Origin of the sequence: Streptomyces sp. NPDC051211, assembly GCF_040689505.1 — a bacterium.
Classification (GTDB): domain Bacteria; phylum Actinomycetota; class Actinomycetes; order Streptomycetales; family Streptomycetaceae; genus Streptomyces.
In genome coordinates, this window is record NZ_JBFBAV010000012.1 from 1 (window position 1) to 57,671 (window position 57,671).

Genomic DNA, 57,671 nt, shown 5'->3' on the forward strand with positions numbered 1-57,671 from the left:
CTCGTCCGACAGCGTCAACTCGGCCTTCGGTCGCCCCATTCGTGCCATGGAGCAAGCCTACACATCTGAACAGAATTCATGACTCAGAAGACTAGGGGTGTTGACCACGGATGCCACGAGGGTCATCAGCAGCGGTTACCTGTCCAGGTGCTGAGCCGTCCCGGCACGGGCGGCTTCGGGTTTCTGCTGATCGGCGACTTGGTCGGACAACAGGCGCAGCGCGTCGGCCGAGGCGGTGTCGTTGGGTGTGTAGACCTCTAGCCTGTGGTCGGGACTCTCGGGCTGGAGCCACACCTGATAGTCGATGTCGACGTCGCCGACGGTCGGGTGCTGCAAGTGCATGGTGCCCACGGTGCAGTCCGCGACGTCGCCCTTGGCCCACAGCTTGGCGAAGTCCCGGCTGCGCATGGCGAGTTCGCCGATCAGTTCAGCCAACCGGCCGTCGGTGGGATACCGGCCCGCGGTGAGCCGCATGTAGGCCACATGGATTCGGGCGAGTTCATCCCAGTTCCGGTGAAGGTCCCGTGCGAGGGGGTCGAGGAAGAACATCCGGGGGATGGACGGCCGTCGCGCGGGATCGTGGGGCGCCTCGAAGTCGACGTGCTCCGCGACGAGGGCATGTCCGGTGCGGTTCCAGGCCAGCACGTCGCCGCGGCGGCCGAGCACGACAGCCGGCGTGCCGTCTCCCAGGGACGCCAGGAGCGAGAGCACGCGTTGGTGCGGCCTTTCCGGGCGGGGGCGGACCAAGTGTGATGTGGTGGGCTGACGGGCGAGGTTGTGCAGGTGGGCCTTCTCGGCGGGATCGAGCCGGAGCACGTTGGCGAGCGCGTCCAGGACCTGCTGGGAGGCAGTACCGGCTTGACCTTGCTCCAGTCGCGTGTAGTAGCCCGCGCTCACGCCGGCGAGCTGGGCGAGTTCCTCGCGGCGCAGGCCCGGTACCCGGCGGGCGGTGCCGTAGGTGCGCAGTCCGACGTCGGCGGGCGTGACCCGGTTGCGGCGGGCCTTGAGATAGGCCCCGAGGCTCTCCAGTTCCATGACTCCGAGCGTAGGTGCCGCGCTCCGTGTCTGGGTGTCCCTGCGAGGTGTACCCATGACACGGGGGTGGCTGCCGGGCGGACGGCATCGCACCGTCGGATGCATGAATGCACAGTGTGTTTCTCACTCACCCGGTCTGCGGGCGTGGCTCGGCCTGCTGGTGGTACTCGGCCCGGTACTGCTGGTCGCGATGGATGGCTCGGTCCTGTTTCTGGCGATGACCGAGATCTCCGAGGCGCTGTCGCCGACTGCCGATCAGGCGCTGTGGGTCCTGGACGTCTACGGATTCGCCGTCGGGTCCCTGCTCGTCGCGTTCGGGAACATCGGCGACCGGTACGGGCGGCTGAAGCTCCTGATGACCGGCACGGCGGTATTCGGCGCGGCCTCGACGGGAGCGGCGTTCGCTCCCGGACCGGAACTCCTGATCGCCTTCCGGGCGCTGATGGGTGTGGCCGGTGCCACGTTGCTGCCGTCGGCATTGGCGGTACTCAGCGAACTGTTCCCCGACCCGCGCCGGCGGGCGAAAGCGATCGGAATCTTCGCAGCCACCTTTGCCGCCGGCTTCGCGATCGGCCCGGTCGTCGGCGGACAGCTGCTGAGCAGCTTCTGGTGGGGGTCGGTCTTCCTGATCAATCTCCCCGTCGTCGTGCTCTTCTTGGTCCTGGCTCCGGTCCTGCTCCGCGAGGTACGCGCCACACGGACCGGCCGTATCGACGTCCTGAGCGTTGTGCTTTCCGCCGCAGGCATCCTGCTGACCGTCTACGCGATCAAGCAGGCTGCGGCGGCGGGGCTGACCGCGACGCCGATGGCCACAGGGATCGTCGGCATCCTCACCCTGGGGTGGTTCGTGCGGCGGCAACTCCGCCTCGAGCACCCGCTGATCGACTTCAGCCTCTTCCGCGACCGGGTGTTCGCGATCGCGGCCATCACCGGGCTCCTGCCTCTGGCCGCATGGTCGGCAACGGCCTACCTCGGCGGCATCTACCTTCAGTCCGTCCTTGGACTGACGGTCCTGGACGCGGCGCTCGTCGCGCTCCCGGGCGCGGCTGCGCTCACCGTCACCTGCATCGTCACACCGGCACTGGTCGCGCGTACCGGCACCCGGGCAGCGTTCATCAGCTGCCACTTCTTCATCGCCGCAGGTCTGCTCCTGCTGCTGGTCACCAGCGCCTCCAGTGGTATCGGCTGGTACGTGGCCTCCACCGTCATCGCCGGCCTCGGCTACGGCATCTCCTTCAGCGTCGTCGCCGATACCGTCGTGGCCGCAGTTCCCGCAGAACGCGCCGGATCCGCTGCAGCAATCGCCGAGACCAGCAACGAGATCGGCAACGCCCTCGGCATCGCGCTCCTCGGCTCGCTGGCCGCCCTGATCTTCCGGCTCCAGGGACCCGACGTCGCCGGGACCCTCAACGAAACATTGCAGGTACCCGGCCTCACAACCGCGGTCATCGGCGATGCGAAGTCAGCCTTCGTCACCGGTCTGCACATCGCCGCCGTCATCGCCGGCATCCTCCACGCCGCACTCGGCGTCTTTGCCCTGCGGCACCTGCCAAGGCCCTCCACCAGCAGCACCGACGACGTCCATTCGGACCCTTCGGCCCAGGACACCATCGAAGGGAGCAGCGTTCGATGACCCACACAGGTGACCGGGGTCGACCTGGCTCCGCGCATGATTGAACAGGCGCTCACGAACAGTTACAGCGACCGCCATTCCGGTTCCCCACGGACGGTCGGTTGAGAGGTCACGCTCCATAACTCATACCTTGGCCTCAGAGGACACTCACCCGGCTGGGGGAGGGCGATAGTTCCGGCGGCCGACGCCAACCCGTCGCGGTCGATGCGACGTTCAGAACATGACCAGTGCTGAACGGACGATGAAGGCGCCCTGGAGCGCCTGGTGGCAGCGATGGCCGCGCTGGGTGGCCCGGGCAACGATGCTGTGGGCGGTGCTGTATACCGGCTTCGGCTTGGCGTGTGCGCTGAACGGGACCCCCTTGCCTTACCACGGCGGTGACTCGGGGGTGTCCGGGCTGGGTTGGGCGGTCGTGGCGGTGGGTTCGCTGGGGACGTTGGCCAGCGGAGCGGTTGTGCTGTACGGGCTGCTGCCACCGTTGCGGGTGCTGCTCTGGGTGGTTTGCGGGCTGGCGGGGCTCACCGCATTCAGCCTGCTGATGGATGTGATCACGCTGATGCTCGGTCAGGGAGTGGACAGCTGGGCCTCCGCTGCGAACAAGGCCCTCGCGGCAGTCGGGGCGGTCCTGCTCGCGGCCACGGCCCGGTCCGACCGCCTGCCCGGTGGTACCGCTGTACGAGCGCCGTCCGCTGCACCGCAACGCCTCCAACTCGCCGCCTGGGCAGGGACGCTGGCCTTCCTCCCGTACGCGGCGATGAAGCTGGTCTGGGCGTCCGGCGGGACGTTCGCGGGAATCACCGGTGAGGAGATGCTCGCGGTCTCGGAGCGGAACGGCGCCTCGGGGATCTTCCTCACCCTGGAGTCCTGGGGCCTGGACCCCACCGCGCTGCTGGCCGCGCTCGGCGTTTTCCTGCTCTGGGGCCTGGTCCGCCCGTGGGGGCAGGTCTTCCCGCGCTGGACGCTGTTCCTGCGCGGCCGACGGGTGCCGCGCTGGCTCCCGCTCGCCCCGGCTCTGCTCGGCGCTGCCACGCTCGCCCCGTACGGCGCTGTGGGGGTCGGATACTTGGCCCTGGCCACGACCGGCGTGGCAACGATGCGGCGCGGCGACTTCCACTCCTCGGCCGACGCGCTGCTGGTCGGCTGGATCGGGATGGTCGCCTTCGCCGTATACGGCATCGCCCTGACCATCGCGGCCCGCTCGTACTGGCTTCGGACGCGTCCCGCCGGCCGGGTGCGTCCGTAGAGCCCGTACAGCTGGTCGGTGGCCTTGGCCTCGAGCTCGACGACCCTGGCCCGCGCTCCCGCCCTGTCCGGGCGTAAGGCGGGTGTGGCGGAGGAAGCGGTGGGCGGCCGGTCTGCCGCCTTCCACAGATCCCGCGCCCGGTGCAGGTCGACAGCCGGCTTCCTCGGCTCCTGGACCACCGCCCTGACGAACGCGTCGACGAACTTCAGCAGGGGTACCCTGCCGCCGAGGTTCTCGCTGATCGTGGACCTGCTGTAGGGAATGCGCTCCGCCAGCGCGCCATCCCGTTCACCACCGCACGACCCCTGGCGCACGGACCGTTCCCGACCATCCAGGAGTCGCATGTCCCGTACGTCGTCCCCGGCCGCACCCGTGCCCCATCCGTCGCGCCGACCGCGCCCGCCCCGCCTGACCGCTTTCGCCATCGACACCGGCGACCACGGCCGCATCGTGGCCCTACGCCGCGAACCCGACGCCCCTGCCCGCCTGCCGCGGGGGAAGGCCACAGGCCGCTACCAGTGCTGCGCCTGCGGCAAGGGTGATACGGCAAGCCGGTGATACTGGCCGGACCGACCAGGCCTTCCTCCCGGTTCGTCCCCCGCTTCCGCCACGACGCCGGCGGCGCCGACCCCGAGCTGTGCAAGGCCCCCGCCGCGCAGGCCGAAGCCGTTCGGGACGGCCTCATCCACGCCTTCGACCTGCGCGACCGGATCAGCCGCGCCTTACCCCGGGCACGCGTCCGCATCCATGCCGAACCCCCGTCGCCCGGACCCCGGCCGGGCCTGCGCGCACTTTCGTGCTCGTCCACACCGACGGGCAGCGCGCGGTCCGCGAGCGGCCCCACCCCCTGCTCTTGGCCTTCGAGTGAGGCTGGATCCGACCGCTCGCGCATAGCTGGGGAGATCCAGTGAGCAGGTCCGGGGCCACCGCCGCCGCTGAACGTGGGAACCTTCGCCGATTCAGTGTGGCGAGCGCGAGATCGATCCGCCCGCTCGGCACCCTCTCTGGCGACCCGATTGCCAAGCGAGCAGCTCTCCCGGCACCGGCCGCCCGCCCCCCCCCCACCAGGCAAGGACAAGCCAGCGAAGCTAGCCAGGAGGATCAGCACTCCGCTCCTTCCATCGGTCTCGTGAATGGGCCCAATTCAGGTTGGCAGGCGAGAGCTACGAACACAGGCATTGACCCTTTCTCGGTAGCCTCCGATTGCTCTGTGTGACGGCGGTCGGATGGCCGGCGTGCTCCAAGGGCGGGTGCGGGCATCTCGGCGAGGCTGATCAGGATCTCCAGTCCGTTTCGCGCTGCTCCGGGCTCTGCGATCGGCCAGCTACGAGAATGCGCGCAGGAACGGCCTGATGGTGCGGACGAGTTCCTCGGGTCGATCCCACTGCGGCGTGTGTGCACCCGGGGTCTGCACTACCTCGACCCCGAGTCGGGCGGCGAGCCAGGTGGCGGCTTCGTGGAAGGAATCCGGTGATTCCCGGCCGACCAGGACCTGGGTAGGGGTGGTGATGCCGACGAGCGTCGCGTCGTCAGGGCGGTATGACTCGAACGTCCCCATCTCGACGCCGAAAAGGGTCTCCCCGTTCGAGGTCATCCTGTGACGCAGGTCCGGGTCCAGGCGATCCCAGGTCTCGTCGCCCGCAGCGAATCGGATGAAGTGCTCTACGGCTGCCTGAGGCCCCCCGGCGGCCATCCCTGCTTCGACGACCGACCTCACGGCGGCCTGGGCCTCGCCCGGATTCTGCAGGACTGAGAAGAGCGTGATCTCGTGCAGGAGGGCGCCGCGGACGACGCCGGGGTGGCGGATGAGCAGGTCGAGGGCGGTGATCGCTCCGTAGCTGTTGCCGAACACGGCGGCGGGAGCGAGCGCGAGCGCGGTGAGAAGTGCTGCGGCGTCGTCGGCCTGCTCAGCTACAGAGGTGGCCTCCCACCCGCTGGGGCGGGGGCTGCGGGAGTTGCCACGCCGGTCGTAGGTGACCATGGTGAATTCGTCGGCGAGCAAGTCCGCGACTCGGTCGAAGTGCCCGGCATCGCCGGTCGCGCCGGAGATGAACAGCACCGACGGGCCGGCGCCCCGAAGCTCGTAGTAGATGTCTGTCCCGTTCACGGCAATCGACGGCATAGCGACTTCCTCAGCTGGACGAGGGCCTTCGCTCCTGTGCGAGATACTGCTGGTCCTGCTACCTGTAGACGTCGGACGCGGCGCGCGGAGTCGCCTGCGGGTGGGCGCGTCGAGCGGCCAAATGGCGGTCGCCGGCTGTCCCTTTCAAGTTCCAGCTTCCGTGATCTCCGTCAGATGGTGCGGCCGTACTCCAGTTGCAGGAGAACAGGGGCGGCTGCGGCGATCTCAGTGATCCGGCTGGGGTCGAGGCTGATTCGGCGCAGGGCCTTGAACGTTGACTTGAGCAGGGAGTTGGCGCGCTCGCACACCCCGTGGACACCCCGGATAACCTTGTTGCAGGTCTGCTGCGCCTCGGTCAGCTTGCCGCCTGCGGGCTTCTTCACCGGGTGGCGGAAGCCACCGCCGGCGTTCTCGTAGCCGAGGCCGACCAGGGTCGGGACGCCCAGCTCGGCGGCGAGGATGTTCAGGGCGGCGATCAGGCCGTGGTGGCGGGCGCAGGTGGTGTCGTGCGTGCGGCCCGGGCGGACCGAGGAGACCCAGATCGGCCGGCCGTCGGGGGTGGAGATGACCTGCACGTTCCCGCCGTGATGCCGGTGCTTCCCGGACCACCACAGGTCCGCGCCGTTGGGTCCGATGGCGGCGACGCGGTCGGTGCGAACCACGGTGCCGTCCAGGTCCAGCTGGGTCAGCCCGGCCTCTTTCGCGCGTCGCAGCGCGGTGTCGAGATCTGGTGCGCCGGCCGCCAGGACGGCGAGCCCTTCGTGCAGGTACCGGTAGGCGGTGGATGTTGACAGGCCATTGTCACGGGCGAGTTGGGCCAGACGGGTGCCGTCGATGAACCAGCGCAGGACGAATACGGCCTGCCGAGAGCAGCCCAGCGCACGTCGTCCCCGGCGGGTGCCGATCTCGGCCCGACGGTCTCGCAGCAGCCGGGCCATCTCACGGGTCTCGGGGGTGGCCATCCCGGCAGGCGCGGGGGAGCAGTTGGGGTGTCCCAGTCCTGCACGGCGCGCCTCGGGGTCATCCCCGCACACGCGGGGAGCATTGGACGGATCGGCCGGAGCCATGTCGGCGAGGGGGTCATCCCCGCACACGCGGGAAGCAGCATACTGACCTGCCACTTTAGGTGGATGACCAGCTGTGGCGAGGCACTTTCACCTCAGGCATTCGCCGTATTCTCTGCCCAGCTCCACAACGCTCCCCCGAGGGGGCCAGGTCCACAGGGTGCCCCCGGCCCGGGGCCGATCGTGTCGGCCGGCTCCGCGAGTCGGAGGTGCGGCGGGCGGCGGGCGGCCCAGGGCGCAGGGGGAAGGCCGCGGGGCGTTGCCGCGGCAGGCGGGGTGCGGGGCTGCCGGTCGCGCAGAGCGACCGAGCGCTCGCCGGCCTGGCGGGCATGCCGGACCGGAGCCGTGGAGCGCATCTCCTGGCACAGGGTGGTCTCCTTCCGCATCTCGGTCGCGTTCGACTGGTGGCGTACGGCCGTTGCGCGTTGCGCCGCGGCCTCGGTGCGCAGTTGCCGGACGTCCTCGGCGACGCGGGCGTCAAGGCGTGTGGCCAGGACCGGACGGTGAGGAGCTGGCCGGCCTCGCGCACGGCCTCGGGCGAGGCAGGGAAGTCCTACGCCTCCCAGTCGGCTTCGGTGAGGGTGCAGCGCGGCGGGCCTGCCACCCGGGCCGGCCCGGGCGCCTGCATCGGCGAACTCGCTTCCAGGCCACCCAGCCCGGACAGCCTCGCCTGCGCCTGTGAGTGGCGCTTATGGCGAGCTCGAGCGGCGCATGGAGGACTTGAGCGATCACCCCCGCACCCGCAACCCCTGAACGGGATATTGCGGGTATGGGGGTGATCGACATGCGGTCGAGGCGGCTCAGGCCCGGCCGTGGAGTTTCAGAGCAGTCCTCAACCAGCTCACAACGCCTATGCCGGTTTGATCGCCCACCTCGCGAAAGATCGCTGCAGCCTGTGCCAGTGCCTCGCCCGCCTTGTGGAACTGCCCGTCTGTATGCAGTGTGCGGGTGAAATTGACCAGTGCCCAGGCTTCGCCCCTGCGGTCGTGGTGCTCGCGGAAGATCGCCAGGGCCCTGGTCTCGGCTTCGAAGGCGTAAGGCAGCAGGCCAGGCATTTCATGGCCGCCGTGGTGCTCGAGCTCGCGGCCGAGGACCGTCAGAACCTTTGCGACCGCAGCTGTTGACCGGTTCGGGTCGTGCGATATGGCCAGCACTGCTTCGGTAACGGTGATCAAGTCGTCGAAGTGCCACCTGGAACCGAGGTACGGGCCAACGACCCAGGCGAGCACCAGGCGGTGATGGCTTTCCGCCTGCGGGGCGGCTACCGCGGCCACCAGGTTCGGGCGCTCGGCATCGAGCCACTCTGCGGCCTCCCTCCGGCCGCTGGACCACGTGTAGGTCCGTTGCTTGGCCGGGTTGAACGGTTCCGTGGCCACGAACGGCACACAACGGCTCACTGCTGCCGCGCACATGGTGAAGTAGTGGACGTAAAGGCGCGCGCGGGCGTTCTCGCGGTCGTCGGCGCCGGTGTGGTTCTTTCCGATTTCCTCGGCATACAGGCGCACCAGGTCGTGCAGCCGCCAGCGGCCCCAGGTGCGCCCGGGTTCGATGAGGTGGGTGCGGGCGAGATCCTGCAGCAGTTCCTCGGTCTCGTGCCGGTCGATGGCGGCCAAGCGGGCCGCGGCTTCGGTGGATATGTCGGGGCCTGCATTGAGCGACAGCAGTCGGAACAGCCGTGCGTGGTCGGGATCGAGGCGCTCGTACGACAGGTCGAAGGCGCTCCGCACGGCCCGGTCCTGCCTTCGCAGCCTGTTCAGGCGCAGGTGCTGCGTTGCCAAGGCCTGCGCGAGGGACGACAACGGGCGGGCAGGACTGTCGGCCAGGAGCGCGGCGGCGATGCGCAGCGCCAGGGGCAGGTCCCCACATGACCGGACGATGGCGGCAGCGTCATGCGGCGAGTCCTGAACGCGGTTGTCACCGGGGCCCCGTGCCTGACGTACCGCCTGATCCAGTATGTCGATCGCAGAGGCTTCGTCGACGACGTCCACATCGAACAGGCGGGCGCCGAGATCCAGAGTGTTTCGGGAGGTGAGGACGGTGGCGGTGAGGCCGTCGGTAGGGAGGAGCGGGCCCGCCTGGTCGGCGCTGGAGACGTTGTCGAGCACGACCAGGATGCGGCTTCCCGCGCCTGCGAGAGCAGCCAAGGCACTGCGATAGAGGCGTGAACGGTCTTGCAGGCCCGGCGGTATGTGCTCCGGTGGCATGCCCAAGGCGCGGAGGAAGCTGTCCAGGGCCTGTTCGGGCGGCAGTCGGCGGTCCGGGTCGTAGCCGAACATGTCCACGAACAGGACTCCGCCGGGGAACCAGTCCTGTTTCTGCAGTGCGCGTGTGGCGGTCTGTACGACCAGCTCGGTCTTGCCGATCCCGGCCAGCCCGGCCACCAGCGAGGCCGGCGCGGTGTGTGGTGAGCCTGGTTCGAGGACCTGGAGCAGTTCACCGATCTCCCGGTCGCGGCCGGCGAAGACGGAGGAAGCCGGGGGCAGGCCGCTCAGCGCCGGGGTGATCGTTTGGGGCAGCTGCACGTTCACGGTGTGCCCCTGAATCACGGGCGCCAGGAAAACCCCGCCACAGATCCGGTTCTCCACCCCCGCCACCGGGTCTTTCCGCGGTGCTGGGTTTTGGCCGCCGACCTCCGTCATGGTGCTCAGCCCCGCTGCCCGGGGTCGTCGCCGCCCGGAGCGGGCGACGGTGATGGCAACAAGCCCGTCGATATCGGATCCATCCCCCTGTTTCCTCTCCCAAGCTGACGGGCTTGAGCCAGCCTACCGAACGGTCGGTGACTGCTGGTGGGGGACCCGCCCGGGGCCGAGCCGCGTTGCGTCGCTTCGCCGCTGCGGTGCGCGTCGGCCTCCGGCTGGCCGGGCCATGAATGAAGGCCATCCTGTTCCACTCACTCGCGGTGTGCCATTCCAATCCACTGACGTTCTCTTGTCCACCGACACGTAGAGCGCGCGGGCGTCGGCTTCGACCTGATCGACGACACGTACCGCCGTCTGATGAACCGGCACTTTGGTCGGTGCCGATCTCCGAAGCTCCCGCCCTCGCGCGACGCTGTGGACCCGGACGCCGCGAGACGGCTCACCCAGGCTCATCCACGAGAGCCCAAAAAAATCGGACGGCGATGTCGAGAACCCGCGTCCGGCTCCGTCCCCGGGGTGAACGCGACCACAATGGGTCGCACGAGCACCGAGGAGAACCACGATGGCCAAGTACCTGCTGCTGAAGCACTACCGCGGCGCCCCGGCTCCGGTCAACGACGTACCGATGGACCAGTGGAGCCCGGAGGAGATCTCGGCGCATGTGCAGTACATGAACGACTTCGCGGCCCGGCTGGAGAAGGCAGGCGAGTTCGTCGACGGTCAGGCGTTGGCCCCCGAGGGAGCGTGGGTCCGTTACGACGGTGAGGGGCGCCCGCCTGTCACCGACGGACCGTTCGCGGAGACCAAGGACCTCATCGCCGGCTGGATGATCATCGACGTCGACAGCTACGAGCGCGCCGTCGAGCTGGCCGGAGAGCTGTCGGCCGCCCCTGGGGCGGGCGGCAAGCCGATCCACGAGTGGCTGGAGGTGCGCCCGTTCCTGGCGGCGTCGCCCACCATCACGGAGTGACGTCACCGATGGACGAAGTCCTGCTCAGGAGCCTCACGCCGAGCGTGCTCACCGTCCTCGTCCGCCGCGGAGCCGACTTCGCGGCGGCCGAGGACGCCGTGCAGGACGCTCTGGTCGAGGCGCTCCGGGTCTGGGCGGCCCACCCGCCGCGGGATGCCAAGGGCTGGCTGGTCACCGTGGCCTGGCGCAAGTTCCTCGACGCGACGCGCGCCGACTCCGCCCGCCGTCGACGTGAGGACCGCGTCGAGGGGGAGCCGGCGCCCGGGCCGGCGCCCGCGGCGGACGACACGCTCCAGCTCTACTTCCTGTGCGCCCACCCGTCACTGACCCCGGCATCGGCGGTCGCGCTCACGCTGCGCGCCGTCGGCGGGCTGACCACCCGCCAGATCGCCGAGGCCTACCTGGTGCCCGAGGCGACCATGGCGCAGCGCATCAGCCGGGCCAAGCGCACCGTCTCCGGCGTGCGCTTCGACCAGCCCGGCGACGTCGCCACCGTGCTGCGCGTCCTCTACCTCGTCTTCAACGAGGGCTACTCCGGCGACGTCGACCTCGCCGCCGAGGCCATCCGGCTCACCCGGCAGCTCGCGGCCCGCATCGACCACCCCGAGGTGGCCGGTCTGCTCGCCCTCATGCTGCTCCACCACGCCCGGCGTGCCGCCCGGACCGCCCCCGACGGCAGCCTGGTCCCACTCGCCGAGCAGGACCGCGGCCGGTGGGACACTGCGTTGATCGCCGAAGGCGTCGGGATCCTCCAGGCGGCCCTCGCCCGCGACCGGCTGGGCGAGTTCCAGGCCCAGGCCGCCATCGCGGCACTCCACGCCGACGCGCGCACCGCCGAGGAGACCGACTGGGTACAGATCGTCGAGTGGTACGACGAACTCACGCGCCTGACCGACAACCCCATCGTCCGGCTCAACCGCGCGGTCGCCGTCGGTGAGGCGGACGGACCGCGCGCCGGCCTGGCGGCGCTCGCGGCGCTGGACGCCTCACTGCCCCGCTACGCCGCGGTGGCGGCGTACCTCCACGAGCACGACGGCGACCTGGCGACGGCGGCCCGGCTGTACGCCGAGGCGGCCCACAAGGCACCCAACCTCGCCGAGCGCGACCACCTGACACGCCAGGCCGCCCGGCTCAACGCCCGGCGACGTCGCTGACGGGTCGCGCTCGGATCTTCCCGCCGCACTGGGCGCGCCCCCGTGGCCAGTGCGGTCGCCTCATGTCGCCATCCGTGGAACGCCCGTACGGCGCCCTCGGATCCGAGCGGACTCGATCAGCGAAGTCCGCTCGCCGGAGAACGCACTCGGCGTGAGCGTGGAGGCCCGGTTGCGCGGGCCTCCCTGTGGGGTGCCTCAGGCCTCGGCGATACCGGCGTGGCCGAGTCCGTCGTCCAGGGTGATGCGGATGGTTTCCCCGGATCCGGTGGTACTGGCGAGCTCTGCTGCGATCCGGTTGTAGGCGGTGGTGGCCAGAGCCCAGTCGGCTTCCAGGACGGTGGCGGTGGTTCGGGTGTTCCAGAGTTCGATCAGGACGGCGATGAGCGAGCGCCCCGAGAGGGCGGCCTGGATGCGGCCCTCCTTGATGTCCTCCACGGCGGGCGGGGTGCGGAAATGGCCGTGGTCGACGGCGAGGGCGGAGAGGAACTCCCAGGTGTCGCGGTGCAGGACCAGCCCGGCCGAGGCGACGCCGGCCGCCTTCAGCAGCAGGACGCCGTGCGCGACCTTCGGGTCCTCGGGCTGGGGTTCGGACGTTTGCCCGGAGGTCGTGCGCGCGGGTACGGGCCTGGTGGCCGTGCCGCGGTAGGCAGCCTCGATGGCGTTTTTCAGACCGGTCTCCGCCTCCTCGCTCCCAATTGCCTTCCGTGGATCCTGGCCTTCGGTGTGTTCCATGTTCTCCCCCTGGTCTTCACGGTCGGGCACTGTCTGCCGGGACGGTCCGGTCATGTCGGCGTCGCCGTCCGGCCCGAGCCCGGCGACTGTCCCGGCCCGGGGCGGGGGCTGCTGCGGGGCGGCAGCCGGTACCGGGGCGAGGCCGCGCAGGATGTCGGCCAGCTCGCGCAGCTGCTGTATCTCCTCCCGTGTTTCCTCCCGGCCCTCCTGCAGGTCGGCGATCATCTTGTCCTGGCGGCGGCGCAGCTCCCGGTTCTCCTCGCGCAGCCCGGTGACTCCGTTCTGGACGACCTCCTGGATCTTCATGCGGGCCTGCGCAAGTTCGCCGTGCAACGCGGACAGACCCACTGTCGGGTCGTCCAGGCGCTCCAGCTGCTTGCGTGCCTGCCTCAGTTCACCCATCGCTTCATCGAACGCCGGTTTCCACCCCACGTGACTCCCTGGCTACTATCAGTTGCCGGACCGCTCGTATCTCCCCATGAGCAGCTCAGCCGACACGGCGCTTTCCGGCCCTTCCCGGGACGGCCGGCGGGTCGATCGGCGCCGGCCGGGGCGGTGTCGTCTGGTCGCAGCCACCGGATATCCAAGAGGGCTCCGGCGCCGTGATCACACGCAAATGCGAGAAGTGGCGATGTCAGCGGGCCCACGCATGTTTCGGTTGACCGCCCGACCGGGCGGCGAGGAGGGGTGAGACATGGAGTGGGTCGGGGACGCTCGGCTGGCAGCCGGACCCGAGGCCACCTGGTACCTGGAGACGGCTTTCACGCCCGGAGCTCACCTGGCAACGGTGTACGACGATCCGACAACGCCCGTCGTCGTGACGAGCATCGAGGAGGTGGCCACCATGCGCGTACCCAGCGGCCGCCTCGTCGTCGATGCGCCGTGGGACGACGACGACACCTGGAGATACGAGCGAGGGCTGCCGACGGCACCCCCGCGAGAGTTGGCGGTGCGCATTCCCCCGGGCGTCTACCGAGTGGAGATCGCGTGGACGGCGGGCCCGTACGAGTTCTTGGGCGAGCACTTCGATGGCGTCGCGTGTGCCGCTACGCGCCTGTGCATCAGCGACGACCCTGTGATCGGGTGGGAGATGGGCCTGGGCGTCGACGACGACATCGACCGGCTTCAGCCAGGCGAGAAGCCCCGTTTCGGCGCCGACGCCAATGTCGGCTGCTTCGCCGACGCAGGCGCGTGGACGACCTTGTCCGCACCATTTCGCACGTACGTGGACGGCAGACCGGTGCCGCGCGATACCGAACAGCTGCCCGGCTGGTGGGAGCGGGTACGCGACGAGGCGCAACAAGCTGATCTGGTCACGTTCACGGCCGAGTCGGGCGGCGTCGTCTGGTTGGGCCGCACCAAGACCGGCGACGTGGCCGCGATCGTCGTAACCAGCGGCATGCCGGGCGCCAAAGCGCGACGTGGCACCCACCGGCCCGGCGCTCGCCGGGCCTCCCCACTCTCTGCCCGCTGCGACAGGCCCGGTGACCGCCATATGTCGCCGGTCACCGCCCCGGGATGGAAGCCCGCGCAACGAAGCTGACCATCAAGCAACTGGTCGCCGCAACCAGGCTGTTCTCTATACGAGAACTGGGCTGTCCAGGGAGCTCGCCGCTTCCGCCGACCTGTCGGCTGCCCCAGTGTGATGATCGAGCGTGTGATCGACAAGGGAACACGACAGGCCGAGCGCAGTACGTGGACCGCGATAGCGGGGGCCGCGCTCCCGCTGTACCTGACGATGATCGCCGCATCAGCCGGCGCTCTGGTCGACACCGCGCTACTCGGCAACCACGCCACTGCCGCGCTCGCGGCCTTCGCCGTCACCATCGCCGTCTTCAGCCCGGCCACCGCCACCGTGGCGGGCGCGCTGCGCGGCGTGATGCCGTTCGTCACGCCGTGCAAGGAGGATCCTGACCGTTTGCTGCCCGTGGTACGCAGCGGGATGTGGCTTGCGGTCACCGTCGGCGGGATCGCAGCGGCGGCGGTGATGTCGGTTCCCCTGATCGGTCAGGTAGCGGGGGTTCCCGACGCCACGCTCGACGAACTGGGGATATTCCCCTACTTGCTGGCCGGCAGCGTGCTCGTCATCGCGGTCAGTTCTTCGGCCACCTCGGTCCTGGTCGCACTCGGCCACTCCAAGCTGGTGATGCGCGCCGGACTGCTCGGCACCGCCGCGTCCGTCACCCTGTCCGTCCTCCTCGTGGGCGGTCCGGGCCCGCTGCCGAGTTACGGCCTGACCGGGGCCGGCATCGCCATGCTCGTCTCCAGCGTGATCAGCGCCTGCGTCAACCAGGCGACCCTCCGCCGCTCCACCGTGCTGGCCGGCCGCTCCATGTATCCGGGCAGGCCGGATGTGCAGCAGGTCTGGAAGTTGGGCACCGTGGGGCTTCCGCTCGCCGGCACCGTGCTCGTCAAGTTTGCGGTCCTGGGCGTACTGACCTTCGCCGCGGCCCGGATCGGAACGGACAGCGCCGCGGTGCACAGCGTCGGGATTTCGTTGGTCAACCTGATCTTCACGGCCGCGGTGGCGGTCGGCCAGGCCACCATCCCACTGGTCTCCGACTACGCGGAGAAGCGCGACAGCGCGAGCACCCGTCGCAGCGTACGGGCAGGGACGTGGCTGGCGCTGGCCGTTGTCGGGTTCGTCGCGACAGCGGTGATCGTCCTCAGTCCATGGGTCGTTCCCCTGTTCACCGGGGATGCCGATGTGCGGCCGCAGATCACCGACCTCCTGCCGCTGGTGCTGGCCGTCGTTGTCACCGACGCGCTACAAGCGGTCGTCGGGTTCGGCCTCATCGGCCTCAAGCGCACGGTGCCGAGTTTCGTGTCAACCTTCGTCTGCTACGGCATCCTGGCCGCTGTCGCCGCACCGATCGCCGCAGCGGGCGGCCTTGTCGCACTCTGGACGGCCTTGGCCCTCGCCAACTTCCTCCAGGCAGTGGGCAAGGCGATTTCCTTCCACCGGCACAGCACCTTCATCGAAACCGCGAACACGCACCAGCCATCGCGTAGAGCAGGTACCGAGCAGCGCGGCGCTCAGAGCTCGAAGCCCATCCGATGACCTGCGCGGGTGAACGCGGAGGACATCCTCACTGAAGTACAGGCCGCCCAGGGCGAGGCGCGCTCAAACCACACCACCACCGCCGATGAGCTCTCACGCGCTGCAGCTTTCTCTCGTGATGGCCGAGCGCCTTCGCGACAACGGGGCCGGGTCCGCACCTGCCTGTAGAGCGGGCCGATTGAGCCTGTCTTCGGAGGGCGGACTACTCTCCCGTGGCACGCTGCCATGGAGCCGACCTCAGGGGAACTCGGGCGGGCAGCATCCAGATGGCCGTTTGGCTCTGTAGGTGAGAAGCAGGCCTGATGTGACCAGGCGCCGTGTGCCATCGCCGGACGGGCTCGCGGCAATCTGTTCGCGTGGCGTCTTCCCGGCCACGTACGGTCTGCGCATGACCAGGACCACGCCGGCCAGACCGGTTTCCGTGGAGTCCGTGTTCCCGGAACTGGCCGCGCAGCGGGGCCGGACGACCCGGCTGCATCCCAGGCCGGGGCGGCCCGGCATGCGCGACAGCCATGTCGGCGGGCCGATGCTGTGGCCGGCCGGCGAGCCGTGGCCGGTCTGCCACGAGCCCCACCAGCGCGAGACCGAGGGGTATGTGCCGGACGAGATCCGCAGCGCCCGGGCCGCGGGAGTATGGCCGCGGAGCCGGCAGTGGCCCGGCGTCGGCACGCCTGGGGAGGACGGACCGGTGCCGTTCGTGGGACTCGCCCAGTTCTTCCACCGAGACATCCCGGGCCTCGCGGCCGGGCCTGACGGCGCTGACCTGCTGCAGCTCTTCCGCTGCCCGTTCACCCACGGTCCGTACCTGGAGCGCCGCTACCGCCTGCGGTGGCGACGGGCCGCAGCCACAGAGCGCACGGAACGCTTCCTGGCTGCCCCGCCCGAAGTTCCCCTGCTGCGATGGGAGCACGAACTCCCCGAACCTTGCGTTCTGCACCCCGAAGAAGTGGACACCTACCCCTGGGCGGAGGACGACACGCTGCCCGCCCCGCTGATCGCCCTCATCGACGCATGGGACGATGCCCAGGCGGTGGAACACGGCCCCGATGCCCCCAGCTACCAGTGCGACCTGTCGATCCCGCCCGGCTGGCGGGTCGGCGGCTTTCCCAGCTGGGCGTCGACGGGCCCGATGGCCATCGGCTGCGAATCCTGCGCGACCCCGATGCGCCTGCTGCTGACCGCCGGGGGCGACGAGATGGACGCCGGCTCGCACAGCTGGGTGCCGCTGGAAGACCGCAACCCGTCCCTGCAGGGGAAGGCCTCGGTCCGGGGCGGTCCGTCCGTTGCCCAACCCACTCGGCTCCGCTTCGGCCGAGACCGGGACCTGCACGTTTTCACCTGCCCGGTGGACCCCGGACACCCGCCCCAATGGGTGCTCTCCTAAGGCGCTTCAGGGGACGGACTTACCAGCGAGCCTGCTTCCCGCACACGCGGGAATGAGCCTGTGAACGCGGTGCGTGCGGGGTGCTATTCCGTGCCAGGCCACTCGTACACGGTCGACTCCACTGACAGGTCCCGTACGCCCTTGAGACGGACGTCCGTTGGCGGTTCGACTTCGAAGCGGTGGACGGGATCGTTCACCAGCCGGAGGGTCGGCCTGCCGGCGCCCTTCTCCAGGTGTGATGCGATCACGAGTGTGTAGTTCTCGCCTTCCGACCAGGCCCGTACGAACTCCGAACGCGTCAGCGTCAGCTCGCCCGGGACATCTCGCCCGTGTGCCTTGATCTCGTAGTAGCGCCCGGTCGAGTCGTATGCGTCGGCACCCATGCCCGAGACACGGCGCTGGTCGTCCAGCTTGACGCCCTGCTCCTGCAGGATCCGGCGGAGCGCCTTGATGACGAGTTCCTCCTTGTCGCGGTCTGAGTAGCCGAGAGGTGAGACCTCGCTGCGGAGCGGGGCCCCTCCGGGCCTGGGCTGGGGGAGTGAGGTCCCGTGGCGGCGGGGCGGGGGCCCCGACGTCCCCGCCGTACGGGCAGGGGTGCTGCCCGATGTGGACGGAGTGCCGGTAGGGGTGACCTTGCCGGGCAGCACGTCGAAGGTGGCCGTGTCCACCAGGGGGCGCGCGGCCGGCGCGTGCTGCGGGCCGAGCCGGGTGCCGGGTCCGGGGTTTGCGGGCGCAGGTGCGGGAGCTGAACCGGTGCGGGGCGGCGGGATGATGCCGGTGGGGCCGGCGGGGACAGCCGGGCCGGTGGCCGTGCCCTGCTGAGCGGCCGGCTTTCCGTTCGGCATCGGCGCGGCGGGGGCCAGCTGTGCACGCCGGCGCAGTTCTTCGGCGAGCCGTTGCCGTTCCTCGCGCTCCAGCTGCCCTGTCGATGTGAGCGCAGTCCCGGCCCCTGCCTCCACCAGGCGTTCCTCCCATACGTCCCGCCAGCTGTGGCCCACGCGCGACCGTTCTTCCGCGAAGTGGGCAGCGACGGCCGCGCCCGCACCCGCCTTGGTGGTCAGCGCCGAATGCGAGTGCAGGAACAGCGTGTTGCGGCCGCGGTCGATCTGCGCCTCGACGGGGAGCTCGATGGGCTCGTAGGTGCCTCCCGGATCGAGACGGATCCGCAGGCCGGGGAGCAGCCGGACCTCCAGGCCCGCCAGCCAGGTCCAGCCGGTGAAAGCCTCCGCCGTCTCGGGCTCGTCGCGTACCAGAAGGTCCTGGAGCGCGGCGACTCCCCGCCGGAAGTCCTCCGTGAGGCTCGCATCGGCCGGCTGGCCCAGGGCTGCGTCCCCGGCCCCGTCCACGCCTCCGGTCTCGTACGTGACATGGGCGCCCGCGACGTCCAGGGGTGTGACGTGCAGCCGTCCGAACAGTGGCGTGAACTGCTGCACGTTCCCTCCCGGCTTCCACAGGGGCAGACGGTCCGCCAGGACCCGCTCGACCCCGGAGTCGGCCACGGCGAACACCGATCGGCCCTTGCCCTTGACCCAGCCGGCCGTGGTCCACAGCGGCAGACTCCGCAGCCTGCTCTGCAGTCCCGGCGGCATCGGCCTGTCGTCGGAGGCGATCACGTCCCGCAGGCGGCGCAGAGCCTCGAGCATCACCCTTTCGCACTCGGCGTCGGGAGCGGCACCGGTCCCGGAGATCTCCTTCAGCACGTCGATGAGGTCATCGGGGCCGGGCTCGGGGATGCCCAGTACCTGCCACAGCGGGTCGACGTCCTCCCCTGTCAAGGTGAAGGGACGGAACCCGCGCAGAATCGCGGGTCCCTGGAAGCAGTCACCGGACTTCCGCCAGCCCTGGTCGGTCAGTACGAGGTCCTGGTACCGGAACGCGTTGCGGACCTGCTTCTCCACCGCCGTCTGGGGAGCATCCGTCGAGCGGTGCGTCAGCCGCCGGGCCAGGGACTGGTAGACCAGTAGCGCCTCCGCCCTCAGGCTGTCCGGTACGTCCGCGTCGGCGGCGTGGCCGGTGCGACGGACCCGGAGTTCACGCAGCCGTTCCATCAGGCGCGGCACGTCGGGATCGCCCGAGACGCCGAGAGCGGTGAGGACCTCCGTGCGGGTGGCCAGGGCCCCGTGGATCGCCGGGTGCAGGTATCCCGGATCCTCCGGTCCGTACAGCGCTTCCGTATCCGGTGTACGCAGGGTGAGTTCTTTCGGCGGCCGGAGCCTGCCCTGGCTGTCCTCCAGCCAGGAAGTCTCCCGGAGCTGCCACACCCAGATGGCCGCCGTCTCACCCGTGACGTTCCACTTGTAGTGGCCCCGGGCCATTGGGACGACGGCCTGGTCTGAACTGGTCAGCGGTGCGGTGAGCGTGCGCAGCAGGGCGGCGGTGCGGCGTCGTCGCTCGTCCGGGTCCTTCTCGGCCGTGATGTTCTTGACCACGGAGACGAGGTCGTTGCTGGTCAGATCGTCCAGGGTGTGGTCGGCTCCCTTGAGCACCATCTCCTTCCACCGGCCTGTGACGGACCACCTGCAGTCCAGTGCGAGGCCGAGACGGAGATCGCCCGGGTACGTCTTGGTGTCCGCCGGGTAATAGACCCGGTGTGCCGGAGTGAGCCGGGGGGTGTCCGCCACGCCCAGCAACCGTAGGAAGGCCGTTCTGCTCAGCCCGCCTGCCTGGGCGGCGGAGAGCAGTGATCGTGCGTAGGAGCGGCGCACCCAGATGAGACCGGGAGTCTTGCGTGCCGCGATCTCGAACCGGTCTCCGTCGGCGGTCTCCAACGCCTGGGGGAGATAGGCGGAGCCGGGCTTCACGCGGTGGGACTGTTCGGTCCCTTCCTTGTCGTAGGCGAAGCCGTTGAGGAGGATGGCCCGTCCGATGCCCGGACCGAGCGGGTCGCGCAGTTTCTTGGGCAGCTCGCCGAGTGCCTGCTGCAGGGCGACGAGCCGGGCGGCCTCCGTCGCCTCGTCGCCGTCGGCAAGTTGCCCGCCGGCTTTTCCGAGCCGGGAGACGATCTTCAGCACGGCTGCCGTGTCGTCGCGGCGCACCAGGCAGTCCCGCCGACGCAGCCATGCGGTGACGGCCTTCGCCCAGGCGTTGTCCTCCGCGTAGGCGGGATGCAGGTCCAGAACGACGCCCAGCACATCCAAGGGGCCGGTGGCCTCGCCGGACGCGTCGGCGAACGCATTCTCGGCGGGCTGCGGCCGCAGTCGGCGCCCGTCGGCGGTGACCAGGCACGCCCGGCCGGCCAGCACATACTCGTGGCCCGTTTCGAGGGCGACCGCGGCGAGCCGTACGAGCCGCGCGACGTCCTGCCACTCGTCGTCGGAGAACAGGCTGAGCGCGTCCATGACCTGCACCTCCGCGCGCAGGTCCGCGGCACCCGCCGCACGCCAGTCCGCGAGGACCTTTCGCCAGCGGCCGCCACTGTCGCGGACGGCGTTGGGCAAGGCGTACGACGCTTTGCCCAGTCGGGCGACGTCGGTGTCGTCGAGGACCCCCGACAGCGCGGCCTCCTCGACCGCGAAATCGGCCAACGGGGCGTCGGGGCCACCCTTCGCGACCGGGAGGGTCAGCTCGGCGGCGAGTGACTGCCGTGCGCGGGTGAGCAGCTCGGTGCAGATCCGGTCCTGGAGCAGGTGGGCCGGTGCGGAGCCCGGCGGGGAGGGAAGCGGAATGAGGTGCCACGCCGTGGGATCCACTCTCTCCAGGACGTCGCGTACGCCGGCTGCCCACAGGTCGGCGACCACCGGGACGAGCTGCGTGTTGAGGAGGCTGCCGACGAAACCGTCGCGACTGGCGACGGGGTCGAACTGGGTGTGGACGCGGGCCGCCACGTTCAGCGGGGCGACGGGCAGGCCGGCATGGACGCTGCCGCTCGCCCCACGTTCCAGGGGGAGCGCGATGCCCACGGGAACGCTCGAGCCCAGCGCCTTGTGGCTCCGTTCCCAGTCGGGGTGCGCTGCCACCTGCGCCGTGTACACACGCCACAGCGCTCCGTCGGTGGCTCGGGCGTGCTGCACATTCACCTCGTGCTCGACGCCGTCGATAAGGAGCCGACGCTGTGTCACGTCCTCCCAGGACAGGGTCAGTACGGTGTTGTGCTCGCCTGCCGTCACCTCGAGGCGGTGGAGGTGACGCAGGAAGAGGAGGGAGGCGTCGTTCCAGTTCTCGAACCATTCGAGGAGCTGGGCCGCGGTCAGCTTGCCGGGGGCCAGCGGGATGCGGAAGACGGTCCACTCGGGTCCGGAGATCCCGTCGGGGAGTTCCGGCGGCGCCGCGGGTTCGAGGTGGCTACCGGAGAAGCGCACGTGGAAGGGGTGGCAATGGACCTCCCACACCGTGGTGAGGGCCCTGAGCGTGGACAGTCCGATGCCGAACCGGCCAGTGGCATCGGCGTCGTTCGTCTTGCCGCTCAGCCAGGGCATGCCGAGCAGCAGGAGATCGGGCAGGCGCAGGCCGGCTCCGTCGTGGGCGACCAGCATGTCGTCGGACCGCAGCAGGATGCGCAGCTGCCCGGCACCCGCGTCGTCGGAGTTCTGGACGAACTCGGAGAGGACCTGGAGCGGGTCGATCGAGATCGATCCGGCGCCGCGCTGTGCGCCCGCGGCCATCTTGCGGTAGACCCCAAGCCCGCCACGCAGCCCCTGGTCGAACAGCAGGACGGCGCGTGCCGCCTCTTCCGCGGTCGGCACCTCCAGCTCCGTATACGCGTCCGGATCTTCCAGAAGCGTGTGTACCGCCGCTGCGAGAGCGTCCACGTCCGTATCCCTCCCGTTGGTGCCCTGTGTCGTCGACAAGCCTGGGGTCCGGGACGGTTCCCGATCACCGGGCGGGTCTGATCCAGCCATGTTCGTGAGGGGCCTTGGCGTGCGGGGCATTTCGGCCGCGTCCTGAGGTGTTACGGATACGAGGAGCGGAGCAGATGACGGCACGCTCCGGCATGGCGTGGAACGCGGCGGAAACGCGTTCCGATCGCCGTTCGGTTGTCAGACCGGTCTGGTAGAGCGCCTCGGCAGGCCAGAACCGGTCGCGAAGCCGAAACCGTCATGCTCGCCGTCCACAGACGCTCCGGAGCGAACAGGTCCGGGCGCGGTCCGTCCACCTCTACACCCTCGCCGACACCGTCGGCATGGACCTGACCCGGCTGGACGCGGCGAGCAGTTCACCGCCACCTTGCTCTCCGTCCGGGTCGAGGACATCAGTACGCGTGGCGCCTTGCTGTTCCGCACCACCTTCGGCGAACCGGAACACCTGCGTACCGACCGCGGCGACACCGAGGCCGGCCGGGCAATGTTCGAGCGGGCCCGGGCCCGGGCCCGGGCGCTGGTCGGCCACCGGTTGCGCGTGTACCGGCTCAACGAGCAGATGGCCTCCTACGCCAAGCTCCAGGTCCGCACCGTCGTCCACCTCACCGACCACGGCCCCGACACCGACCCGTCCAGGAGCACAGCGCGCAGGAGAACGTGCCGGCCGCCGCCGAGGGCGAGGAGGAAGCCGCCCGCAGCGCCTGGCGATTCGTGCATCACACCCAGGTGTAGTTCGCGTCGGTGACGGCGGCCAGGGTGGCGTCGGTGACGGCGGCGCGGGGGTCGGTGAGGGCGGCGAGGGCGGGACCGATGGGCGGGAAGATCGGCAGCTCGGCGGTCTTGCGGTAGTCGATCCACTCGATCACGCCGACCTCGTGGCTGCCGTCGGGGAGCTCGTCCAGCTCTTGTTCGGCGAGGGTCGCGCGGATGTCGTGGCTGATGTGGAAGCGGTAGATCAGGTGGAGCTTGCGCGGGGGCGGAGTGGGGCCGGGGCGGGTGACGCGCTGGTCGACCACCCACATCAGGTCCCCGCCCTCGGCCAGTGTGGTGTCGAAGCCGAGTTCTTCGGCGAGCTCGCGCGCGAGCGCGACGGTGAGGTCTTCGCCGTCCTCGACGTTTCCGCCGGGCGGGGTGTAGTGGGTGGAGTCGGCTCGGTCGCGGCGGATGAGGGCGACGTCGTCGCCGCAGAGCACCAGCGCCCCGGTGCGGATTTTGATCCTGGAGAACGGGGCGGGTGTGGAAGGGGTGTTCGTCATGGCCCACCAGTATTCCGGCGGGCCCCGGGTGCCGGGCGGGCCTCGCCCCGAGTTCATTCGCCCAGCGGCGCGCCAGTCCGCAGGTTGCGAACCTCGCGCTGGAGGGCCCGCAGCAGCGACGGGCCGGCCGTGGGGGCAGCGAGTCTGCCTATGGAAGCTCAGCCCGTCGGCTGAGTCGGCTCGGCCGCCTCGTCAGCCGATCCGGCCTGCCCGCCGCAGAACACCTCCTCGACGAGCCGCTGCTGCGCCTTCTGGAACGCCCCGGCCAGGGACATTGCAGCGTCGTCCACATAGTTCAGCGCGGCGGTAAGGGTCTTGCTGCCGTCGGGCGTGCTGTACATCAACGCCGCGTGGCCGCCGTGGCCGCCGTTGTGGAAGAGGACGGTGCCGCCGTTGGGCCCAGTATCTTGCACACGCAAACCCAGGCCGAAGCCGCTCTTGGGATGCGGCTTGCGCATCTCGGCGAGCAGCCGGGCCGGCAGGAGCTCGCCGCGCACCAGTGCGGAAATGAACGTGTGGAGGTCCTGGGTGGTGGAGATCATGTCACCGCCGGCGGATATCCAGGAGGGGTTGTGGCGGGTGACGTCGACCGTCTTCTGCCGGCCGGCGTCCTCGTACCGGTAGTAGGCGTGGGCGTGCGGTTCGGGGATCTCCGGCGAGGTATCCGGCACCACGCTGCCCGACAGGCCGAGCGGCTGCAGGATCCGCTCCTGCGTTTCCTCGCCGCACGAGCGGCCGGTGACCTTCTCGATCAGCAGCCTGGCCAGCACGTAGTTGGTGTTGGAGTAACTCCAGCCCGTCCCCGGCTCAAACCGCGCCGGCTTCGACAAGGACAGCCGTACCAGCTCCTCGGGCCGGTAGGTCTCGAACCGGTTGTCCACCCACTCCTGGCCCGCGATCGTGGAGGGGATCCCGTGCACGACCGTCCCGTCCTCCAAAAGCTCGCCGGTGTGGTTGAACACACCGCTGGTGTGTTGCAGCAGCATCCGCACCGTGATCCGCCGGTCCAGCCCGAACTCGGGCAGGTAGTCGGCCGCCGGGGCGTCCAGTCCGATCTTGCCTTCGGCCACCAGTTGCAGCACCAGAGTTGCGGTGAACGTCTTGGTGTTGCTGCCGATCCGGACGTGCCCGTCGACCGGCGGCTTGGCGGTCTCGCCCAGAACGGCCACCCCGGCGCTGCCGACCCACTGGCCCCGCTCATCGTGCACGCGCAGCTGCACTCCGGCGATACCGCAATCGACGATCTCCTGGATGGCCTTATGCAGTTCCGGGCGATCCGGCCCAACAGCGGAGTTCTTCGTGGTGTGGAGGGACTCACCCATGGTCATTCCTTATCTCGCGATGGATAGGTGTGTGGCACAGCCCGAAGCACAACGGTGGCTCTGGTGGCTACCAGCCCTTCGAGGCGGCAATGCGATGAGCGTGCACCCTGACCCAAGGTCAAGGTCAACCTCCATCGCGACCATGGGCTGACCGGCACCGACCACAAGCGCCTGGCCTTTACCAGGCGTTGGCCGCGCTCCCCGTCGGCCAGTACGTCGAGATCGCCATCGAGTCCCACGCACTCCACGCTGCCCTCGGCCCGGTCCTCGACACGTTGACCGTCCCGGTGCGATACGTGGTCGCTCGGGCGCCAGCCTCGGCGACCAGGGGTGATGGGCTGGAACAGATGCGCGCTACCCTCGCCCATGTGATCGCCCGCAATCCGTACCTCAAGGTGAGCGCGAAGGCCGCCATCGACCACGGCTCGATCCTGCGCAAGGACTACCGTGCCGTCGCCGGCGCGGTTCGCGAGACCGAAGCCGCCCACGATCTGGCCGCCCACGATCTGGAGGTGCACTGAACCGATGGCAGACGGGCTCACGATCGGTCAGGCGGCGGCGTTCGTCGGCGTCACGATCAAGACCGTGCGGCACTACCACCGGCTCGGTCTGGTCGCCGAGCCGGAACGTGACGGTTCCGGCTACCGGCGTTACGGGTCGGCCGACCTGCTCCGCATGGTCCAGGTCCGGACCCTGGCCGGGGCCGGCGTGCCGCTGGCCGAGATCGGTGACCTGCTGGACGCCGATCCCGAGCGGTTCGCCGCCGCCCTGGACGACGTCCATCGTCGGCTCAACGAACGGATCGAGGACCTGATCGCCCGCCGCGACACGCTGCACCGGCTCACCCGTGGGGACCGGGCCCTGCTGCCCGACCGGGCCTGCGCGGTCTTGGACCGACTCGCCGATCTCGGCTTCAGTGCCGACTACCTGGCCGGTCAACGGGAGGCGCTGGTGCTGGCCCGGGCGCTGGTTCCGGAGATCTTCGAAAGCTTCCTGATCCGGCTCGAACATGGCCTCGAGGATCCCGAATACGTCGAGCTGACCAAGCGCGGTTGGGATGCGAGATCCTGGGATCCGGGCGACCCGCGGCTCGAGGAGCTGGCGTGCGCGCTGGCCGGCAAGCTGCTGGCCAACCGCGCGCTGCTGGCGATGCCGACCGGGTTTCAGAACCAGTCCGACGCTGCCTCCCGGTACGGACTGGTCAACCACCACCGGGAAGACCAGGAACCGTCCATCGCCCGGTTGAACGGGCTGGTCGAGGCGAACCTGCGCGCGGCCGGCATCGATGTCCCACATCAGTGACGACCGCCCAAGTGTCCGCCCCGCCGTGCCTGCGGCCCGGTTGGCCAAGGGAAGACGTCCTCCAGATGCCCCAGGACCCGCTCGGTGAGTGGCCGGTCACGCCGGAAAGGGACCGGCCACGCTGGGGCTGGACGCCGCTGGAGAGCGTCGGGCCTGTTCGGTTCGGGATGAGCCCGCGTCAGGTGGCCGTGGCGTTGGGCGGCAAAGTGCCGGCCGTTCGGCGGGGCCACTTTCCCTGGCCGGTGTACCGCCGGTCTGAGCACTGGTACCTGAACGAGGACTGGTTCGACAAGGCTGGGGTGACCGCGCACTACTGGTACCGGGAAGGCGTCCCCACCGCGCGCGCCGTTTGGACCTGGTGGGCTATCGCTTGGCAGCCTTCGCGAGCCGCCCGGCGATCTGGGCGGCCTCTTGGGTGGTGTTGGCAGGGGCGGAAGGGCAGACCGCCACGGCCAGGGGGCGGCCGCTCGGGGGCGGGGTGAACGCCAGGGCCCAGGAGACCGAGGCTGAGGGCACCCAGGCGCTTGCCGAGTTGCCGATGGCGGACCGCAGTTCGTCGGCGGTGTGCTGGGAGACGGCGCGCCGGGCGGGCTCGGGCGTCTTGGGGCTGGTCACCATCCGGGGAATGCACCCGTGTGCCGCCGTTGCCGATCGCGGCCATCACCATCGCCATGTGCACGGGGGGCCTTGGTGTCGAAGAGGCCGTTGGCCGTGAGTGCGAGCTGCGCGGAGTTTCCCGGCTGGCGGGGCCACGTGCTGACGAAGGTCCGTAGCGGCGTGTCCAGGTTCTCCTGGTTGAAGCCGAAGGCCATGGCCGTGGAGGCCAGAGCGTCCCGGTCAGGAGCGGGCCGGCTGCTCCTGCCGCGCCTGCCGGCACGGCTTGCAGAGGGGATTCTCCAGGCCGAGTTCGACGGCTGAGTTTCGGCGCCCGAGGGCGGGGGATCCTCGCCGCATGGGACGCCCAGCGCGGTGGGGGGCCGTCGTCGTAGCGACGGCCATGGTGTTCGGAGTGTGCTTCGCGCTCGCCCGGGAGGATCCGTTCGGCTGGCTGCCGGAGAGGGACGCCGGGGCCTTCGCGGGTGCGATGGCCGCGGCCGTAGTGGCCTGCGGGTCCTGGTGGGCCGGCGGTTCCGATCGGCCTCGGAGGTCCGTGGTGATCCGCGGCGATGCGGATCGTCGTGGCGAGGTGCTTCAAAGAGGGTGGGGGGCGGGCGAGGAGAACGTCGATCTGAACGGTCGGGCCGACCGCGGCGCGCGCGTGGTGCAGGACCGGGAGGACAGCGCAAGAGCCACTCCGCCGGACCGGGGCGGGCAGGGCAGCGCGTAGTGCCTGCCGAGCGGCCGGGCAAGCGGCCTGCCACCCAATGGGACGTGTCGATCAAAGCCGACCGGGGCGGCAGCTCCCAGTTCGTCGCGGGGAACCTGTACCAGTACCTCCCCGCCCCGCCGGTCGCCGCCCTGAAGGCACTGCCCGACGCGCCGGACGTGCTGGTGGGCCGGGGCCGGCTGGTCGAGGAATTGCTCGGGATGCTGGAGCCCGGCGGGCCGAGGGCCGTGGTGGTGGCCGGGCTGGCCGGGGTCGGGAAGAGCGCACTGGCGCTGACGGTGGCCCAGCAGGCCTTGGAACGAGGCCTGTTCGATGGCGGCGTGCTGTTCGTCGGTCTGCGCGGGTACGACCCCGGCGGGGCGGCGGTGAGCGCCGGTCAGGCAGTGGACACGCTGCTCGGGGAGCTCGGCGTCCAGGACGCAGACCTGCCGGGGACGGCACAGGGGCGGCTCGCGCTGCTGAGGTCGGAGCTGGCCGCGCGGGCGGAGGTGGGCCGGCGGGTGCTGATCGTCGCCGACGACGCGGGGGAGGTCGCGCAGGTCCGGGACCTGGTCCCGCCGGGGGAGGCGCACCGGCTGCTGGTGACCTCGCGGGAGCGGCTGGTCGGGCCGGAGCTCCGGGCACGGGTGCTGGCGCTGGACGAGCTCGCGCAAGGCGCGGCGACCGAACTGGTCGCGGACGCGCTGCGGCGGGCCTGGCCGGAAGATCCGCGCCCCGGGCGCGAGCCAGAGGCGCTGGTGGCGATCGCCGGGCACTGCGGGCGGCTCCCGCTGGCGCTGACGGTGGCGGCGGCCACGCTGGCCGGCGACCCGGGGCTCGCGCTCGCGGAGCTGGCGCGACAGCTGGCGGATACCCGCTCCCGGCTGGACGCGCTCAGCCCTGCGGACGGAGGCGGTCTGCCGACGGGGGTGCGGGCGGCGTTCGACCACTCGTACGCGCGGCTGCCGGCCGACCAGGCCCGGCTGCTGCGGCTGCTGACGGCCAGTCCCGGGCCGGATATTCACACGGAGTTCGCGACGGTGCTGGGGCTCGTACCGGGTGAGGATCCGGACGCGGAACGCGCGGTCAGGGCTACGCGCGCGCTGCTGGCCGCGCTCGCCCGCACGGGGTTCCTCGCGGAACAGCCCGTGGGCTCGAACCGCTGGCGCATGCACGACCTGGTCCGCCTGTACGCCACCGAGCAGGCCGACCGGCATGCCGGGAGCGACGGGCGGGAGGAAGCGGCGCACCGTGTTCTCTCGCTCTACGGAGCGGTGTTGTACGGCGCTCACGGTCGCCTGCAGGCCCGGAGCGATGTCGACGAGGTGGAGCGTTTCCCGGACGCGGGGTCGGCGCTGCGCTGGCTCGACATGGAACGGGCCAACCTGATCGCCGCGGTGGTCCTGTGTGCCGATCTCGGCCTGGCTGACGACGCGGTGGACTTCGCGGCGTTCTTGATGGGGTATCTCTCCAGGCGCCGCCTGTTCGACGCGGCGATCCACGTGGGCCGGATCGGCGAGGCGCAGGCGCACCGGACCGGTGACCGGGATGCCCAGCACTTGCTGCTGCACGAGATCGCTCTGGCCTTGACCGAGGCCCGGCGGTTCGATGAGGCCGCCGAGCTGTTCGAGCGGTTGGTGGCCTTTCACGCTGTGCGGGAGCCGACCACGGGCAGGGCCCTGGTGCTGCTCAATTCCTCGTCCCTGTGGACGCTGACCGGCCGTCTGGACGAGGCGGCGGCCGCCCTCGAAGAGGCACTCGCGCTCTTCCGTACGTTCGGCGACCGTCGACGGGAGGCTGAGGCACTGGGCGGTCTCGGCACGCTGCTGTTGAGCCAGCGGCGCGTGGCGGAGTCCATCGCCGTACTGGAAGAGGCAGTGGACCTCCTGGCAGAGCACGGCACGCCCCTCGTGACCGCCAAGGCACTGTCAAACCTCGGCAACGCGCTGTGCGCCGACGGTCGCCTCGGCGACGCGATCGTTCGGTACGGGCGGTCCCTGGCCATGTTCCGGGAGCTCGACGACTGGTATGGGGTGGCTTTCGCCGCGGGTCGGCTGGGGGTGGTGTTGCACGAAGCGGGCCGTCCGGACGAGGCCGTCCAGCCGCTGAAGCAGGCGATCGAGGCGTGCCGGGCGGGTGGCGAACGCGGCGGCGAGGCACAGGGGTATCTCGCGCTGGGTTCCGTGCTGACCGACACGGCGGATGACACGGGAGCGTTGCAGGCGTTCGAGCGGGCCATGGCGCTCTATCAGGACGTCGGGGACCGGGCGGGGCTGGACACGGCGATGCGCGCTCTCGGCGCGACGTACGGGCGGCTGGGGGACACCGTCCGCGCGGCCGAACTCCTGCTTTTCGCGGGGATGCTCCAGAGCGGCGAGGGCGAGTTGGTGATACGGGCGGATGAGGAGGGAAACCGGAGGATGGCCCGGGCCAGCCCCTGGCGGCGGCTGCGGGCCCGCTTCGGGTGGTCCGGCGGTGGAGCAGCGCCGTCGCCGGACGACCCCTAAGGCGTGTCCGCAAAGCGACTTGGTCGTCTGGGATCGGGAGGCGGGCCGGTTGTCGTTCGAGGCGTTGAAGCGTCGGGCTGCCGCCCGTGGCCGTAGCGCCGCGGGCCTGGCCGGGCGGTGGCCGGCCTGCTTCGCGGCGTTCGACCTGTTGCAGCAGGAGGGCCAGGAGGTGCTGAACCGTCCTTACAAGGAGCGCCGCGCCCGCCTGGAGGCCCTGTTCAACGACCACCCCCTGACGGCCCGGTGGACCCTGTGCCCGATGACGAGGACCTGACCAAGGCCAGCGAGTGGCTGGAGTCCTGGACGGACCGTAGCCGGCGTCGAAGGCTGGACGATGTCCTCGGTGTCGGTGCCTTCGATATCACCGGGGTTCTGGAGCGCCCAACCTCGTGCCCCGACGCCTCACCCGCCAGAACAAACCCAATGGGCGCGACGCCTGACCGCAATGGAATAGACAACCGAGAATCCAACGCTCACTCAATTCTGTCCCGTGGTGGGATTAACCAGCGCCGCGAAGGGCTCCCGTACCTTCCCGGTGAACATGATGAAGAGACCGTAGCTCTCAGAGGTTTCCTCCCAATCTCACATACCACGCGACGTCAAAACCGGTGGCAACACCGGTGGCAACCCCGTGCGGACTGATTGCTCGTTTCCGGACACATTCCATGACGCGTGCACACGTAGTGTGATCACGGCTGCCGAGTGGATGAGTAGGCAACGGCGCATGGACCAGAGTCAGTCCTTGCGTGCTTTCGGCGCCTGCATGCTCAGTAGTTGGCCAGCTGCCTCGATCGCTTTCTCCTTCAGCGCCTCTACGGAGACCCCGCAGCCCTCGTGCCAGTCATCCAGTTCGACCGCGCACCAGACGAGAGGCTTCAGGTCTTCGGGATAGTCGAGGTCCTCGGCGACGTCGCCCCAGATCAGACCGGCACCAGTAGCGGGATCGAGAGATCCGTCCACGATGCGACCGGCGATCCAGTAGGCCATGGCCCACTTCCCTGCGTCGAAGTCGGCCGGCGGTTGGAAGCGGAGCCCGAGCTCTTCCAGGACCTGGTCGAAGAGAGCTGGGGCTTCCGGTTCTTCGCGCCGCAAGAGGCCGGCCAGCAGGGCGAGCGAAGGGCTCTCAACCCCGGCCATCAGGGCGTCCAACCCCGCCTGGATGAGACGGTCGGATCCGACGCGCAGGCCGAACACCCGCTCATGCGCCATGTGGCTGAGCTGCCGGACAGCATCGTCGTGGGTCATCTCGGTCTCTCCGTCGGTGGCTGTAGCCAACACGCTTCCACAGCCGCCAAAGGCGGCGCCATCGAGTTCCCTGCCCGCAAACCCCCGCGAAGCATCAGAAGACGATGTCCTATGAGTTGGGCAGTACACGGTTGCGGAGGAGATCGAAGCCGGCCCGGCCGAACATCTGGCGCCTGAGCGCCTTGATCCGGCTGACGTGTCCTTCGACGACGCCGGAGGTCCAGGGATTGTGGTCGCGGGCGCTGGTGGAGGTCGCCGAGCCGGAGGCGGTCCGCGCGGCGCTGCGGAGGGCCGGTGGGTGCGGGGTGGGCGGCGGACCGGCTGACGGAGGCCCACCTAGTACTCCAGTGCGGCTTCGTGATCTGTCCGGCTCCAGCGTTGGCGACGGGCCGATCACAGTGTCGGTGGCTGGTGATACCTGTAGGCGCGAAAGGACGCAACCTGCGTCCGGACGCCGCATTGGGGGACTTGGGTGGTTTCGGTCAACTGGCTCGATGGGACGGACTTCGGCTACTACGCCCTGTGTCCCGCGAGCTATCTCCAGGATTGGGACGGCACCGAGGCGAACGAGGTGTTCCAGGCTTACGTCAGCAAGGTCCCACTTCCCGACCACGGGGAGGTTCTCACGATTGGCGGCGAGGCTCTGCCTGTGACGTACCTTCCGGAGAGCATGACCTTCGTACAGAACGTCGGCTCCGACGAGAAGGTCGACCTTCACAAGGAGGCGGAGCGGGCCATGGACGCACAGGGATGGCAGGACGCTGTCGAGATCGCCCTGGGCGGACGCTACTTCCTCATCGATTCCGGTGTGCCCGGCGCGGAAACGGAAGAGAGGTACATGATCCAGGTCGATGTCCCACACGGCCGCTACCAGGTCCGGTCACTGTCCATCGACCTCCCGCTCGGGGAGTTCTACCTCCATCGGCTGGTGCCCAGCGCTTCACCACGCCTTGGCGATGGACCCGCCCATACTCCAGTGCGACGCCCGTGATCTATCCGGTGGGTTCGTCGCTGGACCATCGTCGGTAGTGGCTGCGTTGGGCTCTTGCCTGGTGGTGTCTGCGCCAGTTCGACCAATGCAGCAGCCCGGCCGCAGCGGCGTTTTGTGGGTGGAGGACGGCGGCGAGTAGGTGGCGGATCTCGGGGGCGGACAACTCGATCGGAGGTGGACCCGGGCCCAGTCGTAGTAGCGCGGCCCCTTCGCACCGGCTCCGGCGCTGTGCCGCTGCCCGGCATAGGCGGGCAGGCGGTGAGCGGGGAGATCCGCGCGGATGGGGGTGCGGCCGCCGTTGATCTGCACCCCGGTGGAGCAGGCAACGGCCAGGAGGTAGCCCCTCCTCCGGGCCTGCAAGGCTGCGAGGAACAGGGAGTCCTGGCTGTAGGCTTCGTCGCCGGTCACCCGGGAAGGCAGTGATCTTGGCGTTCCCCCGACGGGACAGTCGATCCGCTCCTGCAACCAACTCGGCCGACCGGTGCAGGCCCGGCGTCATCGCGTCCTCGGCGTCGGGGGACACCGACACGACGGCGCCGCGACACGGGCCGCTTGCCCTTACCGTACCGGGGCGGCCTGGGCACCGCCGTGTCGCGGGCGATCGTCCCCGCCTTACGATCTTGCCCATGTCGATCACATCTTCTTCCATACCTGTCCTGCAAGGGCGCGGCGCCGCTGTTCTGAGCTGGAAGCAGGGCGAGTTGGTTCTGGAGCGCCGCGGCGAGACGTTGGCGATCCCCGCCAGGGCGGTCGCCCGCCTCCATGCCGAAGCGCGGTGCGTGACGGTCGAGTTGAGGGCCCTTGCGGGGGCGACGCCGGCCGTCCATCGGATCGAGGACGTGAGCGAGGCGGCGGCCGTCGTCTTCGCGGACGCCGTGAACGCGTTGCTGCCCGACCCGGTCGAGGAGGTCGACGGCGGGGCCCTGGTCGTCGTGCGCTCCTTCGCCAGAACCAGGTTGCAGAAGTTCCGGCGCAGACTCGCGTGGTGCGTGCTCGGGGCTCTGGGAGGGGTCGTCGGCCTGTCCGTGGCCCTCATCGCCACGGCGGACGCTTCCGATGCGAAGGGCAGCGCCTTCGTGAGCGGGATCATCGGTGGCCTCACGGTCCTGTTCATCGGGGCCTTTGTGCTGTTCACGGGGTCGTCGTTCCACGAGCGTCGCCTGCGCCGGCACGGCGTGACGGTTGTCGCGGTGCGGACCGACAGGCCGAGGGTGTACCAGTACGAGGACAACACCGGTACGACTCGTTACCTCTCATACCTGAGCGCCGCACCGTTCGAACAGGTCAGTTACAACCCGGGGGACACGTCGGACGTGCTCGTACCCCGCACTCGGTTCGCACGGATCCTCGACAACTCGATGGCTTGGCTCTCCCTCCTCGGCGGGCTCAGCACCGCCCCTCTGACGATCTGGTTGGTCGTCAGCGCGCTCCGCTGACCCAGGTCCCCGGCGGGTCTGGCCCCGTTCTGGCGTCTGTGCGGGGATCTATGCTGGTCGAACGGGATGCGGGGATGGCGTCTGGGGGGACGCCATGTCTGCGTGGTTGCTCGCTGTACTGATTCCGGTCGGGCTGGTGAGTGTGGGCGGCGACGATCAGCCAGGTCCAGCGGTCCCCCTGCGGTCCGGGAGCCTGGGCCGGATCCGTCCGTGGCGCCGGTCCTGGACGACCATAGCCAGACGGCCGACGCTTCGCGGTCCTTCGGCAGGTGCTCGACCTTGAGCCGGACCAGCGTGCCCCCGATCACTGGAAGTTCGCCGTGGTGGTCCGGCCGGTTTCGTGAAGCGGAACTCCGGACCGTGCTTTCGGCGGCCGGCGACCCTTCGGGTCGTAGACGCGAGGCGGCGTCGGCAACCGCATCACGCGATCGCCACGAAACCGACCGACCGGCTCGACCGGCAGATCCCGCAGGACTCAGGCCAGGCGGGTGACGTCGTAGCCGGCGTCGCACACGAGTCGCACACAATGACGATGTCCGGTTCGCCTGTCTGCCACTGGCCCGCTGCAATGAGCCGTTGCACGACATCTCGGAGCCGGTAAGCGGTGACAGCGGTCGCGTCGTCGGCAGACCCGAGACGGATCGCGTCCAGGATCGCGGTTCAGAACGTTGCACCCGTCTCCAGCACCGTGACGAACGAGTACGGCCAGCCCGCGATGAACTGCGAAGCCGTTTTCGCGCGGCCATAGACATGGCAGTAGCCGCTCCGGCGAGGACGGGCCGACCAAACCGAAGGGACACTCGCCTGGTCGCCATCGCCGGCCGCTGGCAGCTGCGCCCCGCCTCCGCCCCGGCTCCGACCCGCGCCCGGCTGACGTCCCTCCTGCGCCCACGTCAACTGCTGCTGGAACCGACGGAACGGTACCCGCGCCACTACCACCCAGCGTGCCCACCTCCGAGTGACGGGTTCCGAGCCGTCGGCGGAGCGTTGCGATTCACGATCACGTTTCGTTGGTCCAATCATGATTCGTACACCACGCACTCTCACGGCCGCCGTCAGCTCCGCGGTCGCGACGCTCGCCACCACTGCCCTTGTGTCGTCAGCGGGGGCCGCGCCCCTGGCTCCCAAGCCGGTCGACAAGGTCACCATCGACGTCGTCTCGGTCAACGGCTCCGGGTGTCGGCCCGGCAGCGCCTCCGTCGTTGTCGCGCCGGACAACACGGCCTTCACCGTGACCTACAGCGAATACCTCGCGCAGGTCGGCAAAGGGGCCAAGCCGACCGACTATCGCAAGAACTGCCAGCTTGGCCTGCGGGTCGATGTGCCCAAGGGCTACACCTACGCCGTCGGCCAGGCGGACTACCGTGGCTTTGCAAGCCTGCAGAGGGGAGCAGTCGGAACCCAGAAGGCCAGCTACTACTTCCAGGGCACGCGCGGCACTGACAGTAGGAGCCACAGGTTCCGCGGACCGCTCGAGGACAACTGGCAGGTGAGCGATACGACGCCTGTTGCGGCCGTCGCGTGGCTGCCCTGCGGCCAGAAGCGGAACTTCAACATCAACACCGAGCTGCTCGTGGACGGCGGAGGTTCCGATACGGCAGCTGCCACCAGCTTCATGGCCATGGACTCCACCGACGGCAGCATCAAGACCACGTACCGCCTCTCTTGGAAGAAGTGCCTGGCCCGCTGAGGACTGTTCTGCGAGTCACGGGCGAAGGGTGGGCTGCCCATGCCCAGGGGGTCCTGGCCGTGGCGGAGGATCGGCAGGAGTACCTCGGCGGCGTCGAGCGCCGGCATCGTGGTCAGCGGATGCGCACCGGCCCTCGACCGGCTCGCCGCCTACTTCGGCCGGACCGTCTAACCCCCGGCTGGGTGAACCCCGGTTCCGGCGCGGCAATGAGGGTGTGGGCAGGTAGCGGTGTGGTGTGAAGCATGTCCGCGCCAGTCTGCCGGTGCACCTGCGCGAAGCAGATCGAGCCGCCGACTCGCGACAGGGCCTGCCGGATACGGTCGTTTGCGTTAGACCTTGCTGCCAGCTCCATGCGGCGGGTGTTGACGGGCTGTCCCCGAGGCCGCACGCTCAGGACATGAGAGCGGAAGGTACTCACCGTAGGACGTTCGGGCGTCTTCCGCCTCTTTGGCCCGAGGGCTCGGGCGCGCCGTATCAGATCCAGCTGAATTCAGTAATTGAGGTGATGAGTTGGATCTTACGCAGGGTGCCCTGTGGCGAGCGGCCGAGTATGCCCTGCGAACGCAGGACCCAGCCGAGGGATTCTGGGAGAGTGCGGCCGAGCCCCGAATCTTCGACACAGCGATCGCGCATCTGGCCTTGACCAGGATTGGCCGAGTGAGTCTTGAAGCGAAAGCAAGATCTCTAACATGGCTTGCGGCCGCGGCCCCGCAGGCACATGATCCGGTGGCTCAGGGGATTGAGCGGTGGTTCCGAACCTTGTGCCTCACTTCTACGGACATTGATGGAGTTCCTGTCCCCTTCTCGGAACTGGAACAGGGTAAGCGGGCGCTTCTTGTCAACAGTCTCGCGGTGCATACCCGGGCCTGCGGCGCGAACCCCGGTCGACTGTTGGCCGACGTCGAGCAGTCGCTGCACGCAGCTGGTGGACAGCGTCTCAAACAATGGCAGCGGGTGAGCCTGGCCGCGGCCGACCTTATCGCGCGACGGGCACTCGGGTACGAGCCATCGGCTCGTGCCGTGCGCTGCTCGAGATCGAGCAATCGCTGGACGGATCCTACTGCAGGATGCCGGCCGTCACCGCCGTTGCCTACATGGCGCTCTCCGCAATCCCGTGCTCTGCAAAGCAGCGCTGCCTCGCCTATCTTCTACGCAGCCAACACCCTGATGGCACCTGGCGGTTCGTGTCCAACGAAATCTGGGACACCGCCCTCTTGCCGCTGACACAGCACCCGCAGCTGCCAGCAGCGCACTCTTAGCCACCTGGATGTGCACAATCAGTAAGAAAGAGGTGCCCAGCATGTCGTCTACCCATCTCACTCCCCAGCCCGAATACTCCTTCGGGCAGGCGCCCAGGGCGCTCCCGCTCCTCGGGCACACCCTGCCGCTGCTTCGCGATCCACATTCTTTTCTGACCTCTCTCCCGGCCTTCGGTGATCTGGTTCGGATCCGCATCGGCCCGTCCATAGCGATCATGATCTGCGATCCAGAACTGACCCGCCAGGTCCTGCTGGACGACCGAACCTTCGACAAGGCCGGTCTCGTGTTGGATCGGGTAGCGGAGGTCCTGGGCGACGGAATGGCCACCTGCCCGCACAGTCGGCACCGGCGTCAGCGCCGCCTAGCACAGCCGGCCTTCCATCCCAGCCGGTTTCCCGACTACACACAGACGATGAGAGAGCAGGCCGACCTGATGGTCGACACCTGGCGGGATGGGCAGGTGCTCGATGTGCTGCCCGCGATGGTGTCCCTGACCGCATGTACCACAGCGGAAGCCCTATTCAAGGGCAGCCTCCCACCGCACGCCCAACGCCAGGTCATAGATGACATAATTACCCTGCCCAAAGGGATATACAGGCGCGCGATCTCACCTCACACGTTGAACCGTGTTCCCACACCCGGTAACCGCCGTTATCGCCGGGCCCGTACCCGGCTACGGCAAACGGTCGATGGCATAGTCATCGCCCGCCAAGCCGAGGGCACTGACCACGGCGACCTCCTGTCGGCGCTGCTGGCAACCCGCAACTTCGGCGCCGTCGACGGGCACGACGATCTGGCCCTTACCGATGCCGAGATCAGCGACCAGGCCATTACGTTCTTCCTCGGAGGCGTGGAGACTGCCGCCTCCGCGCTCGCGTGGTCGCTCCACCTGCTTGGGCAACATCCCGCAGTCACGAGCCGACTGCAGGCCGAGATCGACGCCGTCATCGCTGGCGAATCCGTCTCCTACGAACACCTGGCGGAGCTCACCTACACCCGCCAGATCCTTACTGAAACTCTACGGCTCCGCCCTCCCATTTGGATTTCCACAAGAGTCACATCAGTAGACACCAATCTCGGAGGACATCCCATCCCCGCCGGTACAACCATCATCTACAGCCCATATCTGATCCACCACCGAAACGACCTCTACGATAACCCGGAGCATTTCGACCCCGACCGCTGGGACGAGACCAGGATGACCCCACAGCGTAGTGCCCTGGTCCCATTTAGTGGAGGTCCCCGCAAATGCATCGGCGACAACTTCGCCATTGCCGAAGCCATTATCGCGTTGGCCACCATCTACGCTCGTTGGCAGCTGCGCCCCATCCCCAATAACCGAGTCCGTCCCGCCTTTAACATCACTCTCACCCCCCACCATCTCCGCATGGTAATCACAGAACGCGAGACAAAGCGCGAAAAATTGAGATCATAAAGAATTCCGGAAGGCTATTCAAAACGGTCCGATCATGGTGGGCTCCAGGTGCGGAGGAGTTCGAGCTGGGTGACGGTCTCAAGGTCAAAGGCTCCTGGCCATACCGGCCGAACGCCGCCGCCTCCCGCTCGGTCAGGAATCCACCATCGGCATGGCCACAACGTAGAACCGAGCCCACCCGGGCCATCCCAAAGCAAACAAACCGTTACAGTCCGTTCACAGACACAGGACAGGCCCGCCTCGATCGCGCGGCAGCTGGGGATCAACCCCCGAAGCGATGCGGACAAAACCATGGATCCGGGTAGATACCAGAGAGCGCCCACACCACGGTTGCTGCGGCACCCGCGCGGCCACATGAGCCTCGGTAGAGAGTGAGTCCTGCGCATGAGCCACCCCCTCGACAGACGGCCATCACCGATCCTGGAACTACGCTGCCCCTTCCCGTCTCGGTTCGACAGTGAGCTCGCCGAAGAGATCGACGAGCGGATAGCCGAATGGGCGCAGGAGATCGGAGTCTTCGCGGGGGCGCTGAAGAAGTTTCGCCAGTTCCGGTTCGGCGCGTTCGCGGTACTCGTCCATCCCGACACGAAGGACCGAGACCGGTTGCTACTGGAAGCACAGCTGACCACCGCCATGTTCGCCGCAGATGATCACTATTGCGATGATGAGTCGCTAGGGGCTGACGCAGAGACGGCGGCGGCACGGCTGACCTTGATCTCAGTGGCACTCGACATGCCGCTGTCAAGCCCCGAGGCCGAGGTGATTCACCGGCAGGTGGCCAGCGACCCGGTACTCAGAGCGTTCCGGGAGCTCCTGGTCCGCGTCACCACGCTCGGCACGCCGACACAGACGGGGCGGGTCCGGTACGGCATCATCTCGACACTCCTGGCGATGGCGGGCGAGAACTCGTGGCGGCTGGGCCACCTGCACCCCCCAGCGTGGGAGTACCTGGCCGTTCGCCCCTACAACGGAGCTCTGTCGAACTTCTCGCTCAGCGACGTCGTAGACGACTACGAGCTTCCGGCACGTGACTTCGAGGCCCCCGCCGTCCGCGCGCTGAGCCTCATAGCCTCCACCCTCATCATGCACGTCAACGACCTGTACTCCAAAGCAAAGGAAGACCGGACCAGCGTCGGCAGCTACAGCCTGCCGCGCATCCTGGAGGCCGCCCACGCCACAGATGGACTGCAGGAAACCGTCAGGATTCACAACGAACAGATGTCGCGCTACCTCGACGCCGAGGCGATGGTCATGGCCGCCGACCCCTCCACAGAACTCGCACAATATCTCCGAGGCCTGCGCAACTGGATGCGGGGAAACCTCGACTGGCACCGGATCAGCGGTCGATACGACTGACGCCGCCGACCTTTATTTGATCTTGTTCGTTACTGGTGACTTCCGGACAACATCAGTGCGTCGAGCTGCAACGCCGCGAAAACGCACTCCAAGCCACCCGCACAACCGCCCCCAACAGCACCCCGCTGACCTCGACGAACTCATCCATACCGACCGGGTGAAGGCAGACCGCCCCTACTTCTCCGGCAAACATCGGGTGCACGGGATGAATGTCCAGGTGAATGAATCCGCAAGATTGCTCACCGCTACTTTGCGGCTCGCCGTAGCTTTAGAAGTCATCTCATTTGGACGACTCGGTAGAGTGTTGGCCATGGTGGGGATCGTTGAGCGACTGGTGCCGGACGAGTTGTGGGAGTTGTTCCAGCGGGTGGTGCCGGAGGCGCCGTCGAGGCCGCAGGGCGGTGGGCGGCGTCGGCACGGCGACCGGGAGGTGCTGGCCGCGATCGTCTTCGTGGCTACATCAGGTTGTACCTGGCAGCAGCTGCCTTCGGCGTCGTTCGGCCCGTCCGGAGCGACCGCCCACCGGCGGTTCTCGGAGTGGTCGAAGGCCAGGGTGTGGGCCAAGCTCCACCGCCTGGTCCTCGACGAACTCGGTGCCCGCGGCGAGCTGGACTGGTCGCGGTGCGCGATCGACTCGGTGAACATGCGGGCCCTGAAAAAGGGGATCTGACAGGTCCGAATCCTGTCGACCGGGGCAAGTACGGCTCAAAGATCCACCTGATCACGGAACGGTCAGGTCTGCCCATATCCGTCGGCATTTCCGGGGCCAACCTGCACGACAGCCAGGCCCTGATCCCGCTCGTGCAGGGCATCCCGCCGATCCGCTCGCGCCGTGGCCCACGACGGCGGAGGCCCGGCAAACTCCACGCCGACAAGGGCTACGACTACGCCCAGCTGCGGCGATGGTTACGCGAGCGCGGTATCACCCACCGCATCGCCCGCAAGGGAGTCGAGTCCTCCCAACGGCTGGGCCGCCACCGCTGGACCGTGGACCGCACCATGTCCTGGCTCGCCGGCTGCCGCCGCCTCCACCGACGCTACGAACGCAAGGCCGACCACTTCCTCGCCTTCACCAGCATCGCCTGCACCCTCATCTGCTACCGCAGGCTCGCCAAATGAGATGGCTTCTGAAGCGCCGGCCGTAGCGACGACTGAAGCGCTGGCCATAGCGCCGACCATAGCGATGACTGAACCCACCCCCGTGCCTGCTGAGTCCGGGCGGCGGTCAGGCCTGGCGCGGGAGGTACGCGAGGCCGTGCGCGCCGGGCTCGCCGAGCTTGGCGATGTCCAGCCGGCCCAGGCGCTCCACCGTCTCTAGGTCGACGATGTCGACGGTGGACGAGACGACGCAGGCCACATAGGCGAGCCGGCCGTCGGGGGACGAAGTGATGGTCAGCGGAAAGAGGCCGACCTCGAGGTCGCCCAGCTGCTTGCGGGTGTCGGCGCAGAACACGGTGAGGCGGCCCGGTGCGTGGCGTCCGAGTCGGGAGACCGCGTCGGGCGCCATGCGCACTTCGCCCGCGAGCAGCCTGCCCGTCGAGGTCAAGTGCACCGGCAGGACGATGTCCCCTGTGGGCAGGATGTCGACGACGGCCGCTGTCCGGGTGTCGATGACCCGGATTCCGGCGGGCGGCCGTCCCTCGGCGGTGCCGGAGAAGTTGCCGTAGGGCGCGGCGACGAAGGCGTGCGTGCCGTCGGCGGAGACGGCGAGGCCCTCACTGCCCGGTACCTCGACCTTCGCGGTGAGCGTGCCCCGTTCGAGGTCGACGACCGACACGAACGGGGCTTCCTTGTTGGTGGCGTAGCCCGTCCGCCCCGCCGGATCGATGGCGAACCAGTGCGGGCCGGGCGCGTCCGTGTCGATCCTGCCCAGGGGCCGGCGGGTCTCCGTGTCGATCACCACGACACCGCCGGGCCGGTCGTCCGTACCCTCCACACTGACGTAGAGGCGACCGCGCACCGGGTCCAGCGCCAGTCCGTGCGGCCCGTGTTCCGGGGCGAGGTCGACGACCTCGACGATGCGGCGGGTGTCAGGGTCGATGACGGCCAGTTCGGTGCGCCGGCCGCCGTTCGCGTGGTAGTAGCCCCAGTGGTACGTCAGGGTGCACCACAGCAGTCGCTGCGTCGGGTCGAAGCACAACTCGTGGGGCTCGGCAGGGACTTGCACATCACCGAGGTGCCGGTCGGAGGCGGCGTCGAAGAACGAGACCGTCGGTCCGCTCTGACTGACGACGGCCAGGACGTCGCCTTCCCGGCCGGTACGGGGGGACTGCTGCACAGCGGCTCCTCGAAAGGGGTGAAGGGAGTGCCGCGCGTCTTCGCGGGCATCTCCACTCTCCGCGCCGGAGCATGCAGCGACAATGCAAAGATTGGCACTCAATCATTGACTCAGGCGTAAAAATGCAGCTCAGGAGGCATCGATGGATCTCAACCTGCTGCGAGCCCTGGACGCCCTGCTCCAGGAGAACAGCGTGACCCGCGCAGCGGAGCGCTTGGGCACCTCGCCCGCGGCGGTCAGCCGTACCCTGGCCCGGCTCCGCCGTGCCGTCGGCGACCCGCTGCTGGTCCGGGCCGGCCAGGGGATGGTCCCGACGCCCCGCGCCGTCGAACTCCGGGAGGAGGTAGGCGCGTTGCTGCGCGGCTGCGACAACGTCCTGCGGCCCGGTCCCGGTTTCGACGCCGTGCACCTCCAGCGCACCTTCACGGTGCAGGCCGCCGACCTGCTGCTGGTGGGACTGGCCGGGATCCTGACCGAGCGGATCCACGCGGAGGCCCCGCAGGTGGACGTCGTCTTCCTTCCGGAGGCGGTGGAGGGCGGCCCGGGGCTGCGGCAGGGCCGGGTGGACGTCGAACTGGGCGTCCTTGGACACCTGGACCCGGAAATCCGGACCCGGCAGCTCACCCGGATGCCGCTGGTCGGCATCGCCCGCAGCGGTCATCCCCTCTTCGACGAGCGGATCGACGCCCGCCGTTTCGCCGCGGCCGACCACATCGGCATCTCCCGGCTCGGCAAGCGCCTCGGGCCCATAGACAGCGCGCTCGCGGAACTCGGGCTGCAACGCCGGACCGCGGTCGTGGTGCCCAGCCACACGAGCGCGATGATGCTCGCCCGGGACACCGACCTCGTCGCGCTCAGCCTTGCCGACTGGCTCCCCGACACCGTCACCGCCATGGGACTGCGGACGTTTCCCATCCCCCTCGACCTGGCACCCCTGGACCTCGGGATGGCCTGGCACCCCCGCAACTCGGCCGATCCGGGTCACCGCTGGTTCCGCGATCACCTGGCGGCCGCCGTCCTGGCCCCGGCGGGACCGGGGGCGGTAGCCGCCCGCACTGCCAACTGACTCCCTCCTGCCCAAGCGTTCGCACCTGCCACAGAGCCCGTGCGCTGTGGTGCGCTGCGGGGGTCCCGTAGAGCACGCACCGGCGCAGCGGCCTCTCGGGCACGCGAATCCTCGAAGTCGTCGGCCGGGTGGCGGGTCATGTGCCGCCCAGGCGGCGCGCGTACACGCGCCTCAGGGGTGCGCGGGCCGGGATGATGCACAGGCCGACGCCGAGGACTCCGGTCACCACGACGAGTGCGCAGCCGATCAGCAGTTCTTCGAGCTTGCCGAGCACGAATTTAAGCCGACGTGCGTGTTCAGGCGCTGACGGGTGGTCAATTGAGCTCTGCGGAAGGTGTCACGTGCGACAGGAGGGGCCAGGCTTGTTCGAGAGGTCTGTGCCACCTTGGCTGGGCATGCCCGCCTCCTCATTATCGTCGCCACGACGATAATGGGCTATCGTCGCCCCATGAACGAAGCACGGGACGAGAACACCAACTCCATGGCCAACTCGGCGATCGAGCATGCGAAGCGGGTCGCGGCGCTGGTCACGGCCGAGGCGGCGGGCAAGGCGTGGAAGGAGCACCACATGGCCTTGACCTTCTTCCTGGCCGGCGCACGGTCGTCGCACGAGGAGGACCATCATGCCCGGCAGTTGGACGGGTGGAGGAAGCAGCTCGTCGACTGTCTCGAGGCGGACGCCTACGCCGAGGTCGCCGAACTGCAGGAGCAGCTTCTGGGCTGGATCCTGAGGGAGCTTCGCCATCGTGACAGTGCTCTGGACGCGCTGCTGGCGGCATACTCCCCGCCCAAGCAGCCGCGCGAACCGCGTTCGCTCTTCCCCATGCCGGCTTCGGAGGTCCACGATGGCCAGGCCGAGTTCTACTACGCCGACGTCTTCGAATTCGTCACCAGCTACCTGGCCTACACCATCCGCCGCCCCTTGGACGGTACGACCGCCACGTGGTGCCCGCGCTGGTGGGACCACCCCGAGGCAGGGGCCCGGCTGGCCGCGCTCTGGCTGGCCTGGGAGCACCTGCGCCATGACGTAGGGCTGGGCATGACCACGTGGTGGATCCAGTACGCCGATCCGCACCTGCGCGTCCTGATGGACCCCAAGCAGGGCCCGTTCGCCGCCTGCTCGCCCAAGGGGCACACAGAGACACCGTTCGAACCGCTCCCCAATGACCCGTACGACCCGGCCCGGTGACCTGAGCCGCAGATCCGCCGGCCGGTCTTTCCAAGGCGGCTGCCATCTGCTCTCCAGGTTGACTACGTGGGCAACCCTCGCATGCGGGTACGACAGCACGGTCAGCACGGTCAGCGCGTGTGCCGGGAGCGGTGTGGCCAGCGGCGTTCGCGGACGAAGTTGGTCGCGGACTAGCTGGACCGTGCGCGCCTCGCCGGCCACGTACGCGGTTCCGGGCTCGGCGGAAGGTCGAGGTTGCGCACCGCGTCCACGAGTACGGCGGAGATTGCCGGGGAGACGTCGCCGCGAAGTGCGAGGGCGAGTTCGCCGGCCCGCTGGAGCGGGTGCCGGGCGTCTGCGGTCGCGGAAGCGCACCCTGCCCGGGGCGGGCTGCCCGTGCCGGAGGCGCCAGAGCGGGAAGCCACCGGCAGGTCCCGCTCACCTGCGGTACTGCGAGGGGGAGAGGGCAGCCGGTGCAGGCACGGACTGCCCCTTGCGCCGTCAGTGCAGTCCGCTATAGGCGGCCATGATGATTTCCATGCCGCGGTTGTCCTCCTGCCGGTCCCGGTCGATCATCTGGTTCATGGCATAGGCGACCGTCATGCGTGAGTCGGGATCGCTCATGACCAGCGAGCCGCCCCAGCCGCCCCAGCCGAAGGTGTTGCCGAACTTTCCGAAGCCCACGGTCCAAGACATCGGCGTCCGCAGGACACGGTCGTCGCCGCGGAACACCTCCTGCCACGCGGGCTCACAGCCCTGGGGGGACAGCAGTCGCACACCGCCGGCCGATCCCTGGTTTGCCAGTACCGACTGGGCGAGGGCGACAGAACGAGCGTTGCCGAAGCCGTTCACCGCAGGGATCTGCGCGCGACGCCAGGCCACGGAGTTGACGTCCCTGACCCGGATCGCGGCACCGGTGTCCTCCCGGCGTGCGCCGTCCGGTCCGGGCGGTGCGCTGGAGGCGTACTCGTCGGTCAGCGACGGCGGCGGGATGAGCGGTGCGACGCGGTGGTCATGCTCCGCAGAGAGCCCGATGTGGAAGTCCGCGCCCAGCGGCTTGGCCACCTCTTCGGCGAAGAACTCGCCGAGACTGCGGCCGGTGATGCGGCGGACGATCTCACCGACGAGGAACCCGAAGGTGAGCGCGTGATAGCCGGCGGCCGTTCCGGGCGCCCATTCGGGAGCCTGCGCGGCCAGCCCTGCCGTCACGCTCTCCCAGTCGTAGAGCTCCTCGACCGCCGTCGGCCCGGACAGGTCCGGCAGTCCCGCAGTGTGCGACAGAACGTGCCGTACCAGCACGCTCTCCTTGCCGGCCACGGCGAACTCCGGCCAATAGGCGGCGACCGGCGCGGACAGATCGAGCCGGCCGCGGTCGGCCAGGATCAGCGCACAAAGGGCGCTCATGTTCTTGGTCGTCGAGTTCACGCAGGTGAGGGTGTCGCGTTCCCAGCTGACGGAACGGTCCGCATCGCCGTACCCACCCCAGATGTCGACCACCGGCTCGCCGTCAACGTAGACGGCCGCCGAGGCACCCACGTCGTCCTTGCCGAGCAAAGCTGCAAGTGCCTCACGGACTGCGGCAAACCGCGGCTCGCATACTCCCTCGATATCAGTCATGGGCGTAAGCCTCAGATAACGCCAGGGCTTCCTGCCCAACAATTCCCGCACTGGTTTTGTCGGGCGGGGCACGATCAAATGTTCTCAACTCCGTCAAGACGGCCTGACGGCCGCGCGGTCGACCGCTCCCGTCTCCGCCCCCCGGCCGGCCGACGGCCCGACCGGTCGTCCCAAGACCGGCTGTCGGTAGCCGTTCCCACGGCGAACAGCCCCGGGATCACCCGTCGAGCATGTACGTCACGACAGCCCGGCCGGCGCCCGAGACCGCAGCGCCGACGACCGCCAAGGCGCCGCGTCGCGGCGAGCGGCCCCGGCTTAGGCTCGGGTGCCGGCCGCGGCGGCTCCTGCGGTTGCGGCCGGTTGGCAGGGTGGGCGTTCCTACAGTGGAGACACGAGGAAGAAGGACGGATACACGTGCTGGAGCGGCTGAATCAGGCGCTGGACCACCTGGAGGCCTGCCTCGACCGGGAGATCGACATGGCCGAGGTGGCCCGGATCGCCGCGGTGTCGGAGTATCACTTCCGGCGGCTGTTCTCCGCGCTAGCCGGGATGCCGCTCCCGGTCTACGTACGGCGCCGGCGGATGACGCTCGCCGGGGCCGAGGTGCTGGCGGGGGAGCGGACGCTGCTCGATGTCGCGGTGCGCTACGGGTACGGCTCGGGCGAGGCGTTCGCCCGGGCGTTCCGGTCGGTGCACGGCATCGGGCCGGGCGAGGCCCGGCGCACGGGTGCGGTGCTCACGGCACAGCCGCGCATGTCCTTCCGTGTCGTCGTCGAAGGGGGCACGGCCATGCGGTACCGGATCGTGGAGAAGGAGTCGTTTCGGGTCGTCGGTAGGAGGGCCCGGGTCCCGCTCGTACACGAGGGGGTCAACGCGGCTGCCGCGGCGCACGTGGCGAGCCTGGACGAGCAGACGATCGTACGGATGAAGGAGCTGGTCCACCGGGAGCCGGAGGGGGTCCTGTCGGCGGTGGTGCACCTGACCGACAGTCGGGAGGAGGGCGCCGAGGTGGATTACTGGATCGGCGTGGTGACCGGTCCCGAGGCGGCCGCCGAGGAGCTCGACGCCCTCGACGTGCCGGCCGGGACCTGGGCGGTCTTCGACAACCACGGGCCCTATCCGAGCGCCCTCCAGGAGCTGTGGCGAGATGTGTTCACGCAGTGGTTCCCTTCGAACCCGTACGCGAGCCGGCCGGGTCCGGAGCTCCTGCGGACGCAGCCGGTGGAGATCGGCGCGGAGACCGGCTCCCAGCTGTGGATCCCGGTCGAGCGGCGCAGCAGCGGGGGCGCCGGGGCGTGAACTCCGGCACTTGGAAGTCGCCCTCCGCACGGAAGGTCGGCTGCGGGGCATGCCGGCTCTGCGGGACCCTCTCGCACAACGATGGGCCGGCGGGGGCGTAACTCGTGATCTTGCCACGCGTTGATCTTCTCGGGCCTCACATATCGGACGACGTGATATGTCCGGCCCTGAGAGACAGGATCCAATGCCTCTATGTGGGGCCGGGAAGAATGCCTGAGGTCGCTTGCCGTGTACTCCATCACGAAGAAGATCGCTGCGGGGATCGGAACAGCGGCCGCCGCACTCGGCTGCGTCGTCGCCGCCGGACCGCCCGCAGCGGCTGAGGGCAAATGGTGCAATAACTCTGTCTGCATCGAGACCTACGACCATGGCACCTACCTGGGCAGGGTCGAGGTGTCGGTCACCAACACCAACCAGCCAAACCGCATCCACGCCCGCGTGTGGACCACCAACGGCTGGAGCGCTGACACCAAGGTCGAAGACGTCGCCAAGTTCAGGACCTACCGGGACCAGGCATACCCTCAACGGCACTTCCCTGCGGGCACGCGGCTCTGCGCGGAAGGGTTCCGCGGGGGTTCCAGCGTGGGCCTGGCCTGCGTCACCATCACTGAATGACCCGCCCTCACACGTTCACTTGGAAATGCGTAGTCAGCACGGAAGAGGGGCCACACCCAACTACGGCGCCAATTCACACGGGTCCGGGTCGCTGGACGGTCAGGTGTTAGGGGAGTAGCCAGGAAGGCCGTAGGGGTCGCATGGCGCATCGGGTCGATACATCCCTGAGTTCCAGGGGCCCCTCTCCTCACGCGCCGGCGGCGTATCCGGATCCGAATACCGAGGGTTTCTCAGTCTCCGATGAAGAGCAGGTAGCCCGAGCGGCGGATCGGCTGGTGGCTCTGCTCGACGATGTGCCTCACCACAGGCGTCTGCTCCTCTTCCGGAAGCTGCTCGAGTTCGAGGACGAGACGCTCCAGTTGGGGGGTGTTGAACATGGTCAGATCGTACGGCGACATGCACGGTCACCACGATGGTGAGGTAGTGGGTTTCCGTGACCATCCAGATTGCGGAGGCTGAGCGCGTCGCGCGCCGCCAGGGTCAAGAAACCGAACCGGGCGGCTCTGCCGAACGAGTTCGGTCACGGAACTTGACCTCATTCATAGTCGAGGGTGAAGGCAAGCGCCGTGACTGCCGTCGTTGCCGGCGTCCGGCCGATCGCATTGCCCCCCGAGGCGGGTCAGGCGGTGGTGGCCGCGGTGGCGCTCAGAGCGACGACGATCTCCTCGTCCTCGAAGTCGCCGGTGGGCTCGAAGCCCAACGACTTGTAGAGGACGGCGGCGGGCGCGTTGTCCGGGTGGTACGAGAGGCGGACCTCCCGGCAGTCCGGCAGGGCCGCGAGGCGGCGCAACAGGGTTCGCACCGCGGCGCGGCCGACGCCCTTGCCCTGCTGGTCGGCGTTGACGATCATGCCGCCGATCCAGTGGGTGCCGTCCTCGTCGTCGTACGCCCACATGACGTGGCCCACGACCTCGTCGCCAGCCCGGACGGCCAGGGAATTCCAGAGCCCGCCGCGCGAGGAGAGCAGCAGATAGCGCGCGCCGAGAGCGGCCACGAAGCGGCGCTGATCGTCGGCAGGGGCCACGTCAGCGACGTTCCGCCAGTTCTCGTCGGTGATTTCCTCGAGCACCACGCGCCGGCCCTGACGGTCAGTGAATTCCATCATCCGTTCCGTTCTTTCGTTTGACGTCGTATTCATCATCCATCCGCGACGGACGGCCTCGGGGCCCGCCTGGAACGTGCTCTGCGCGTTGAACCTCTTCATCAGGTCAGCCATCGTGCGCCGCACGGTCCGGATGAAGACACCCATCCGCGTTCGACTCGGCGGGCGACGCCCGCGTCGTTCGCGGGTGGCCGCCTCGGCGGTCGGCCGCCCTGTCCGTGCCGGCCTGAGCCGAGGACCCCGGCGGCAAATGTGCCGCCGGGGTCCTCGGCTGTTCACGGTCGTGCTGCAGTACCGCACCGCCCGCCATTCGCACCGGCAGCGGTTGTCCTCCTCGGGGCTGGGCCCGACGCGGAGCCCTGCGGCCGCGAGCGCCTCCCCGCCGGGCGACAGCTCAGAAGATCAGGAGATCAGGAGATCCCCTTGTAGCCGCCGAAACCGGTGGCGATCTTCACGGTGGCCTGGAGGCCGCCCTTGCCGTCGCCGTTGTTGCGCAGCAGCTCGCCGGCCGCGTTGCGGGACACGATGTCGGCCTTGCCGTCGCCGGAGATGTCGCCGACGCCGATCAGCTGGACCCGGCCGGCCGCCCAGCCCGCGCCGTTCACCTGGACACGGGCCTTGAACGTGCCGTTCCCCGCCCCGTCGAACCGCCACAGGGTGTTCTTGTCGTCGACCGCGAGGAGGTCGCCCTGGCCGTCGCCGTTCAGGTCGCCGGCGCCGAGCAGCTGCTTGTACGCCTTCCAGCCGCCGGACACCTTCAGGCCCGACTTGAGCCCGCCCTTGCCGTCGTGCGCGAACAGGTACAGGTCGCCGGTGGTGGCCTGTCGACCCAGCAGGTCGGGGCGGCCGTCGCCGGTCACGTCCCCGGCCGAGGTCAGCACGTCGTACGCGTTGAAGCCGGTGCCGAGCCACTTCGAGCCGGTCGACGGCGTCACGGCCGTCCCGCACTTCGGCTGGTACGAGCGGAGCGTGCCCGCCGAGTTCCTTACCAGCACGTCGTTGCACCGTCCGCCGTCGACGTCGCCGAACGGAATGACGGTCGAGGTCGTCGGCCAGCCGGCACCGGTCACCTTGGGTCCGCCGAAACCGCCCTTGCCGTCGCCCTGGTGGAAGGTCAGCGCGCCCTTGGCGTCCAGGGTGACGAGCTCGCCGAAGCCGTCCAGGCCGGCGAAGTCACGCCGCTGCTCGACCCCGGCGGCGTAGCCGAACGAGCCGGTCGCCTTCAGATCGGCGGCCCCCTCGGCAGCGGGCTTGGCCGTCAGCGTCCACACGTACTCGCCGATGGGCACGAGCTTGCCCGCCTCGTCCTTGCCGTCCCACGTCAGGCGGATGTAACCGCGCGCCTCACCGCCCTTGAAGGTCCGGACAACCGTGCCGCCGGCCTTGCGGGTGAGGGTGAGGGTCCACGAGGCGGCCGGCTGGTTCAGCCACCAGCGAGGCACCCAGTAGTTGTACCTGGGCGTCTCGACGATCCGGTCGTACGAGGAGAGGGCGGCCGCCGGAACCCCGGCATCCACCACGTGCACCGCCTGCGAGGCGTCCACGTAGCCGATCCGGCCGGACTGCTTGTCGACCGTCCAGCCCTCACCGGGACGCACGTTCACCGGCGTGCCGATCCGGCGGGCGCCCGGCGTCCCGCGGAGCGCGGTGGAGTTGAGAACGCCGTCCTTCTCCCAGGCGACGAAGCCGTTGCCGAGCCGGGCGCTGTTGTGCGCGGGCATCGGCGTGGTCAGCTTCGTCGCGGTGTCGTACACGCCCGAATCCGCGTCGCACTTCCAGTAGACGGAACTCGCCCACGCCTGAAGCGACGTGATGTCACAGGCGGCAGTGATCGCCTCCGTGCGGACCACCGAGCCGGTCCGCACGTCCACGGCCTCCAGCACACCCGTGGACTTCTCCCGCCACACCCAGGACCCGGACAGGGCGAACACCCCGTCGGCCGCCGGAATCGGAGCCGTGCCCAGCTTCCACTCGGACAGGTTGTAGGTCTGGACGGAGGTCCGGTCGGGGCTGGTCCAGGCCACGTACTGCCCGGACGTCTGGACGCTGCCCCGGACCTTGGAGAGCCTGCCGATGTCCGAGGGGGAGGTGCTCTCCGCGTCCATGCGCCCGAAGTTGCCCGAAGCTGCCTCGGCCACCAGTCCGCCGTCTCCCGTGGGCAGCAGCTCGGGGCAGTACGCGGTCCCGCAGCCACCCGGGAAGTACTTCTGGAAGGCGGCCCCGCGGGACGTCCACGTGCCCTCCGCGGGTGCCCCGCCGGGAGGCATCACGTACTGGCTGAGCGTCGGCTGTTCCAGCGGGTACCGGTCGATGGTGTGGACCCGGCCGTTGTCCATCGCGATCCGGACGACCCGCTGCGTGACCTCCGGCAGGACGCTCCGGCGGACGACGGCCCGTCCGTCCTCGCCCCGCAGCACCCCGTAGACGGCCAGGTCACTGCCGGACAGCGGTCCGGTGGCCACGACCGTTCCGCCGGGGGCGCCCTTGACCGAGGTCGCCTTGTCGACCAGCACCCGGGGCGCACCGCCGTCCAGCGGCAGCGCGTACAACTTGCCGTCGGCACCCAGCTGCACGGCGTCGCTGCCGACGACGCCGCCGAGGTTGCCGCCGGAGTGCAGGTACGCCTCGTTGAACTGCTTCGCGGCCTCCGGGGCCACGGATCCCTTGGTGTCCCACACCTTGAACCACCGGACGAGGGTGTCGTCGGTCCGCTCGGAGGTCACCAGCCAGTCCCCGGCGGCCCACGCCGACCTGAGGTGGGCGGCGTCGCGCATCCCGCCGTCACGGCCCACCCAGGTGTAGTGGGTCCCGGCGCCGGAGGTGTAGGTGGAGAGCAGCACACCGTGCCGGGTGACGGCCTCCGCCTCGTCCAGGTACGTGCCCGGGGCCCGGCCCGCGGACCGCTCCACCTGCTGCCCGTTCTCCACGGTCAGCCAGCGCAGGTCGACCTGGCCGCTGGGGATTTGGGTCGTCGTGAGGACGGCGTCACCGGCGACGGCCACGTACGACTGGCCCGCGGGCACGGAAATCTCGTACGAGGACCCGTTCCGCATGTCGCGGAAGGCGACGGCCGTCCGGCCGTCCCTGGATCCCACGAAAGCGACCGTGTGCTCCCCTGCCTGCTGGGGTGTGCCGGGGAACGGCCCCACCGGCCTGGCCTCGTCGCTCCCGTAAGCCGTCCACAGGTAGGTGCCGGTCGCGGGACCCTTCCGCAGGAACCCGTCGGCGGTCATGGCCACCGGGGCCGCGTGGGGCTCGGTCAGCTTCCGGGCCGGGACCACGTACTCGGCGGCCGGGGCCGGATCCTCCGCGGCGACCGCGGCTCCGGCCGCCGAGGTGAGCGGTATCGCGGTGGCGACCGCGGCCACCACGGCGGTGGCGACGGCGGTCCGCCGCAGCGTGCTGTGCTTCGTGCGCATCAGTGGATCCCCTTGTAGCCGCCGAAACCGGTGGCGATCTTCGTCGTGGCGAGCAGCCCGCCCTTGCCGTCACCGCTGTTGCGCAGCAGCTCCCCGGCAGCGTTCCGGGAGACGATGTCCGCCTTGCCGTCAGCGGTGATGTCGCCGACGCCGATGAACTGCACCCGGCCGTTCGCCCAGCCCGCCGCGTTGACCTGGGCCCGGGGCCTGAACGTGCCGTCGGCCAGGCCGTCGAACCGCCACAGCGTGTTCGCGGCGTCCACGGCGAGCAGGTCGCCCTGACCGTCCCCGTTCAGGTCACCGGCACCGACCAGCTGCTTGTACGCCTTCCAGCCACCGGAGACCTTCGTCCTCTGCCCGAAGCCCTTGCCGGTCCAGCGGTGCAGGTAGAGGTCGCCGGTGGTCTTCTCGCGGGTGAGGAGGTCCTTGCCGCCGCCGGTCGCGATCAGTGCGTCGTACGCGTTCCAGCCCGTGCCGAGCGAGGTCTGCCGGTTCTCCGGGCCGGGGGTCATCGCCCTGCCGCACCACTGGTAGTACGCCTTCAGCTCGCCGGAGGCCAGCCGCACGAACATGTCGTTGCAGTGGTCGTAGTCCAGCTTGCCGGCCGGGATGAAGGTGGCGTCCGTCGGCCAGCCCGCTCCGGTGACCTTCGCACCGCCGAAGCCGCCGTTGCCGTCGGCCGCGTGGAAGGACAGCCCTCCCTTGGCGTCCAGGCTCACCAGGTCACCGAGGCCGTCGTACTCCAGGTAGTCGCGGTCCCCCGGCCGGCTGGTGGTGATCGCCACCGAGCCGGTCTGCTTCAGCTCGGGGCCCTGGCCATCGGCGGGCTTCGCCGTCAGCGTCCAGTCGTAGAGGCCGTTCTGCTCGTTGCCGACCTGCCACTTCGCGCGGACCGCGCCACGTGCGTCGGAACCGCCGAACTCCTTGACCACGAGGCCGGTGGCCCGGGAGCGGATGGTGAGGACCCACGAGGAGGCAGGCTTGTTCAGGAACCAGGCGGCCTGCCACTCGCCGTCGAGCGTGCGGTTCTGGACCGTGGCGGTGGCCCGGTCGACGGCGGACAGGTTCGGCTTCGCCGCGATGCCCGCATCGACCACGCGGACGTTGTGTCCGGCGTCGCGGTAGGCGATCCGCCCGGAGTACCGGTCGACCGTCCAGCCCTGGGCGTAGCCGGCATGGGCCAGCTTGCCGATCGTGCGGGTACCCGTGGTCCCCCGCAGATCGGTGGACTTCACGACCCCGTCCTTCTCCCAGGCCACGAAGCCCAGCCCGAGCCGTGCCGTCCTGTGCGCCGGCAGCGCGACCACGTTCTTCTTGGCCGAGGTGTCGTACACCCCTGCCTTGGCGTCGCACTTCCAGTAGACCGACGTACCCCAGGCATCCAGCGCCTTGATGTCGCAGTCCGCGACCTTCTCCGTGCGGACCACCGCACCGGTGCGGACGTTCACGGCCTCCAGCAGACCCGCGGACTTCTCCCGCCACAGCCAGTACCCGGACAGCGCGAACGTCCCGCCGGGCGCGGCGATGGTCGGGAACGTCCTCCGCGCGTCGAGGTCGTACACCTCCGCCGTGGGCTGGGTCTGCCCCCGCTTCAGGTAGGCGATGTGACGGCCGGACACCTGCGTGGTGCCCTCCTGGAGGGAGGACGGGTAGGACGGGTCGGCCGGATAGAGGTAGTCCTGGCCCGCCCTGGCGAAGTGGGCGTTCCGGTCGGCGAAGACCACCCCGCCGTCGCCCGTGCCGGCCATGGGCAGGCAGCCGGCCGCGGAGCACTGACTGGGGTCGGCCCAGTCGAGGCGCCACGTCCCGGGGACCCAGGTGGCGGCCCGCGGCTGCCCGGTGGACGGCATCAGGTACTGGCCGAGCAACCCGTACTCCTCCCCGGTTCCGAAATGGGCCGTGAACAGGCGCCCGTTGTCCATCGCCAGGCCGCTGATCTTCCGCGGCACCTGCGGAGCGTCGAGCAGCGTCTTGACCACGGCCTTGCCGTCGGGGCCCTTCTCGACGAGGTGGATCCCCTGGCTGCCCCCGCGGGCCGTGCCGACGACGACGATCCGGTCACCGGGCAGCGCGTGGCTCCAGTTGGGCCAGCCCTCGAACAGGTCCCGGCTCGCCGAGCCCTTCAGGGGGACCGCGGACCTCGTGTGGATCAGCTCGTTCCCGACGATGCCGTGGACGGTCCCGGTGGTGAAGTGCCCGTCCTTGGCGTCCAGGGATCCGCGGGTGTCCCAGACCGTGTAGTCCGGGTAGGTCTCGCCGGTGTCGTGGTCCTGGTGCGAACCCACCTCGATGAGGGCGTCGCCGCGCAGCAGGCCCTTCCGCGCGGCGCGGACCTTGCCCGCCGGGGTGACGAAGAAGTAGTCGTCGCCGACACCGAGTACGGCCCCGGAACCGCTGTGGCTGACCAGGGAGGCCCCGCCCGGCGGCAGTACCGTGATCGGGCTGTCCTTGACCTGGCCGTTCTCCAGGCTGAGCCAGTGCATCAGCGTGCCGCCGGTCCCGACGGTGGCGCTGAGCACGGCGTCTCCGACGACCGCCTGGAAGGTGTGGCCGGCCGGCAGGGTGAGCACCGACTCGGCGCCGTTGCGCATGTCGCGGAAGGTCACGGCCGCCGGAGCGGAACCCGTCGCCGTCTTCACGAACGCGAGGGAGTTCGGCCCGGCCTCGGTCATGGTGGTGCCGGACGGCACGACCAGCGGAGTGCCCGTGGTCTGCCCGTACGGTCGCCAGACGAGGCTGCCGGGAGTCTGCCCCTTCAGCACATAGCCTGACGAGGCGGCGAGGACCGGGGTCCAGGAGTGGTCCGCCTCCATCCGGGCCGGGATGACGTACTCGGCGGCGGCGGCGGACGCGGCCGGCACTTCGACGGCGACCACGGTGGTGGCAGCGGTCAGCGGGACGGCGGTGGCGAAGGTCGCCACGACGGCGACGGCCACGGAAGTTCTGCGTAGCAAGGTTCCCCCTGGAATCAGGCTCATGAGGGGCGAGCGCACGCGTGCAGCGTGCGGCGCCGCAGGGTCTGACTCACGCGGAACGCCCAGGGATGTACACCATCGAGAAAGTGATATGTGACTTTCCGCTTCCTCCCGTTTGGGAACGCAACGGGCCCGTACGGCACGGGAGGCGGTACGGGCCCGGCCCGGGTGGCGGAGGGCCGGGGAGACCCCACGGGCCGTGCCACCGTCCGGTCGACACACCGCACCCGTCGGGGGACGATGGAGCCCTACGGCCGTCCAGGCGATGGCAGGACCACAGCGTCCGGCCGGCGGCTGCCCGGTGAGCGTGGCGGCCGCCGGGCCAAATAGCCGGGGACCTGCTCCCGGCCGGAGCCCTACCCGTCCGGCACCGTCGCGTACAGGCGACGGCAAGGGCAGGCCGGTGGTGCACGGGTCCACGCCGCCTTCGGCCAAGAGCCCTGACGAGGAGAAGCACCATGCACCGACGCGCGCGCACCACCACCGCTGCCGCCGCCCTGATCGTGCTGGGCGTCCCGGCGCTCGCGGCGGCGCCGACGACGTTCGCCCAGTCCCTGGCCGCGCCCACCGCGACCTGCACCGTGTCCGCCGCCGACTCGGCGGACCGGGTCAGCGTTTCGGGCGAAGGGTTCACGGAGGGGCAGGCCCAGTTGTCCTCGCCGGGCGCGGGCACGACGTCCTTCAACGTCCCAGGCGGTGGCTCCTTCCAGATCGGGGACAAGACCGACGACAGGTACGCGGTGACACAGGCGGGCCGGACCACCGTGTGCACCGGGGGCTCCGAGCCCGCCGCCACCCCCGGCACGACCTACAAGGCGGGTCTCACCGCCGGCTGGGACGCCGTGCGTGAGGGCTGCGACGCCCGGCCTCCGGCGTCGGCGAACCAGGCGTTCTCGGACGGCTGGAACAAGGGCGCCGCCGTGGCCAAGGAAGTCTTCTGCCCGTGACGGCCGAAGGACAGGCCTCGGTCAGAGCGGATTCCGCGACGGTCGTCCGCGCGCAGAGCACAGAATGCCGTCGTAGTGGAAGTGCCACACCCCTCCGGTGAGCTTGCAGCCGTTCCTCGCCCCCGCTTCCCCGGCCCAGGCTGACGAGGTCACGTCGGTCGAACGCGTCGCCTGCCACCGCCGCGTGAGCTGGATAGGGCGGATCGAAGCGGTCCCCCGCCGTCGTCCCGATGTCACCACCCCGCTGTAGCTTTCCCGCATGGTCAAATACGGGAACGGGGAATGGGAGTGGACCGAGTCCGGGGGAGGGCCGCTCATCGTGGTGCCCGAACAGGTCCTGACGTCCTGGCAGGGATGCGACTTCGAGTCGACCACGAGCGACGACGACTACAGCAGGGCCTGCGAGGTCGAGGGCTACCTCGGTGTGATCCCCGTCGGGCGCGCGGAGGCCCTGGTTCTCGGGGAGCCCTGGTCAACCACCTACGTGCCCGACCACGGCTGCTTCGTGCGCTGGATCGGCGCCGACTCGCAGGACGCCATGCTGGACAGTGTCGAAGAGGCGCTTGAGGCCGCGTCGTGGGAGGCGGAGGTGCTCTGGGAGGTTCCGGGCCCGGTAGTCCTGCTGGACTCCGGCCGGCCCGGCGTTCCCGGTCCCGACGCCGAGTTCGACGACCTCGACCGGCTGCGCATCGACCTGGAGGCGGGGCGCTATCTGGTCCGCGCTGCCCATGCCAAGCCCGCGCCCAGGACGACCATGGTCCTCGTCGGGCTCACGCGGCTCTCACCGGACGAGCCGGGAGTTTCGCCGGGGGACATGACCGAGTAGAACAAGGCCCTCCATCATAGTTGTCCGCCCCTCCGCCGTCGCGATCCCCCTTGACTTGCTCAGGCGCCCGCGACCGGTTTCCCGACCCGGTGGCGGCCGCCGAGGAGCAGTTGCCGCACGGCCTGGTCTTCGATGGCGAGCTGCCGCTGTGGGACGCGGAGGCGGGGCGGTCGTCGTTCGAGGCGTTGCAGCGCCGGGCCGCCGCCCGTGGCCGTAGCGCCGCGGGCCTGGCCGGGCGGTGGCCGGCCTACTTCTCTTGGGTTCGACGAGTTGCAGCCGGACGGCCAGGAGCTGTTGACCCGCCCGTACAAGAAGCGGTGCGCACTGCTGGAGGAGCTGTTCACCGACCACGCCCTGACTGCCCCGTCGGCCCTGTGCTTCCCGATCTGGAAGTCAAGAGGAGTGCACTCCTGTCGGCGGCGCGGCCGTTGTCGACGCCCGCGTGTACGCCTGCTCCTACCGGATTTGCACCTGTGCCTACGGGGGTTTCATGTCCATGGAGGTCCCACCGCCCGGCCCGCCGCCGCCCGGACATGTTCACCTGCCGCCTCCGCCTCCGCCGGAGGAGCGCCTGGCGAAGGCTTTCGCATGCTCCTGCCTCGGCGGCCTTGTCGGCATGTTGCTGGTCTTCTCGGTGATTCTTTTCACCGGTCACTGGATTTGAACAGCAGCGAGCCATACGTGCTGCGCATCACCGCTACCTGAGCCCCTCAGCACTGTCACAAGGCGATAGACGGGGCTCAGCAGGCGCCCGGAGGACCCGTACAGGCCTTTGCCTCTGGGGCCGTGGCCCAGGGTGCGCCAACGGCGGGCCGCGGTCCGCCCTGCGGGCCCTTCGAGTGAACCGCCGGGCGCCTTCGGCGAGTTCACCGGAGATGCGGTCCGCTGTGCGGACCATGCCGGATGCGCCGGCCGGCTCAACTGCGCCAGGCCGTCGTCCAGGCCGCGAGCGGGACCCGACGGGCAGATCCCGGAGCCCTGTTCGTAGTCACCGACCCCGGATCCGTCCGAGGACGAACCTGCCACCGACGTGCTGCCTGGTCCGGCCGGACATCCGCGGTTGAAGGATCTGTGGCGGTATCGGGATGGTCCGGTCCCAGTGCTTGGAGTTGCGCCTCGAGCAGTTCTTCGAACGCGTTGGCCGCACCCGCCGCGTTCCCCGCTACGCCCCGCCAGTACGCGAGGTTTCCCCGGGTGGCGAGAGTGCGGGGGTGGTCCGGGCCCAGGCGGTGGAGGTACCGTTCCGGCTGCTGGGCGAACGCGTGCGCCAGGCCGGCCGGATTCGCTCGAACGGCATGTTTCTGTCGTACTCCGGCTGACTCCCATCACGCCCTGCTCGGCGAACCGGGCGCCATCACCCGCTTCCAGGCCGGCGCTCGGGCGGCGTCGCGCGGCTGGCTCTGAGGCCCGGACGGTGCAC

Annotated in this window: 45 protein-coding genes and 2 pseudogenes; 29 read left to right on the forward strand and 18 right to left on the reverse strand. The window is 69.5% G+C overall.

Translation table 11 applies throughout. The features are described from left to right. Positions 1-135: 135 nt before the first annotated feature. Positions 136-1,035: a helix-turn-helix transcriptional regulator gene (locus tag AB0447_RS14415; protein WP_366476948.1), complete on the reverse strand. Its 900-nt coding sequence runs from the start codon at positions 1,033-1,035 to the stop codon at positions 136-138. Positions 1,036-1,138: 103 nt separating this feature from the next. On the opposite strand from AB0447_RS14415, the gene AB0447_RS14420 reads away from it, so the two are divergent. The 3 genes from AB0447_RS14420 (at position 1,139) to AB0447_RS14430 (ending at position 4,169) form a co-directional block, all read left to right on the forward strand. Beyond that, positions 1,139-2,668, forward strand: coding sequence for an MFS transporter (locus AB0447_RS14420; RefSeq protein WP_366477121.1), 1,530 nt, complete (start codon positions 1,139-1,141; stop codon positions 2,666-2,668). 220 nt (positions 2,669-2,888) lie between these two features. After that, positions 2,889-3,911, forward strand: coding sequence for a hypothetical protein (locus AB0447_RS14425; RefSeq protein WP_366476949.1), 1,023 nt, complete (start codon positions 2,889-2,891; stop codon positions 3,909-3,911). A gap of 18 nt (positions 3,912-3,929) precedes the next feature. Further along, a complete protein-coding gene (locus AB0447_RS14430; RefSeq protein WP_366476950.1) occupies positions 3,930-4,169 on the forward strand; it encodes a hypothetical protein in 240 nt (79 codons plus the stop codon). A 1,066-nt stretch (positions 4,170-5,235) separates the two neighbouring features. On the opposite strand, the gene AB0447_RS14435 is transcribed toward AB0447_RS14430, so the two are convergent. The 3 genes from AB0447_RS14435 to AB0447_RS14445 all read right to left on the reverse strand — a co-directional run bounded on the left by AB0447_RS14435 (position 5,236) and on the right by AB0447_RS14445 (position 9,625). Then, positions 5,236-6,033: an alpha/beta hydrolase gene (locus AB0447_RS14435; protein ID WP_366476951.1), complete on the reverse strand. Its 798-nt coding sequence runs from the start codon at positions 6,031-6,033 to the stop codon at positions 5,236-5,238. Positions 6,034-6,203: 170 nt separating this feature from the next. Then, positions 6,204-6,971, reverse strand: a complete 768-nt coding sequence (locus AB0447_RS14440) for a transposase family protein (protein WP_366477123.1) — start codon at positions 6,969-6,971, stop codon at positions 6,204-6,206. A gap of 926 nt (positions 6,972-7,897) precedes the next feature. Beyond that, complete coding sequence (locus AB0447_RS14445; protein ID WP_366476952.1) at positions 7,898-9,625, reverse strand: ATP-binding protein; 1,728 nt, start codon at positions 9,623-9,625, stop codon at positions 7,898-7,900. 673 nt (positions 9,626-10,298) lie between these two features. Here AB0447_RS14445 and AB0447_RS14450 point away from each other — a divergent pair. Together AB0447_RS14450 and AB0447_RS14455 are read left to right on the forward strand one after the other, a co-directional pair. Next, entirely contained in the window at positions 10,299-10,706 is a 408-nt protein-coding gene (locus AB0447_RS14450; protein WP_366476953.1) for a YciI family protein, read from the forward strand. A gap of 8 nt (positions 10,707-10,714) precedes the next feature. Next, complete coding sequence (locus tag AB0447_RS14455) at positions 10,715-11,860, forward strand: DUF6596 domain-containing protein (RefSeq protein WP_366477125.1); 1,146 nt, start codon at positions 10,715-10,717, stop codon at positions 11,858-11,860. Between the two features lie 195 nt (positions 11,861-12,055). On the opposite strand, the gene AB0447_RS14460 is transcribed toward AB0447_RS14455, so the two are convergent. Beyond that, complete coding sequence (locus AB0447_RS14460; RefSeq protein WP_366476954.1) at positions 12,056-12,994, reverse strand: hypothetical protein; 939 nt, start codon at positions 12,992-12,994, stop codon at positions 12,056-12,058. 292 nt (positions 12,995-13,286) lie between these two features. On the opposite strand from AB0447_RS14460, the gene AB0447_RS14465 reads away from it, so the two are divergent. The 3 genes from AB0447_RS14465 to AB0447_RS14475 all read left to right on the forward strand — a co-directional run bounded on the left by AB0447_RS14465 (position 13,287) and on the right by AB0447_RS14475 (position 17,037). Next, positions 13,287-14,135 carry a DUF4241 domain-containing protein gene (locus AB0447_RS14465; RefSeq protein WP_366476955.1) on the forward strand — a complete coding sequence of 283 codons (849 nt, stop codon included), beginning with the start codon at positions 13,287-13,289 and terminating at the stop codon, positions 14,133-14,135. A gap of 114 nt (positions 14,136-14,249) precedes the next feature. Continuing rightward, positions 14,250-15,653 carry an MATE family efflux transporter gene (locus tag AB0447_RS14470; RefSeq protein WP_366476956.1) on the forward strand — a complete coding sequence of 468 codons (1,404 nt, stop codon included), beginning with the start codon at positions 14,250-14,252 and terminating at the stop codon, positions 15,651-15,653. Between the two features lie 388 nt (positions 15,654-16,041). Then, on the forward strand, positions 16,042-17,037 hold the full coding sequence (locus AB0447_RS14475; RefSeq protein ID WP_366476957.1) for a hypothetical protein: 996 nt from the start codon (positions 16,042-16,044) through the stop codon (positions 17,035-17,037). Between the two features lie 83 nt (positions 17,038-17,120). Here the strand turns inward: AB0447_RS14475 and AB0447_RS14480 are convergent, their stop codons facing one another. From AB0447_RS14480 to AB0447_RS14490, 3 genes are all read right to left on the reverse strand, one after another. After that, positions 17,121-21,785, reverse strand: a complete 4,665-nt coding sequence (locus AB0447_RS14480; RefSeq protein WP_366476958.1) for a hypothetical protein — start codon at positions 21,783-21,785, stop codon at positions 17,121-17,123. A 764-nt stretch (positions 21,786-22,549) separates the two neighbouring features. After that, the gene (locus tag AB0447_RS14485) at positions 22,550-23,089 is read right to left on the reverse strand and encodes an NUDIX domain-containing protein (protein ID WP_366476959.1); all 540 of its coding nucleotides are present in this window, start codon (positions 23,087-23,089) and stop codon (positions 22,550-22,552) included. Between the two features lie 158 nt (positions 23,090-23,247). Beyond that, positions 23,248-24,411 (reverse strand): serine hydrolase domain-containing protein, encoded by a 1,164-nt coding sequence (locus AB0447_RS14490; protein ID WP_366476960.1) that lies wholly within the window; start codon positions 24,409-24,411, stop codon positions 23,248-23,250. Positions 24,412-24,758: 347 nt separating this feature from the next. On the opposite strand from AB0447_RS14490, the gene AB0447_RS14495 reads away from it, so the two are divergent. Both AB0447_RS14495 and AB0447_RS14500 read left to right on the forward strand, forming a co-directional pair. Continuing rightward, positions 24,759-24,932, forward strand: a complete 174-nt coding sequence (locus tag AB0447_RS14495; RefSeq protein ID WP_366476961.1) for a hypothetical protein — start codon at positions 24,759-24,761, stop codon at positions 24,930-24,932. Between the two features lie 4 nt (positions 24,933-24,936). Further along, entirely contained in the window at positions 24,937-25,713 is a 777-nt protein-coding gene (locus AB0447_RS14500; protein WP_366476962.1) for a MerR family transcriptional regulator, read from the forward strand. A gap of 363 nt (positions 25,714-26,076) precedes the next feature. Here AB0447_RS14500 and AB0447_RS14505 read toward each other — a convergent pair whose 3' ends face one another. Further along, positions 26,077-26,331, reverse strand: a complete 255-nt coding sequence (locus AB0447_RS14505; protein WP_366476963.1) for a hypothetical protein — start codon at positions 26,329-26,331, stop codon at positions 26,077-26,079. Positions 26,332-26,665: 334 nt separating this feature from the next. On the opposite strand from AB0447_RS14505, the gene AB0447_RS14510 reads away from it, so the two are divergent. The 3 genes from AB0447_RS14510 to AB0447_RS14520 all read left to right on the forward strand — a co-directional run bounded on the left by AB0447_RS14510 (position 26,666) and on the right by AB0447_RS14520 (position 29,800). Next, positions 26,666-27,040, forward strand: coding sequence for a hypothetical protein (locus tag AB0447_RS14510; protein WP_366476965.1), 375 nt, complete (start codon positions 26,666-26,668; stop codon positions 27,038-27,040). Between the two features lie 44 nt (positions 27,041-27,084). Next, entirely contained in the window at positions 27,085-29,526 is a 2,442-nt protein-coding gene (locus AB0447_RS14515) for a tetratricopeptide repeat protein (protein WP_366476966.1), read from the forward strand. A gap of 64 nt (positions 29,527-29,590) precedes the next feature. After that, positions 29,591-29,800: a hypothetical protein gene (locus AB0447_RS14520; RefSeq protein WP_366476967.1), complete on the forward strand. Its 210-nt coding sequence runs from the start codon at positions 29,591-29,593 to the stop codon at positions 29,798-29,800. Positions 29,801-30,261: 461 nt separating this feature from the next. On the opposite strand, the gene AB0447_RS14525 is transcribed toward AB0447_RS14520, so the two are convergent. Continuing rightward, positions 30,262-30,771, reverse strand: a complete 510-nt coding sequence (locus AB0447_RS14525) for a hypothetical protein (RefSeq protein ID WP_366476968.1) — start codon at positions 30,769-30,771, stop codon at positions 30,262-30,264. Positions 30,772-31,243: 472 nt separating this feature from the next. On the opposite strand from AB0447_RS14525, the gene AB0447_RS14530 reads away from it, so the two are divergent. Both AB0447_RS14530 and AB0447_RS14535 read left to right on the forward strand, forming a co-directional pair. Beyond that, positions 31,244-31,762: an Imm21 family immunity protein gene (locus tag AB0447_RS14530; protein WP_366476969.1), complete on the forward strand. Its 519-nt coding sequence runs from the start codon at positions 31,244-31,246 to the stop codon at positions 31,760-31,762. Between the two features lie 626 nt (positions 31,763-32,388). Beyond that, positions 32,389-33,198, forward strand: coding sequence for a hypothetical protein (locus AB0447_RS14535; RefSeq protein ID WP_366476970.1), 810 nt, complete (start codon positions 32,389-32,391; stop codon positions 33,196-33,198). Between the two features lie 212 nt (positions 33,199-33,410). Here the strand turns inward: AB0447_RS14535 and AB0447_RS14540 are convergent. Further along, positions 33,411-33,957 (reverse strand): annotated as a pseudogene (locus AB0447_RS14540) (transposase); the annotation flags it as partial. A 262-nt stretch (positions 33,958-34,219) separates the two neighbouring features. On the opposite strand from AB0447_RS14540, the gene AB0447_RS14545 reads away from it, so the two are divergent. The 6 genes and pseudogenes from AB0447_RS14545 to AB0447_RS14570 all read left to right on the forward strand — a co-directional run bounded on the left by AB0447_RS14545 (position 34,220) and on the right by AB0447_RS14570 (position 40,058). Beyond that, the gene (locus AB0447_RS14545; protein WP_366476971.1) at positions 34,220-34,888 is read left to right on the forward strand and encodes a DUF4360 domain-containing protein; all 669 of its coding nucleotides are present in this window, start codon (positions 34,220-34,222) and stop codon (positions 34,886-34,888) included. Positions 34,889-34,927: 39 nt separating this feature from the next. Continuing rightward, positions 34,928-35,059, forward strand: coding sequence for a hypothetical protein (locus AB0447_RS14550; RefSeq protein WP_366476972.1), 132 nt, complete (start codon positions 34,928-34,930; stop codon positions 35,057-35,059). Between the two features lie 1,129 nt (positions 35,060-36,188). Then, positions 36,189-37,583: a cytochrome P450 gene (locus tag AB0447_RS14555; RefSeq protein WP_366476973.1), complete on the forward strand. Its 1,395-nt coding sequence runs from the start codon at positions 36,189-36,191 to the stop codon at positions 37,581-37,583. Between the two features lie 384 nt (positions 37,584-37,967). Next, complete coding sequence (locus AB0447_RS14560) at positions 37,968-38,939, forward strand: terpene synthase (protein WP_366476974.1); 972 nt, start codon at positions 37,968-37,970, stop codon at positions 38,937-38,939. 130 nt (positions 38,940-39,069) lie between these two features. Further along, positions 39,070-39,189 (forward strand): annotated as a pseudogene (locus tag AB0447_RS14565) (IS5/IS1182 family transposase); the annotation flags it as partial. A gap of 60 nt (positions 39,190-39,249) precedes the next feature. After that, positions 39,250-40,058, forward strand: a protein-coding gene (locus AB0447_RS14570; RefSeq protein WP_366477127.1) for an IS5 family transposase whose coding sequence is annotated in 2 segments (ribosomal slippage) — positions 39,250-39,598 and positions 39,598-40,058 — 810 coding nt in all. Because the reading frame shifts where the segments join, the coding sequence is not laid out codon by codon here. Positions 40,059-40,164: 106 nt separating this feature from the next. On the opposite strand, the gene AB0447_RS14575 is transcribed toward AB0447_RS14570, so the two are convergent. Continuing rightward, on the reverse strand, positions 40,165-41,217 hold the full coding sequence (locus AB0447_RS14575) for a YncE family protein (RefSeq protein WP_366476976.1): 1,053 nt from the start codon (positions 41,215-41,217) through the stop codon (positions 40,165-40,167). A 142-nt stretch (positions 41,218-41,359) separates the two neighbouring features. On the opposite strand from AB0447_RS14575, the gene AB0447_RS14580 reads away from it, so the two are divergent. Beyond that, positions 41,360-42,283 carry a LysR family transcriptional regulator gene (locus AB0447_RS14580; RefSeq protein ID WP_366476978.1) on the forward strand — a complete coding sequence of 308 codons (924 nt, stop codon included), beginning with the start codon at positions 41,360-41,362 and terminating at the stop codon, positions 42,281-42,283. A gap of 136 nt (positions 42,284-42,419) precedes the next feature. Here AB0447_RS14580 and AB0447_RS14585 read toward each other — a convergent pair whose 3' ends face one another. Then, on the reverse strand, positions 42,420-42,557 hold the full coding sequence (locus AB0447_RS14585; RefSeq protein WP_366476979.1) for a hypothetical protein: 138 nt from the start codon (positions 42,555-42,557) through the stop codon (positions 42,420-42,422). 174 nt (positions 42,558-42,731) lie between these two features. Here AB0447_RS14585 and AB0447_RS14590 point away from each other — a divergent pair, with 174 nt between their 5' ends. Beyond that, a complete protein-coding gene (locus AB0447_RS14590; RefSeq protein WP_366476981.1) occupies positions 42,732-43,472 on the forward strand; it encodes a DUF4913 domain-containing protein in 741 nt (246 codons plus the stop codon). Positions 43,473-43,952: 480 nt separating this feature from the next. Here the strand turns inward: AB0447_RS14590 and AB0447_RS14595 are convergent, their stop codons facing one another. Continuing rightward, on the reverse strand, positions 43,953-45,068 hold the full coding sequence (locus tag AB0447_RS14595; protein ID WP_366477129.1) for a serine hydrolase domain-containing protein: 1,116 nt from the start codon (positions 45,066-45,068) through the stop codon (positions 43,953-43,955). Between the two features lie 414 nt (positions 45,069-45,482). Between AB0447_RS14595 and AB0447_RS14600 the strand changes: the two genes are divergently transcribed. Together AB0447_RS14600 and AB0447_RS14605 are read left to right on the forward strand one after the other, a co-directional pair. Beyond that, positions 45,483-46,367, forward strand: a complete 885-nt coding sequence (locus AB0447_RS14600) for an AraC family transcriptional regulator (RefSeq protein ID WP_366476982.1) — start codon at positions 45,483-45,485, stop codon at positions 46,365-46,367. Positions 46,368-46,595: 228 nt separating this feature from the next. After that, positions 46,596-46,982, forward strand: a complete 387-nt coding sequence (locus AB0447_RS14605) for a hypothetical protein (protein WP_366476983.1) — start codon at positions 46,596-46,598, stop codon at positions 46,980-46,982. A 230-nt stretch (positions 46,983-47,212) separates the two neighbouring features. Here AB0447_RS14605 and AB0447_RS14610 read toward each other — a convergent pair whose 3' ends face one another. The 4 genes from AB0447_RS14610 to AB0447_RS14625 all read right to left on the reverse strand — a co-directional run bounded on the left by AB0447_RS14610 (position 47,213) and on the right by AB0447_RS14625 (position 54,439). Continuing rightward, positions 47,213-47,359: a hypothetical protein gene (locus AB0447_RS14610; RefSeq protein WP_366476984.1), complete on the reverse strand. Its 147-nt coding sequence runs from the start codon at positions 47,357-47,359 to the stop codon at positions 47,213-47,215. Between the two features lie 242 nt (positions 47,360-47,601). After that, complete coding sequence (locus tag AB0447_RS14615; RefSeq protein WP_366476985.1) at positions 47,602-48,087, reverse strand: GNAT family N-acetyltransferase; 486 nt, start codon at positions 48,085-48,087, stop codon at positions 47,602-47,604. A 407-nt stretch (positions 48,088-48,494) separates the two neighbouring features. Beyond that, complete coding sequence (locus AB0447_RS14620; protein WP_366476986.1) at positions 48,495-51,503, reverse strand: FG-GAP-like repeat-containing protein; 3,009 nt, start codon at positions 51,501-51,503, stop codon at positions 48,495-48,497. Then, the gene (locus tag AB0447_RS14625) at positions 51,503-54,439 is read right to left on the reverse strand and encodes a VCBS repeat-containing protein (RefSeq protein ID WP_366476987.1); all 2,937 of its coding nucleotides are present in this window, start codon (positions 54,437-54,439) and stop codon (positions 51,503-51,505) included. Before AB0447_RS14625 ends, AB0447_RS14620 begins: the two co-directional genes overlap by 1 nt. A gap of 497 nt (positions 54,440-54,936) precedes the next feature. Between AB0447_RS14625 and AB0447_RS14630 the strand changes: the two genes are divergently transcribed. From AB0447_RS14630 to AB0447_RS14645, 4 genes are all read left to right on the forward strand, one after another. Continuing rightward, complete coding sequence (locus tag AB0447_RS14630) at positions 54,937-55,425, forward strand: hypothetical protein (protein WP_366476988.1); 489 nt, start codon at positions 54,937-54,939, stop codon at positions 55,423-55,425. 97 nt (positions 55,426-55,522) lie between these two features. After that, complete coding sequence (locus AB0447_RS14635; RefSeq protein ID WP_366476989.1) at positions 55,523-55,675, forward strand: hypothetical protein; 153 nt, start codon at positions 55,523-55,525, stop codon at positions 55,673-55,675. A 9-nt stretch (positions 55,676-55,684) separates the two neighbouring features. Beyond that, positions 55,685-56,251 carry an Imm21 family immunity protein gene (locus tag AB0447_RS14640; RefSeq protein ID WP_366476990.1) on the forward strand — a complete coding sequence of 189 codons (567 nt, stop codon included), beginning with the start codon at positions 55,685-55,687 and terminating at the stop codon, positions 56,249-56,251. A 1,103-nt stretch (positions 56,252-57,354) separates the two neighbouring features. Beyond that, positions 57,355-57,570 carry a hypothetical protein gene (locus AB0447_RS14645; protein WP_366476991.1) on the forward strand — a complete coding sequence of 72 codons (216 nt, stop codon included), beginning with the start codon at positions 57,355-57,357 and terminating at the stop codon, positions 57,568-57,570. Positions 57,571-57,671 lie beyond the last annotated feature (101 nt).

Excerpts from the sequence above, each read along its gene's own strand:
- AB0447_RS14415 (WP_366476948.1), bottom strand. The coding sequence starts at position 1,035 with ATGGAACTGGAGAGCCTCGGGGCCTATCTCAAGGCCCGCCGCAACCGG.
- AB0447_RS14420 (WP_366477121.1), top strand. The coding sequence starts at position 1,139 with ATGAATGCACAGTGTGTTTCTCACTCACCCGGTCTGCGGGCGTGGCTC.
- AB0447_RS14425 (WP_366476949.1), top strand. The coding sequence starts at position 2,889 with ATGACCAGTGCTGAACGGACGATGAAGGCGCCCTGGAGCGCCTGGTGG.
- AB0447_RS14435 (WP_366476951.1), bottom strand. The coding sequence starts at position 6,033 with ATGCCGTCGATTGCCGTGAACGGGACAGACATCTACTACGAGCTTCGG.
- AB0447_RS14440 (WP_366477123.1), bottom strand. The coding sequence starts at position 6,971 with ATGGCCCGGCTGCTGCGAGACCGTCGGGCCGAGATCGGCACCCGCCGG.
- AB0447_RS14450 (WP_366476953.1), top strand. The coding sequence starts at position 10,299 with ATGGCCAAGTACCTGCTGCTGAAGCACTACCGCGGCGCCCCGGCTCCG.
- AB0447_RS14455 (WP_366477125.1), top strand. The coding sequence starts at position 10,715 with ATGGACGAAGTCCTGCTCAGGAGCCTCACGCCGAGCGTGCTCACCGTC.
- AB0447_RS14460 (WP_366476954.1), bottom strand. The coding sequence starts at position 12,994 with ATGGGTGAACTGAGGCAGGCACGCAAGCAGCTGGAGCGCCTGGACGAC.
- AB0447_RS14465 (WP_366476955.1), top strand. The coding sequence starts at position 13,287 with ATGGAGTGGGTCGGGGACGCTCGGCTGGCAGCCGGACCCGAGGCCACC.
- AB0447_RS14475 (WP_366476957.1), top strand. The coding sequence starts at position 16,042 with ATGACCAGGACCACGCCGGCCAGACCGGTTTCCGTGGAGTCCGTGTTC.
- AB0447_RS14485 (WP_366476959.1), bottom strand. The coding sequence starts at position 23,089 with ATGACGAACACCCCTTCCACACCCGCCCCGTTCTCCAGGATCAAAATC.
- AB0447_RS14490 (WP_366476960.1), bottom strand. The coding sequence starts at position 24,411 with ATGGGTGAGTCCCTCCACACCACGAAGAACTCCGCTGTTGGGCCGGAT.
- AB0447_RS14495 (WP_366476961.1), top strand. The coding sequence starts at position 24,759 with ATGCGCGCTACCCTCGCCCATGTGATCGCCCGCAATCCGTACCTCAAG.
- AB0447_RS14500 (WP_366476962.1), top strand. The coding sequence starts at position 24,937 with ATGGCAGACGGGCTCACGATCGGTCAGGCGGCGGCGTTCGTCGGCGTC.
- AB0447_RS14505 (WP_366476963.1), bottom strand. The coding sequence starts at position 26,331 with ATGGTGACCAGCCCCAAGACGCCCGAGCCCGCCCGGCGCGCCGTCTCC.
- AB0447_RS14510 (WP_366476965.1), top strand. The coding sequence starts at position 26,666 with ATGGGACGCCCAGCGCGGTGGGGGGCCGTCGTCGTAGCGACGGCCATG.
- AB0447_RS14525 (WP_366476968.1), bottom strand. The coding sequence starts at position 30,771 with ATGACCCACGACGATGCTGTCCGGCAGCTCAGCCACATGGCGCATGAG.
- AB0447_RS14535 (WP_366476970.1), top strand. The coding sequence starts at position 32,389 with ATGTCGATCACATCTTCTTCCATACCTGTCCTGCAAGGGCGCGGCGCC.
- AB0447_RS14545 (WP_366476971.1), top strand. The coding sequence starts at position 34,220 with ATGATTCGTACACCACGCACTCTCACGGCCGCCGTCAGCTCCGCGGTC.
- AB0447_RS14550 (WP_366476972.1), top strand. The coding sequence starts at position 34,928 with ATGCCCAGGGGGTCCTGGCCGTGGCGGAGGATCGGCAGGAGTACCTCG.
- AB0447_RS14555 (WP_366476973.1), top strand. The coding sequence starts at position 36,189 with ATGTCGTCTACCCATCTCACTCCCCAGCCCGAATACTCCTTCGGGCAG.
- AB0447_RS14560 (WP_366476974.1), top strand. The coding sequence starts at position 37,968 with ATGAGCCACCCCCTCGACAGACGGCCATCACCGATCCTGGAACTACGC.
- AB0447_RS14580 (WP_366476978.1), top strand. The coding sequence starts at position 41,360 with ATGGATCTCAACCTGCTGCGAGCCCTGGACGCCCTGCTCCAGGAGAAC.
- AB0447_RS14590 (WP_366476981.1), top strand. The coding sequence starts at position 42,732 with ATGAACGAAGCACGGGACGAGAACACCAACTCCATGGCCAACTCGGCG.
- AB0447_RS14595 (WP_366477129.1), bottom strand. The coding sequence starts at position 45,068 with ATGACTGATATCGAGGGAGTATGCGAGCCGCGGTTTGCCGCAGTCCGT.
- AB0447_RS14610 (WP_366476984.1), bottom strand. The coding sequence starts at position 47,359 with ATGTTCAACACCCCCCAACTGGAGCGTCTCGTCCTCGAACTCGAGCAG.
- AB0447_RS14615 (WP_366476985.1), bottom strand. The coding sequence starts at position 48,087 with ATGATGGAATTCACTGACCGTCAGGGCCGGCGCGTGGTGCTCGAGGAA.
- AB0447_RS14620 (WP_366476986.1), bottom strand. The coding sequence starts at position 51,503 with ATGCGCACGAAGCACAGCACGCTGCGGCGGACCGCCGTCGCCACCGCC.
- AB0447_RS14630 (WP_366476988.1), top strand. The coding sequence starts at position 54,937 with ATGCACCGACGCGCGCGCACCACCACCGCTGCCGCCGCCCTGATCGTG.
- AB0447_RS14640 (WP_366476990.1), top strand. The coding sequence starts at position 55,685 with ATGGTCAAATACGGGAACGGGGAATGGGAGTGGACCGAGTCCGGGGGA.